Annotated in this window: 47 protein-coding genes and 1 pseudogene (2 of these 48 cut by a window edge); 33 read left to right on the forward strand and 15 right to left on the reverse strand. The window is 62.6% G+C overall.

The window, feature by feature from the left end; all coding sequences use genetic code 11:
• Together TZ00_RS07145 and TZ00_RS07150 are read left to right on the forward strand one after the other, a co-directional pair.
• Positions 1–1975 carry the 3' portion of a bifunctional rhamnulose-1-phosphate aldolase/short-chain dehydrogenase gene (locus tag TZ00_RS07145; RefSeq protein WP_044440555.1) on the forward strand. 74 nt of this gene lie to the left of the window's left edge, so the window shows 1975 of its 2049 coding nt (coding positions 75–2049); its start codon lies beyond the left edge, outside the window; it ends in the stop codon at positions 1973–1975.
• Positions 1976–2009: 34 nt separating this feature from the next.
• On the forward strand, positions 2010–3446 hold the full coding sequence (locus tag TZ00_RS07150) for a rhamnulokinase (RefSeq protein ID WP_044440557.1): 1437 nt from the start codon (positions 2010–2012) through the stop codon (positions 3444–3446).
• Between the two features lie 66 nt (positions 3447–3512).
• On the opposite strand, the gene TZ00_RS19235 is transcribed toward TZ00_RS07150, so the two are convergent.
• The gene (locus TZ00_RS19235; protein WP_161793741.1) at positions 3513–3995 is read right to left on the reverse strand and encodes a MepB family protein; all 483 of its coding nucleotides are present in this window, start codon (positions 3993–3995) and stop codon (positions 3513–3515) included.
• 953 nt (positions 3996–4948) lie between these two features.
• On the opposite strand from TZ00_RS19235, the gene TZ00_RS07165 reads away from it, so the two are divergent.
• The 4 genes from TZ00_RS07165 (at position 4949) to TZ00_RS19615 (ending at position 10089) form a co-directional block, all read left to right on the forward strand.
• Entirely contained in the window at positions 4949–5707 is a 759-nt protein-coding gene (locus TZ00_RS07165; protein WP_044440561.1) for an ABC transporter ATP-binding protein, read from the forward strand.
• A complete protein-coding gene (locus TZ00_RS07170) occupies positions 5704–7092 on the forward strand; it encodes an ABC transporter permease (RefSeq protein ID WP_044440563.1) in 1389 nt (462 codons plus the stop codon). The genes TZ00_RS07165 and TZ00_RS07170 overlap by 4 nt, the downstream gene beginning before the upstream one ends.
• On the forward strand, positions 7089–9689 hold the full coding sequence (locus TZ00_RS07175; RefSeq protein ID WP_052521377.1) for a DUF2156 domain-containing protein: 2601 nt from the start codon (positions 7089–7091) through the stop codon (positions 9687–9689). Before TZ00_RS07170 ends, TZ00_RS07175 begins: the two co-directional genes overlap by 4 nt.
• Before the next feature lie 238 nt (positions 9690–9927).
• Entirely contained in the window at positions 9928–10089 is a 162-nt protein-coding gene (locus TZ00_RS19615) for a hypothetical protein (protein WP_161793742.1), read from the forward strand.
• Between the two features lie 810 nt (positions 10090–10899).
• Here the strand turns inward: TZ00_RS19615 and TZ00_RS20315 are convergent.
• On the reverse strand, positions 10900–11235 hold the full coding sequence (locus TZ00_RS20315) for a hypothetical protein (RefSeq protein WP_044440565.1): 336 nt from the start codon (positions 11233–11235) through the stop codon (positions 10900–10902).
• Between the two features lie 341 nt (positions 11236–11576).
• Between TZ00_RS20315 and TZ00_RS18745 the strand changes: the two genes are divergently transcribed.
• Both TZ00_RS18745 and TZ00_RS07190 read left to right on the forward strand, forming a co-directional pair.
• Complete coding sequence (locus TZ00_RS18745; protein WP_052521378.1) at positions 11577–13001, forward strand: sigma-70 family RNA polymerase sigma factor; 1425 nt, start codon at positions 11577–11579, stop codon at positions 12999–13001.
• A gap of 127 nt (positions 13002–13128) precedes the next feature.
• Positions 13129–14355: a heparan-alpha-glucosaminide N-acetyltransferase domain-containing protein gene (locus TZ00_RS07190; protein ID WP_274519271.1), complete on the forward strand. Its 1227-nt coding sequence runs from the start codon at positions 13129–13131 to the stop codon at positions 14353–14355.
• A gap of 20 nt (positions 14356–14375) precedes the next feature.
• Here TZ00_RS07190 and TZ00_RS07195 read toward each other — a convergent pair whose 3' ends face one another.
• From TZ00_RS07195 to TZ00_RS20590, 6 genes are all read right to left on the reverse strand, one after another.
• Positions 14376–14930 carry a TetR family transcriptional regulator gene (locus TZ00_RS07195; RefSeq protein WP_161793743.1) on the reverse strand — a complete coding sequence of 185 codons (555 nt, stop codon included), beginning with the start codon at positions 14928–14930 and terminating at the stop codon, positions 14376–14378.
• Between the two features lie 100 nt (positions 14931–15030).
• Positions 15031–15678: a class F sortase gene (locus TZ00_RS07200; RefSeq protein ID WP_152631111.1), complete on the reverse strand. Its 648-nt coding sequence runs from the start codon at positions 15676–15678 to the stop codon at positions 15031–15033.
• Positions 15671–17806, reverse strand: coding sequence for an isopeptide-forming domain-containing fimbrial protein (locus TZ00_RS07205; RefSeq protein ID WP_084605972.1), 2136 nt, complete (start codon positions 17804–17806; stop codon positions 15671–15673). Before TZ00_RS07205 ends, TZ00_RS07200 begins: the two co-directional genes overlap by 8 nt.
• 433 nt (positions 17807–18239) lie before the next feature.
• Positions 18240–18596, reverse strand: coding sequence for a hypothetical protein (locus TZ00_RS18750; protein ID WP_052521380.1), 357 nt, complete (start codon positions 18594–18596; stop codon positions 18240–18242).
• A gap of 200 nt (positions 18597–18796) precedes the next feature.
• Positions 18797–19504 (reverse strand): DUF7507 domain-containing protein, encoded by a 708-nt coding sequence (locus TZ00_RS07215; RefSeq protein ID WP_052521381.1) that lies wholly within the window; start codon positions 19502–19504, stop codon positions 18797–18799.
• Positions 19467–22955, reverse strand: coding sequence for a DUF7507 domain-containing protein (locus TZ00_RS20590; protein ID WP_084605973.1), 3489 nt, complete (start codon positions 22953–22955; stop codon positions 19467–19469). Before TZ00_RS20590 ends, TZ00_RS07215 begins: the two co-directional genes overlap by 38 nt.
• Positions 22956–23790: 835 nt before the next feature.
• On the opposite strand from TZ00_RS20590, the gene TZ00_RS07235 reads away from it, so the two are divergent.
• Complete coding sequence (locus TZ00_RS07235; RefSeq protein ID WP_084605974.1) at positions 23791–25290, forward strand: response regulator transcription factor; 1500 nt, start codon at positions 23791–23793, stop codon at positions 25288–25290.
• A 62-nt stretch (positions 25291–25352) separates the two neighbouring features.
• On the opposite strand, the gene TZ00_RS20340 is transcribed toward TZ00_RS07235, so the two are convergent.
• A complete protein-coding gene (locus tag TZ00_RS20340) occupies positions 25353–26867 on the reverse strand; it encodes a helix-turn-helix transcriptional regulator (RefSeq protein ID WP_052521384.1) in 1515 nt (504 codons plus the stop codon).
• Between the two features lie 391 nt (positions 26868–27258).
• Between TZ00_RS20340 and TZ00_RS18770 the strand changes: the two genes are divergently transcribed.
• The 16 genes from TZ00_RS18770 to TZ00_RS07335 all read left to right on the forward strand — a co-directional run bounded on the left by TZ00_RS18770 (position 27259) and on the right by TZ00_RS07335 (position 46151).
• Complete coding sequence (locus TZ00_RS18770; protein ID WP_052521385.1) at positions 27259–28035, forward strand: response regulator transcription factor; 777 nt, start codon at positions 27259–27261, stop codon at positions 28033–28035.
• Positions 28036–28811: 776 nt separating this feature from the next.
• A complete protein-coding gene (locus tag TZ00_RS20345; RefSeq protein ID WP_238579615.1) occupies positions 28812–29144 on the forward strand; it encodes a hypothetical protein in 333 nt (110 codons plus the stop codon).
• Positions 29145–29254: 110 nt separating this feature from the next.
• Entirely contained in the window at positions 29255–30484 is a 1230-nt protein-coding gene (locus tag TZ00_RS07265) for a heparan-alpha-glucosaminide N-acetyltransferase domain-containing protein (protein WP_044440581.1), read from the forward strand.
• A 461-nt stretch (positions 30485–30945) separates the two neighbouring features.
• Positions 30946–32259: a sensor histidine kinase gene (locus tag TZ00_RS07275; protein WP_052521386.1), complete on the forward strand. Its 1314-nt coding sequence runs from the start codon at positions 30946–30948 to the stop codon at positions 32257–32259.
• The gene (locus TZ00_RS07280; protein ID WP_044440583.1) at positions 32259–32921 is read left to right on the forward strand and encodes a response regulator transcription factor; all 663 of its coding nucleotides are present in this window, start codon (positions 32259–32261) and stop codon (positions 32919–32921) included. The genes TZ00_RS07275 and TZ00_RS07280 overlap by 1 nt, the downstream gene beginning before the upstream one ends.
• A 229-nt stretch (positions 32922–33150) precedes the next feature.
• The gene (locus TZ00_RS07285) at positions 33151–33963 is read left to right on the forward strand and encodes an ABC transporter ATP-binding protein (RefSeq protein WP_084605976.1); all 813 of its coding nucleotides are present in this window, start codon (positions 33151–33153) and stop codon (positions 33961–33963) included.
• The gene (locus TZ00_RS07290; RefSeq protein ID WP_044440585.1) at positions 33960–35330 is read left to right on the forward strand and encodes an ABC transporter permease; all 1371 of its coding nucleotides are present in this window, start codon (positions 33960–33962) and stop codon (positions 35328–35330) included. The genes TZ00_RS07285 and TZ00_RS07290 overlap by 4 nt, the downstream gene beginning before the upstream one ends.
• Before the next feature lie 255 nt (positions 35331–35585).
• A complete protein-coding gene (locus tag TZ00_RS07295; RefSeq protein WP_044440587.1) occupies positions 35586–35924 on the forward strand; it encodes a hypothetical protein in 339 nt (112 codons plus the stop codon).
• 562 nt (positions 35925–36486) lie between these two features.
• Positions 36487–37173 (forward strand): hypothetical protein, encoded by a 687-nt coding sequence (locus TZ00_RS07300; RefSeq protein ID WP_044440589.1) that lies wholly within the window; start codon positions 36487–36489, stop codon positions 37171–37173.
• The gene (locus TZ00_RS07305; protein WP_044440590.1) at positions 37173–38576 is read left to right on the forward strand and encodes a LamG-like jellyroll fold domain-containing protein; all 1404 of its coding nucleotides are present in this window, start codon (positions 37173–37175) and stop codon (positions 38574–38576) included. The genes TZ00_RS07300 and TZ00_RS07305 overlap by 1 nt, the downstream gene beginning before the upstream one ends.
• Positions 38573–39421 (forward strand): S24/S26 family peptidase, encoded by an 849-nt coding sequence (locus TZ00_RS18775; RefSeq protein ID WP_052521387.1) that lies wholly within the window; start codon positions 38573–38575, stop codon positions 39419–39421. The genes TZ00_RS07305 and TZ00_RS18775 overlap by 4 nt, the downstream gene beginning before the upstream one ends.
• 228 nt (positions 39422–39649) lie before the next feature.
• Positions 39650–40387: a DsbA family protein gene (locus TZ00_RS19245; RefSeq protein WP_274519265.1), complete on the forward strand. Its 738-nt coding sequence runs from the start codon at positions 39650–39652 to the stop codon at positions 40385–40387.
• A gap of 536 nt (positions 40388–40923) precedes the next feature.
• Positions 40924–42291 carry an efflux RND transporter periplasmic adaptor subunit gene (locus TZ00_RS07320; RefSeq protein ID WP_044440591.1) on the forward strand — a complete coding sequence of 456 codons (1368 nt, stop codon included), beginning with the start codon at positions 40924–40926 and terminating at the stop codon, positions 42289–42291.
• Entirely contained in the window at positions 42291–42998 is a 708-nt protein-coding gene (locus TZ00_RS07325; protein WP_044440592.1) for an ABC transporter ATP-binding protein, read from the forward strand. Before TZ00_RS07320 ends, TZ00_RS07325 begins: the two co-directional genes overlap by 1 nt.
• On the forward strand, positions 42995–44188 hold the full coding sequence (locus tag TZ00_RS07330) for an ABC transporter permease (RefSeq protein ID WP_044440593.1): 1194 nt from the start codon (positions 42995–42997) through the stop codon (positions 44186–44188). Before TZ00_RS07325 ends, TZ00_RS07330 begins: the two co-directional genes overlap by 4 nt.
• A gap of 484 nt (positions 44189–44672) precedes the next feature.
• Complete coding sequence (locus tag TZ00_RS07335) at positions 44673–46151, forward strand: helix-turn-helix transcriptional regulator (protein ID WP_044440594.1); 1479 nt, start codon at positions 44673–44675, stop codon at positions 46149–46151.
• 113 nt (positions 46152–46264) lie between these two features.
• Here the strand turns inward: TZ00_RS07335 and TZ00_RS07340 are convergent, their stop codons facing one another.
• Both TZ00_RS07340 and TZ00_RS07345 read right to left on the reverse strand, forming a co-directional pair.
• Positions 46265–46459: a hypothetical protein gene (locus tag TZ00_RS07340; RefSeq protein WP_044440595.1), complete on the reverse strand. Its 195-nt coding sequence runs from the start codon at positions 46457–46459 to the stop codon at positions 46265–46267.
• A 1079-nt stretch (positions 46460–47538) separates the two neighbouring features.
• Positions 47539–48066 carry a YbhB/YbcL family Raf kinase inhibitor-like protein gene (locus tag TZ00_RS07345; RefSeq protein WP_044440596.1) on the reverse strand — a complete coding sequence of 176 codons (528 nt, stop codon included), beginning with the start codon at positions 48064–48066 and terminating at the stop codon, positions 47539–47541.
• Between the two features lie 157 nt (positions 48067–48223).
• Here TZ00_RS07345 and TZ00_RS07350 point away from each other — a divergent pair, with 157 nt between their 5' ends.
• Both TZ00_RS07350 and TZ00_RS07355 read left to right on the forward strand, forming a co-directional pair.
• A complete protein-coding gene (locus TZ00_RS07350; protein WP_044440597.1) occupies positions 48224–48982 on the forward strand; it encodes a FadR/GntR family transcriptional regulator in 759 nt (252 codons plus the stop codon).
• A 10-nt stretch (positions 48983–48992) separates the two neighbouring features.
• Positions 48993–50309 (forward strand): alpha-hydroxy acid oxidase, encoded by a 1317-nt coding sequence (locus tag TZ00_RS07355; RefSeq protein WP_044440598.1) that lies wholly within the window; start codon positions 48993–48995, stop codon positions 50307–50309.
• Positions 50310–50322: 13 nt separating this feature from the next.
• Here the strand turns inward: TZ00_RS07355 and TZ00_RS07360 are convergent.
• Positions 50323–51282, reverse strand: a pseudogene (locus tag TZ00_RS07360) (IS481 family transposase); the annotation flags it as partial.
• Positions 51283–51514: 232 nt separating this feature from the next.
• On the opposite strand from TZ00_RS07360, the gene TZ00_RS07365 reads away from it, so the two are divergent.
• Entirely contained in the window at positions 51515–51877 is a 363-nt protein-coding gene (locus TZ00_RS07365; RefSeq protein ID WP_044441319.1) for a DMT family transporter, read from the forward strand.
• Positions 51877–52197 carry a DMT family transporter gene (locus TZ00_RS07370; RefSeq protein WP_044440600.1) on the forward strand — a complete coding sequence of 107 codons (321 nt, stop codon included), beginning with the start codon at positions 51877–51879 and terminating at the stop codon, positions 52195–52197. The genes TZ00_RS07365 and TZ00_RS07370 overlap by 1 nt, the downstream gene beginning before the upstream one ends.
• A gap of 30 nt (positions 52198–52227) precedes the next feature.
• Here TZ00_RS07370 and TZ00_RS07375 read toward each other — a convergent pair whose 3' ends face one another.
• Together TZ00_RS07375 and TZ00_RS07380 are read right to left on the reverse strand one after the other, a co-directional pair.
• Complete coding sequence (locus TZ00_RS07375) at positions 52228–52554, reverse strand: hypothetical protein (protein ID WP_044440601.1); 327 nt, start codon at positions 52552–52554, stop codon at positions 52228–52230.
• 112 nt (positions 52555–52666) lie between these two features.
• On the reverse strand, positions 52667–53242 hold the full coding sequence (locus tag TZ00_RS07380; protein ID WP_044440602.1) for a TetR/AcrR family transcriptional regulator: 576 nt from the start codon (positions 53240–53242) through the stop codon (positions 52667–52669).
• Between the two features lie 106 nt (positions 53243–53348).
• Between TZ00_RS07380 and TZ00_RS07385 the strand changes: the two genes are divergently transcribed.
• Both TZ00_RS07385 and TZ00_RS07390 read left to right on the forward strand, forming a co-directional pair.
• Positions 53349–54146: an SDR family NAD(P)-dependent oxidoreductase gene (locus tag TZ00_RS07385; RefSeq protein ID WP_044440603.1), complete on the forward strand. Its 798-nt coding sequence runs from the start codon at positions 53349–53351 to the stop codon at positions 54144–54146.
• 105 nt (positions 54147–54251) lie between these two features.
• Positions 54252–54605 (forward strand): DUF4342 domain-containing protein, encoded by a 354-nt coding sequence (locus tag TZ00_RS07390; protein WP_052521389.1) that lies wholly within the window; start codon positions 54252–54254, stop codon positions 54603–54605.
• Positions 54606–54685: 80 nt separating this feature from the next.
• Here the strand turns inward: TZ00_RS07390 and TZ00_RS07395 are convergent, their stop codons facing one another.
• The gene (locus tag TZ00_RS07395; RefSeq protein WP_044440604.1) at positions 54686–55348 is read right to left on the reverse strand and encodes a pentapeptide repeat-containing protein; all 663 of its coding nucleotides are present in this window, start codon (positions 55346–55348) and stop codon (positions 54686–54688) included.
• A 156-nt stretch (positions 55349–55504) separates the two neighbouring features.
• On the opposite strand from TZ00_RS07395, the gene TZ00_RS07400 reads away from it, so the two are divergent.
• Both TZ00_RS07400 and TZ00_RS07405 read left to right on the forward strand, forming a co-directional pair.
• Complete coding sequence (locus TZ00_RS07400; RefSeq protein WP_238579616.1) at positions 55505–56725, forward strand: Fic family protein; 1221 nt, start codon at positions 55505–55507, stop codon at positions 56723–56725.
• A gap of 46 nt (positions 56726–56771) precedes the next feature.
• A protein-coding gene (locus TZ00_RS07405) for an epoxide hydrolase family protein (RefSeq protein ID WP_044441323.1) crosses the window boundary here: on the forward strand, positions 56772–57671 show its 5' portion. It continues 300 nt past the right edge of the window; 900 of the gene's 1200 nt are visible here — the first part of the coding sequence; it begins with the start codon at positions 56772–56774; its stop codon lies beyond the right edge, outside the window.

A 57671-nucleotide genomic window follows, 5' to 3' on the forward strand; every position in this document is an offset into this window, starting at 1 on the left:
GAACACGAACTACGCGGGCGGAAACACCTCCGCGAAAGGCACCGCCACCGACCCGGTCACCGGCGAACAGGTCGAGCTCATGTGGGTGAAGGGATCGGGCGGCGACCTCGGCACACTCACCGAGAAGGGCCTCGCCGTTCTGCGCGTCGACCGCCTGCGCTCGCTCGTGAACGTCTACCCCGGCGTCGACCGCGAAGACGAGATGGTCGCCGCCTTCGACCACACCCTGTTCGGCAAGGGCGGCGCGGCCCCGTCGATCGACACGGCCATGCACGGTCTCGTCGACGCAGCGCACGTCGACCACCTCCACCCCGACTCCGGCATCGCCATCGCCACCGCCGCAGACGGCGAGGCCCTCACGAGCACCATCTTCGGCGACAAGGTCGTCTGGGTTCCGTGGCGCCGCCCCGGCTTCCAGCTCGGCCTCGACATCACCGACATCAAGCGCAAGAATCCGGATGCGATCGGCTGCATCCTGGGCGGCCACGGCATCACCGCGTGGGGAGACACGAGCGACGAGACCGAGGCGAACAGCCTCTGGATCATCGACACCGCCGCCGCCTACATCGCCGAGCACGGAAAGGCGGGGCCCTTCGGCCCTGCCCGTGACGGCTTCGGTGCGCTCGAGAAGGCGGAGCGCCGAGCGAAGGCCGCCGCCCTCGGCGCCACGATCCGCGGCCTCGCCTCGACCGACGCCCCCAAGGTCGGCAGCTTCACCGACGCCGACGTCGTGCTCGACTTCCTCGCCTCCAGCGAGGCACCGCGCCTCGCCGAGCTCGGCACCAGCTGCCCCGACCACTTTCTGCGCACCAAGGTCAAGCCGCTGATCCTCGATCTGCCGGCCGACGCATCCATCGAGGAGTCGATCGCCCGCCTCGTCGAGCTGCACGCCGAGTACCGCGCCGACTACCAGGCCTACTACGACCGGCATGCCACGGCCGACTCCCCCGCCATCCGCGGTGCCGACCCGGCGATCGTGCTCGTTCCGGGCGTGGGAATGTTCAGCTACGGCGCGAACAAGCAGACCGCCCGCGTCGCCGGCGAGTTCTACATCAACGCCATCAATGTGATGCGCGGCGCCGAGTCGCTGTCGAGCTACGCGCCCATCGAAGAGAGCGAGAAGTTCGCGATCGAGTACTGGGCCCTCGAAGAGGCCAAGCTGCAGCGGTTGCCCAAGCCCAAGTCGCACGCCACGCGGGTCGCGCTCGTCACGGGTGCGGCATCCGGAATCGGCAAGGCCATCGCGACCCGCCTCGCGAAAGACGGCGCGTGTGTCGTGATCGCAGACCTCGACCTCGAGAAGGCTCAGGATGCCGCCGCGCAGCTGGGATCGACCGACGTCGCCATCGGCGTGCAGGCCAACGTGACCAGCGCAGACGAGATCCAGGCCGCGATCGACGCCGCCGTTCTGGCCTTCGGCGGACTCGACCTCGTGGTGAACAACGCCGGGCTCTCGCTGTCGAAGCCGTTGCTCGACACCACCGAGGGCGACTGGGATCTGCAGCACAACGTCATGGCCAAGGGCTCGTTCATGGTGTCGAAGGCGGCCGCCAAGGTACTCATCGAGCAGAAGATGGGCGGCGACATCATCTACATCTCTTCGAAGAACTCGGTCTTCGCCGGCCCCAAAAACATCGCGTACTCCGCGACCAAGGCCGACCAGGCGCACCAGGTTCGCCTGCTGGCGGTCGAGCTCGGCGAGCACGGAGTGAAGGTCAACGGCATCAACCCCGACGGCGTCGTACGGGGCTCGGGCATCTTCTCCGGCGGATGGGGCGCCAAGCGGGCCGCCGTCTACGGCGTGCCCGAAGAGGAGCTGGGCGCGTACTACGCCAAGCGCACGATTCTGGGCCGCGAGGTGCTTCCCGAGAACGTGGCCAACGCGGTCTCGGTGCTCACAGGAGAAGATCTCACGCACACGACCGGACTGCACATTCCCGTCGACGCGGGCGTCGCGGCGGCCTTCCTGCGATGATGCTGGTCATGAAGACCTCGTCGAGAAAAGCCGCATGACCGCCGCGGTCGCCGCCGTCGACCTCGGCGCCACCAGCGGCCGGGTCATGCTGGGCTTCGTCTCGCACAACGAGCTCAGCCTCAGACCGGTCGCACGGTTTCCGAACACTCCCGTCGCCACGATCGACGGGCTGCACTGGAACATCCTCGAGCTCTATCGCAATGTCGTCGCGGGCCTCGGTGCCGCCGTGCGCGAGGAGCCGTCGCTTCAGAGCATCGCCGTCGACTCCTGGGCCGTCGACTACGCCCTGATGCGCGGCAATCGAATGCTCGGAAACCCGTATCACTATCGCGACGAGCGAGGCGACGCCGGAGTCGAGAAGGTGAGTGCCGTCGTCTCGGCAGCCGAGCTCTACGACGCGAACGGCCTGCAATTCTTGCCGTTCAACACGCTGTACCAATTCGCAGCGGATGCCGTGGCCGGGTCGCTCGATCAGGCCGAGACCGCGCTGCTCATCCCCGACCTCATCACCTTCTGGCTCACGGGCGTCGCGCGCGCTGAAAAGACGAACGCGTCGACCACCGGACTGCTCAACGTGCACACCCGTGAGTGGGACGACGCGCTCATCACGCGCCTCGGCCTGCCTCGCGCTCTTTTTCCCGAGCTGGTCGAGGCGGGCACGCCGATCGGCACCCTGCTGCCGGCCGTCGCATCCGACATCGGCCTGTCGAGCCAGGCCGCCCGGTCGCTGCAGGTGACGGCCGTCGGGTCGCACGACACCGCATCCGCTGTGGTCGCCGTGCCCGCGACGGGCGACGACTTCGCCTACATCTCGAGCGGCACCTGGTCGTTGGTAGGCGTCGAACTGCCGAGCGCCGTGGTGAGCGAGGCGAGCCGCCTGGCCAATTTCACGAACGAGGGCGGCGTCGACGGCCGCGTTCGCTACCTCAGCAATGTGATGGGCCTGTGGCTGCTCAGCGAATCGGTGCGCACGTGGGAGAAGGCCGGCGGCTGTGCGATCGATCTGCCCGACCTCCTCTCCGAGGCCGCTGCGGTCACCACACCGGTCGCCGTCTTCGACGCCGACGACGCCCGTTTTCTCGCCCCGGGCGATGTGCCGTCGCGCATCGTCGACTGGTGCGCCTCGAACGGCGTGGATGCTCCCCGTACGAGAGCAGAATTCGTGCGGTCGATCATCGAGAGCTTGGCTCACGCCTACGCGGCCAAGATCGAGCAGCTCGCCGAACTGTCGGGCCGCAGCATCCGAACAATCCACATCGTGGGCGGCGGATCACTCAACGCCCTGCTCTGCCAGCTCACGGCAGACCGCACGGGCCGCACGGTTCTCGCCGGCCCTATCGAGGCGACCGCAATCGGAAATGTGCTCATCCAGGCTCGCGCCCAGGGCCTTGTGACTGGATCGCTCGAGAGCCTGCGCTCGCTCGTGGCCCAGGCGTTCGCGCCCGTCGTCTACGAGCCGCGCTCGCGCTAGGCCCCGCACTTTCGCCAAACCGGACGTGCCGGGCGGGCGCATCCTGATCTGACGTGGTCAGACTTGTTAGCGGCGGCTGAACTTCTTATCGGGGATGAAATCGTTTGTCGGATCGGCCAACAGATCGTTGGCGGCACTCTCGTCGTAGATGCCTCCCCGAGAGATCGGCAGGAACAGCGGCAACTGCCAAGCTTGCGTGATCGTGTCTGCCTTCCCGGCCGGGCATACCCAGGGAGGGAAAACCCGAAATTTGAATGCCGCCTTATTTTCTCCTCCTACGGGGAGCAGCCCGTGACGAATCAACGTCTCACGGGAAAAAATGAAGGCACCGAAGTTCCCGACGTCTCTGACAAACACAATAAGTACGTCGATGCGGTCAAGGACCATACCGCGCGATTCGTCAGCGTCACCAACTCGCCAGGTTACTGCCCTATATCCTTCTTTACGCTTCGCGGCCTTAGCTTCCCTAAACCGAACCCTGGAAGACCCCAGTTCGTGCTCGGGAACCACGGGCGAAGAAAGACGCAGAATCGGTTCTTTATAGGTCATGCGAGCGCCTTTCACTGCGCGCTCACCTCCTTCAATCGAATCCGACCAGCCTCTACAAGGAACGCTTTGGATGAAGGCATGAAGCGTCACCCCCCTCGCTGGTCGCCAATAGTCCCGCCACAAGGGCAGATGCCGGGTAGCCGGTTCGCTTGAGGGCATCTGGCGTTGCGGTTGGGAGCAGGCCGTCCCTCTGCCACATGCTCACCTCGTCCACCGTCACACCCGCAAGCCGTGCGAACACAGCGACAGAGAGGACACCGTCCACGCTCCTCAGCCGAATCGACTCCGCCCGAACCTGCACCACGTCAGCTATGCTCGCGACCGAAACGCCCGCATCGCGACAGCCAGCGAGAAGATAGTGCGTCGTTCGGACTGCGTCGCGAACCTCAGGCCCCACCGCCTTGCTCTCTGCCTCTAGGGCAGAGAGCAACAGGCAGCGAATTGACGCCGGAACATCATGCACCGTGAACTCCTGCTGATATGTAATCCACGTCTCGTGAAGGTCGTGGGTTGTGATTCGATAGGTGGAACGAGTTGCCTGGTTGGCATCCGAGCATGTGGGCGGTTAACGCGATCACGGGTGTGTCGACCACTTAAGAGAGAGCCGAACGGCCTCTTCGTGACGCGCAAAGCCAAAGATTTGCAGAAATCTCGCATGTTGCTCGTGGAGGGGCGGGGCTGAATTTTCGACCGGGCCCCAGGTACCACATGCCGCAAGAGGAATTCATACCCGCGCACGATTCGCTCAGCACCCGAGCTGGGAAGACTGAGGTCACTGCCTCGAGAACGCACAAGCACACATCAATCGTGCAGTACTCGCGCCGTGCACGGCGGGTGATATTCGGGTGAAATACCGCCGAAGCCACGTCACTCGGCGGCCGGGACCGCGTCACTCACGTTGACGCCACTTCGGGAATTCTCCGTTCCATCATCCAATCGAAAGGTCTGAATAGATGACGTCCACAACTCCTGCCCGCAGCGCAGCCCAATTGACGTCGGTGACCAAAACCTTTGGGGTAGCACCCCAGGAGGTGCAGGCATTGCGTGCGATCACCGTTTCGTTCAACGCCGGCGAGTTCACCGCGATCATGGGTCCGAGCGGGTCGGGCAAGTCAACCCTCATGCACCTGACAGCCGGGCTCGACCGCGCCACGTCCGGTCAGATACTGATCGGCGACACCGATATAACAGCGCTCGACGACGCTGCACTCACGGTTCTGCGCCGACGCCAGATCGGATTCATCTTCCAGTCCTTCAATCTTGTGCCCACCCTCGATGCTATGAGCAACATCGCCCTGCCGTTCGAACTCGACCGACGTGCCATCTCGCCCGAGGAGCGCAGCTGGATAGACCGCCTCGTCGACGAGCTCGGCCTACGCGACCGGCTCACGCACCGTCCACACCAATTGTCCGGAGGACAGCAGCAACGCGTCGCGATCGCGCGCGCCCTGGCGACACGGCCCGACCTCATCTTCGCCGACGAGCCGACGGGCGCACTCGACTCGCGGACGAGCCGCGAAGTATTGACCCTGCTGGCGGACGCATCCACGAAATACGGGCAAAGCATCGCCATGGTGACACACGACCCCGTAGCCGCAAGTTACGCCGATCGCGTGCTCTTCATCGCCGATGGGCAACTCGTCCATGAATTGCGTCGCAGCTCTGCCGAGGAGATCTCCCGCGCTGCGCTCGAATTGGAGACCCGCTCGTGAGCCTCGGCGAGACCCTACGGGGACACTGCCCGAGCATTCTCGTCTCAGCGCTCGGCGCGGCGTTCGGCTCCTGCTTGCTCACGACCATCGCTGGCCTTCAATCGAGCATCGAGGGCATATTCGGTCCAGGAGCCAGCTTCAGAACGGCGGTGTTTCTGCTGCATATCGTCGCGGGTACGTTCTTCGGCATCGCGCTCTTCGTCGGAGCCATCGTCACGGCGAATACCTTCTCGGCCGTCGTTGCCGGACGGGTACAGACCATCGCCCTCTATCGCCTTCTCGGGGCCTCGGCGCAATCTCAGCGAAGGGTGTTCCTCCGTGAGGGTGGCATGGTGGGTATCATTGGCGCCGTCACCGGGGTACTCGTCGGCATCGTCCTCGGGCTCAGCCTGCTCGCCGCGCTCGTGGCGAATGGATCGCTGACCGCGGCGCCTGCGTCGGTGCCCGCGACGGTCGCCTTCCCCCTTGTCGCCGGCGTCGTCACGACAACTGCTGCAGCGTGGGTCGGTTCCCGGGCTGTACTAGCTGTTTCTCCGCTCCAGGCGATCGAGGCGGCACAGGAGGCCCCTTTCGGTGCCGTTCGTAGACGTGGCATTCGCACAGGCGTCGGTTTCTTCTTCGTTATCGCAGGCCTCTTGGGTCTCGCACTCGGTGTCGTCGTGAGCCTAGACAATCCCAATGGCCTGTTCATTGCGATGCTCGGCGGCATGGCATCGTTCACCGGTTTCGTGATTTGCGCCAATCTCTTCATTCCTCGGGCACTCAACCTGGTGGGAAAGCTCTTCGGAAGTGGCCCCGAATCGCGGTTGGCCAGGGCCAATTCGCTACGCAATCCAGAGCGCAGTACGCGGGCGAGCATCGGAATCGTCATCGGCGTGACCCTCGTGACGATGTTCTGCGTGGCTCTTTCCTCAATGAATAGCTTTTTCACACCTGAGGTGCAGGCCGACCCTGACAATGTCGCTGCCTTCCAAGCGATGACAGCGGTCGCCGTAGGGCTGGTCGGGTTCTCTGTGATCATCGCCGCCGTCGGCGTCGTGAACGACCTCTCCATCAGCGTGTTACAACGCAGACGCGAGATCGGGCTGCTACGCGCTCTCGGCTTCACCGGCCCACAGGTGCAACGGACCATCGTTACAGAGGCGGCCCATATGGCAATCACCTCCGTTCTTCTCGGTCTTCTACTGGGAACGACCTACGGCTGGGTCGGCGTGCAGTGCTTGTATTCACGCCCGATGGCGGGCGGCGGATTTGTCGTTCCGACGGTTCCACCACTGCTCGTCGCAAGCCTGATCGCTGCGACTGTCGTGTTGACTCTCGCTGCAGTCGTGGTTCCTGCCCGAACTGCGACCGCCGTCTCGCCCATCGACGCGTTGCAGCGATGACGGCCAAGGTTGGATCCGCCGGAAGCTCGATGAAGAAGACCCTCAACCTCTCACATTCCCGACAAACCTGGGTGAACGGCCTTCGTCGTCTTCTGCAGGCTGCCCGCAGATGCCCCACCACCGTGGTGCTGTCCGCGACCATGGTCCTCGTGAGCCTGGTGGGCTTCATCGTTCCTCGTTCCGAATGGGGCTGGGACTTCCTCGATGGTGGAGAGAATGAGATCCTCCGACAACATCATTGGTGGGGCGCTCTCAGCTCTTTGCTGGCGGTCAGCGACGTAGCCGGGCTGTGTCTGACGGTTCTGGTGCTCGCTATCTCCGTCGGAGCTGTCGAACGGGTGATGGGCAGCTGGCGAACACTGCTGGCATATCTCGGAGGAGGCGTGCTCGCCTCGTTTGGCGGATCTGTCATCGGTTGGCTGGAGGAGACATATTTCTCTGCACTTCCGTTGAACGCGCCCTCGCGCGACGTGCTCTCCCCTTGGGCGTCAATTTTGTGCACCGTTGTCGCCGGCAGTGCATTCATGGGCACGCTCTGGCGACGTCGGGTCCGGCTTCTCGCAACAGTCCTTGCGGTCATGTTCTACCTCTATTCTGGTGCGGCTAACGACCTCTTCTCGCTTGTGGCGATTCCCATCGGTCTTGGGCTGGGCTTCCTGCTCGGAGGCTCCCACCCGGGAACCCGACTTATTCACAGCTCACATCACGAGATGCGAGTGCTTGTCGCCGCCGCCGTCGGGATCAGCGCCATCGGTCCCGTCGTCGCGACGATGTTCGGCGCCGGAAGGGGGCTTCTTTCCCCGTACGGATGGTTCGGCACAGACCAGGTCTACGTGATAGCCGGCCAGCCCTGCGCTTTTGGCTCGTCCGTCGCATGCCCCCTGCCAGCTGACGGGATCATCGATGACGACTTCGTCCATCAGTTAGTGCAGATGATGCCAGCAGCTGGCCTCGTCGGATTGATCCCGGTTGCTCTGGCTCTCGTCACCGCCTGGGGTCTTTTTCGGGGCCGACGAGAGGCACTGTGGATCGCGCTCATCGGGAACCTGGCGATGTTCGTCTATCTGGCACCCTTCGCGCTGAGCGAAGCCCTCTCGCTGGGAGACACGATCGCCGTGAACAGCCGGAGCGAGACACCGTATATCTGGCAAGACTTCGTAGCCATCATGGTGAGCGCAGTCCTACCGCTGGCGAACACCATCATCTTCATGGCGTCGCGTCGCCATTTCCGTGTTGCCACCCCGCGTCGCCTGTTCCGCCGATACATCACAGCCGTCTGCGGCACCGCGCTCGCCACTCTCGTCGCGACGGTGGCCGGGCAGATCATTTGGAAAGACCAATTCACACCGACGCCCTCGATCCTCGACATCCTTGTGTCGTCACCTCTGCGTCTTCTTCCACCGGGATTTCAGCACCCCGAGCTATACACCTTCGTCCCCCGCGGTTTCATGGCAGAAATCTTCTGGTATTTGCCTTCGGTGGTGTTCTGGAGCGCGGCGCTCTGGATAACCATCAGATTGATGGCGGTCCGTCCCGCGATCAGCGGCCAAGAGGAGCGTCGCCGCGCACGTGTATTGCTCGAACGTGGCGGCGGGGACACCTTGTCTTTCATGACCACCTGGGCCGGAAACCGCTATTGGTTCGCTCCCGACGCCGATGCAGCTGTCGCATACCGACTCGAGTCCAACACTGCGGTGACCCTCGGTGGCCCGTTCGGACCAGATTATGGCCGTCCCGACATAATCGAGTCATTTGTTCGGTACTGCGGGGACCACGGATGGACGCCCCTCTTCTACAACGTCGACGACCGCATCCGATTGATTCTCGAGGAACGAGGGTGGAGCTCGTTGCATGTGGCGGAAGAGGCGCTACTCCAACCCGCGGAGTGGGCGCCCACGGGGAAAAAACGTCAGGACATTAGAACAGCAACCAACCGCGCTGCACGTGAGAATCTTGCGGCGGTCTGGACTTCATGGGCCGAGCTGAACATTTTTCACCGAAACCAGCTGACTGCCCTCTCAGAGGAATGGGTCACCGAGAAGGAACTTCCCGAGATGGGTTTCACGCTGGGCGGCCTAGACGAGCTCACCGATCCAGCCGTTCGTCTCATGGTGGCGATCGACGAAAACGACAGGGTACAGGCCGTGACGAGCTGGCTTCCGCACTACGGGGCGGACGGTGTTGATGGCTACACGCTCGACTTCATGAGGCGCGGCCCCGAAGCTATGCCAGGCATCATCGAGTTCGTCATCGGCGCAGCCGCGGAGCAGATGAAGACCGATGGCATGACCGTCATGAGTCTCTCAGGCGCTCCGTTGGCTCGTCTCGGCACGCCTGACGGGGAAAGCGGGCGCATAGCGCGATTGCTCGACCTGCTTGGCCAGTCGCTCGAACCGGCATACGGGTTCCGATCGCTCCTTGCCTTCAAACGAAAGTTCCAGCCCGTGTTCGAACCCCGTTGGCTGCTGTATCCCGATGCGACGAAACTCCCTGCAGCAGGCATTGCCATCCTGCGTTCATACATGCCTCAGCTGACCCTGCGCGGGGCAGCACGACTGGCCCGCCAGCTCGGAGCCACCGAGAGGACACCGCGATGAGGAAGACTACGGCTACCATGACTACTCCGACCGGCCTATAGAGCATCGGCGATGTCACACGTTCGAAAGAAGTGGACCCCTCACCTAAAAACAGCCTCGTAATTCGGGGCTACTCGAGCAGGCTGTCGCTCGGGCGTGGGACGTGAAGTCCGCGACATGGCCCAATTTCATGAGAAAACCCGTCGATGGCTCTGTGGCAAACCGCATCGTCACATCGAAACTATTGAGCAAGAGACTGATGGCTGCGCGCTCGAACCACGGAGCGGAGGGGCTGCCCGCAGCGGCTGCACAGAATCGCACTCAGAAGTTTCTCATCTCGCCGTCACGATTCACGACCATCCGCATCTCTCACCCCGGAAGCCTCATCCTTCCGGCGCTACCGGATGCAGGCATTCGGTAGCAGATGGTCGCCTGGATCGGGACCAGGCGGCCATCCTTCGTCCGATGCCGAGAGAAACATCGTCTGACGAGAAACATCCGAGATGGTCAGCTCGGCGACGAGGGAACGGTCACTGACCTCGTGGACTCCGTCTGATCCGTGCGCCGTCGAGTCAGCCCCGCGCCCCGACGCAGCCCCTTGAAAAGGGTCACTCAGTGATCGGCCCTGTTCCGATGTATCAGGGCGACAGTCACATGACCAGATCTTTCGCCAGGACCACTGCGCCCGTCCGTGACGACGACGTCGTGTCCTGCTCATTCCAGGAGCGGTTCGAGTCCCTCTCTCAGGAGAGTGGAGTCATCGGCGAGGACGACGCGCATACTGTCCGTTTTCGTGGGCTGCGTGGCAGGACCGCCTCGAGGACTCCCAACGCCGATCCCTCCGATGGCGAAGGAGGGGCCGCGGCGTCCGACAGCCGAATGCGCAGGTGTACCCGAGCACGAGTTCATCGATGGCAGCGCAGAGCCCATGGCCGGTGAGAACGGGTGAATGCACTTCACGGAACGTCCTTCGAAGGTAGGCGATCGTAACGGCCACAACAGCCGCGAGGTTCGCGAGTTCCAGCCGTGCCGACGGCCCCGTCCACCACTGGGTCGCGGGGACATGGACATGACCCGAGCGGATGGGTGGTCCGCCGAGAACAGCGGCGCACACACAACCGATACCCACCCGCTCCAGGTGAGTGCGAGGCTCACGCCTGATGAGACGGGGGCGTAGACGATGCCGATTACACCCCAATCGCGCGAACGTGTCCGGATCCGCATGAAAGTATCAGAGAAGGGAATGCAGCTGCCGTAACCGCCGCCGCGAAAACAGCCGCGTTGAGAATCTGAGGTACTCGCCGTGCGAGGCAACCTCGATGCAGCGGCGGTCTATATCCACATCGAAGAAGGTTTCTGCGTGGCTCCAGAGATAGGTGCCGTTCAGGCCTGTCGTCGCGTACACCCATCCGTCGGATATCTGCAGCCGGGTGAGGGTGGGAAGCCTGTTTCGGCCCAAGATAGCGTGGAAAGCTCGCGCAGGGCTGATGCTGACTAAATATTCGGATGCCGGGGAGGCGTGCGTGCGGAATCGGTAATTGCCGTGTCCGGGGGTCGCTGCGGTCATAGGTCTGCCTGTCTTCGTGAGTGGCTTGAGGTGCCACTGTCTTACTTCTATAGACGCACGGGATTATCGATCATGACGACTGATCTCGGTCAAAAATAATCTGACTTGTGTCGTCATGATCTGCCCTCTTCAGCGTCCTTTATAGATGGGAGCCACCGCTGTAGATGAGAGGCGGCGCGACCCACCCTTGAGAGGATCCCTATGAACACCATGCCAGCGGCAAAACGACCTTGTGGTTCCCGCGATCATGCACGACCGCCGCTAGATCAGGTCGGGCAGACACCCACGGTAGAAGTAACGCTCGCGGTCAAGGTGACAGCCAGTCATCTGAGTAGCCTCCGATGAAGGACCTCACCGCGCTGTCGGATATGGCCCTTGTCTCAGAGACCCGCCGAGGTCACACCAACTCATATGCGGTGCTCTGGCAGCGTCACGTCGGCGCGGCAATGAACATGGCACGGTCCTTCACCTCGATCGATGCAGATGATGTCGTCGCCGAGGCGTTCACCCTCATCTACACGGCGATCCGGAAAGGTGAAGGACCCACGTCGGCGTTTCGACCCTATCTGTTCACCACACTGCGAAATGTTGCAGCAGGATGGGGGCGAGCCCACCGAGCCATCAGCATGGACAACCTTGATCAGTTCGCTGATTGGGAATCGCAAAAAGACACCTTCGATGGACTGTTAGACAAATCGCTCACTGCTACGGCATTCAATTCTCTGCCAAGGCGCTGGCAGGAAGTTCTCTGGTACTGCGATGTCGAATCGATGCCCCCACGGGAGGTCGGTTCGTTGCTGGGCATGAGGCCCAACGCAGTATCAGCCCTAGCAATACGTGCACGCGAGGGCCTTCGCGTAGCCTGGATTAGGGCACACCTCTCGTCAACGGACACAGAACCAGAGTGTTCACGCACCATCGAACGCCTCCCCGGTTGGGCGCGAGGCACTCTGACGGTGGCAATGGGCGAACGAGTGAACATGCATTTGGAGAGATGTCGCCGCTGCCGGGATATTGCGGACGAGGCATCGACAGTCAACACCCGTCTCGCTCTCGTTCTGCTCCCGCTTACGGTGGGCGCCGCCGGTGCCAGCGCATACTTGGCGACCGACTCTGGCTCCAGCGCGGCCGCAGTGAGCCTCGCATATGCGCAGCCCGAATTTTCGCTGCCGAGCATCCCTCATGGCGAGGGAACACGGACAGGTATCGTTGCCTCGCTCACAGCCGCCGGTGCCAGCGTATTAGTTGCCGGCGGCCTGTCCATCGCGTTGTCTCTCGGCCCGGCCCCGGCGGGATCAGAGTCAGAGTCGCGATCTCAGGCGCCGGCCAATCCTTCGTTGGAAACAACGCAAGAGCCTGCCCCTGTTACGCAACTCAGCATCGACCAGCCCCCTGCCCCCTCACCGAGCCAGGCTCCCGACGTCATCAACAGTGACGAGCCCCACGCCACAACTGCTGACCCCGACCCCGAGCCCGAGCCCAAAAGCAGCCCGGCCTCTGCGGACTCCGCTCCGTTGGATCCCGGTCCCGGCCCGACCCCCGACGACCCCCCTGTGGCATTCGACTCAGAGCCGCCGGCTGCCGATCCGCCAGCTGAGCATCCTGTGACGATGGCCCCCGCAGATCCTGCAATCACAACTGCACCTCAGGTGCCGATCGACGCGGTCCCTGACGGCGAAAACGCCGAGACCATGCCAGCCGAGCCTGAAGCAGCACTCATTAGCACCGTAGACATCGTCGATAGCTGGGCGAGAGGACTGTACTGAGCGGTCGTCAGATCAGTCCGCGGGCCGATGCGGATCAGCCCGAAAGCGGATGTGGCGACTGTATCGGCATTGGAAAGATGAGTTTCGCAATCAGCGCCTCCGACTGAAATGGATATCTACGATGCACATGAAAACCCGATTGACAGCACTGGCTTCGCGCTCAGCCACGCCATGGCGTCCTGATCGTGTAGTCGCTCTCGACATCGCTCGAATGATCGCACTTCTCGGAATGTTCTCCGAGCACCTCCTGATGGGTAATGCTCCGGAGGCGGTTCTGGCTGTGGTCACCGGTTTCCCTTCGACGATGTTCGCGGTGCTCGGCGGAGCCAGTGCCGCGGTTTCGACAAGAACCCTGATCAGGGCAGGAAGGCCGGCGGCCGCATGCCTGAGCGTCGCGGTACGCGGTTTGCTCATCGCGACCATCGGGCTGATTCTAGGCGCCGTTCCCCTCGTTATTGTCATGGTTCTTTCGTACTACGGATTCGCATTAATCGCGCTGGCTTGCGTTCTGCGCCTTCCGACGTGGGCGCTGGGCTGTCTTGCCGCCGCATTGAGCCTGGCCGGCCCTCATCTGATCCTCTGGGCACGGGCTACCGGAGCTGCCGGAGCCATCGCGTCTCCGTCATTTGCCAGCCCGCTCGAATTCCTTCAGACGATCGTGTTCACCGGCTTCTATCCGGCCATCACCTGGTTCACCTATATGCTCATCGGGCTCTGTGCGGGCCGCGCAGTGATCTCGGGTAGGGCACGGATCCACGTTGCAGCCGCGCTCTTTATCCCTGGCCTGCTCATGTTCATTGCAGGTTTCATCAGCGACATACTGAGCCGCGCCGCTGTCATCGACACACTCGTCGCCGACGGAACCTCTGCTCAAACCGCGCACAAGCTGGTTGAAAACGGCTACGGCACGCCGCTGGGATCAGGTTGGCTCGCCCTGCTCAGCGGGGCTCCCCACACCGGGACGACGGCTGACATCATGCGCACAGCAGGCATGGCCCTCGTAGTCTTCGGCGCTCTTCTGATGGCAATTCCGCGGGATTCCGCAAAGCTCCCTCTGCCCGGCAAGATCATCGCCCGAGCCGGCTCCGCACCTCTCACGATCTACATCCTGCACTTCTTCGGGTTCTACGCTCTCCTACTCATAGCCATACTCGCCGACTCATCAGGCGTGTGGGTATTCGGTCCAGTCGGAATCGCGATCCACACCCTTGCGGCGCTAGGCGTCGGAACCTACCTTCTACTCACAGACCGGCGCGGCCCGTTGGAGACGCTGATAAGTCGCATAGTCCGTGGAGCCGTCGACCGATTTTGCCCAGCGAAGCCCGCAGAGCCACGCACGCTCGAGACGATGTAGGATTCCGGGCGTCACTCGCGTCAGCGAGCAAGGATCTGTTCTACTACCGATCTACATTCGGCCAGCACAATGCGCCGTTGTGACGGACGTGTCGAGAACGCGTGAATCACAAGCGCATCGCTTATTCGAACCGATAGCTCGATGCGGTGATCGAGATCCGCAGGAACCTGTAGGTCGACATCCCGGGCTCGAATCACTCCCCCGAGAAACTCGGCGATGACTTGAGACTCGTTAGCCTCTGCACGGAGTCGATCCGGGATGGCGGCCGGCCCCTCGCCTCTACAGTAGGAGTCAACCCGCAAGGTGATGTGCAGAAGCACGACATCTTGCCACCTCGCACAGGTGCCTTGTGCGATCAGCGCAGTCATGGCGTCGCAGTACAGCTCCAGCGCCTGGGCGGCCAAGGCCCTTCGCAGAGCGTCATCGTTTCGAAAGTATCGATAGACAGCCCCGTCTGCCAGACCGCTCTGCTCCGCTACATCTTTCATAAGCAGGTCACCGGCATAGACCGTCCGAGATATCTCACGAGCTGCGGCAAGAATCCCGGCGACTGTTTCGCGCCCCCTGCGCTGCACGGGGACAACCCTGTATGCGCAGGAGGCGCCGATACGGGGATGCCGCCCATCGCCTCTCATGGTCTGCGGCACGCGGGAGTCAGATGTCATGCCTTCTGAGTCATTGTGCGGTGTCTTCTTGGGCTTCGATGACGACGTTCTGCGTCGTGGTTGCACCGTCAGCCCGTTGCAGACAGGTGATCACGACGAGACGCCCTGGAACCTCAGCCCACACGTCGGAGGCCTTCGCAACGTCGGGCTTGTCGATGACCTGCGACCCGGTGACCGTGTAGGACTTGTCGTCGACCACGATCTTCGCACCAAGGGCGACCTTAGAGGTGCGCTTGTCGACGTCGATGAGATAGTTTCCCGGCCCGGATCCACCATTTCGAAGCGAATGCATAACAACGAACACCGTGCCCGTCGCCGCATCAGCGGGAGCGACCCCGTAGTCACGAACCCAGTACGCAGAGGTGAACTCGGGGGGCTCGATCACCCCCTTCACGGAGTTCAACGAGCCCAGGGGCACATCGAGTCCGACAGAGTCGACGACGAACCGATCCGTGCCGTGCTGAGCGATAGCACCGGACTCCTTCGCCGACGGCGGATTGAAGTCCTCATACAGAACCCGATTGCCCTGCAGATCGACCGGTGCGGAGAAGTACTGGGAGATCCCGACTCCAGCGACAATCAGGGTCACAACGGCGACGGCGCCGACGGTGAGAAAAATCCACCGGCGGCGCCGCCCCTCAGACTTCAGTTCAGGCACGTTCACCCTGCTGGCGTCGACGCAACAGAACCATGGTCACCAGAGCCAGGAGCACCATCGCGGCACCGCCCGCACCCCCGATCAGCGGCAGAAGCTGAGCCGAGCCCACCGCACTACCACCGGTCGAGACCTTCGGGAAGTTCGGCGGAACGACAAACGTGGTGGTTTCACATCCACCCGGCGTGTCACACTGCCCAGCGAGGCCCGGGATAATGACGTTCCTCAGCTGCTTGTCACCCGTCATCGGGCTGTTCACCGTAAACGAATACGTCACCGTCTTGGTCTCACCAACAGCCAAAGGACCAGACCACGACAGAGTGTTACCCGACACCGTCGCACCATTACTGGCGTCACCGTTGTACGTGGCGTCATCCGTAACGTTCGACAGGTCGTCTGTGTACGAGGCCGGCTTGTCAGCCGTGATCGCATCCGGCCCGTCATTCGTGACAGTCACCGTGTACGTCACAACCTGTCCGGGCATCACCTCAGTACGATCAACCGACTTGTGAGTGACGAAATGCACCAGACCGGTGACTGTGCCACAGGGGCCAGGTTCGCACGGGGGGACCCCACCAGGCGGCGGCGGCGGCGTGGTGACGGTGTTACGAAGCTGGAGGTTGCCGGTATAAGGGTTATTGACCGTCACCGAGTAGGTGATGGTCTTCGTCTCGTACGCCGCGAGGGCACCCGACCAGCTCAGTGTGCTGCCCGAGAACGTGGCACCATTGGACGCGTCATTGTTGTAGGTAGCGTCATCGAGCACATCAGACATGTCGTCCGTGAACGAGGCCGGGTTCTCCGCCGTGTACGGCAGACCGGTCTTGTTGGAGACCGTCACCGTGTACGTCACCTTCTGCCCCGGTACAGCGCTCTGTTTCTCGTCCACCTCCTTCACGACGGTGTAGTGAGGGATCGGCGTGTTCGAGATCGTGCAGACGATGTCGTCCGCGACCGCAGGGATGACCGTCGCACTGGTGCCACTGTTCGCGGCCGGCAACGCCGTCGAGCTCCCCGTCTTCCGGTTCACACACGACCAACTCTGGGTGTACTCCGCGAGGCTCGTGCTGCCGCTCGATCCCGCCTCCGCCAGAGTGAACGGCGCTCCGTCCGGTGCGGGGAGAATGACGGTCGACCCCGTCGTGGACGTCGAGGCTGTCCCGGTCGTCGCCGAGGCGAGCACCGAGTTCTCCGGCGACGTGATCGACGTGTCAAAGGAATCCGACGGATTGACCCGAGCAACGACGTTCTTATCAAGCGTGAGCTTTGCGGTCTGGATGCCGAAGGCGATGGCGGATCGCTGCGGGGTCTTCCACGTTGCGGAGAATTGGGAGGGCGCGTTCGCCTTCACCAGCAACGCGGTCGACTTGCCGCCGGCGGTGTTGCTTGCACCGGCACCGGTTCCGGCACACGACACGTCCGTGGTGCCGAGGCCTTGGGGATTCTTGCAACCCCAACTGCCGTTGGGGGCCAGCGTCTCCAGTCTGTCGATCGGTTTGTCCGAGTTCCAGCTAAACGACTCGTTGCTGACGTTGTCCTCGGTATCGGCGGCCACGAAGGAGAAACCGGTAACTGCAGCCCCGTTCTTATCTGTCACGACGATGTCGCTGAAGGACATCGTAAGCCCGGCGGTCTGGCCGTTCGGCTGATTCCCACCGCCAGGGAACTTGCTGTAGATCGCGGGGCTACCAGGAACTCCCCGGTACGCATCCGTACCGAATGCAAACCGAGTTTCCAACGGAGTCGTCCGCGCCTCCACTCCGACATCGGTGAGACCATCTGTCGGAGTGTGCTTGACCGTCATGGTCAGCGTGTAGCCACCATCGAGTGTGATGGTGACCGGCTGGCCTGCGTCAGAGGAAGCGAGCGTGTCATCGTAGTTCGAGAAGTCGAACCAGCAGATCGTGCCAGCGTTTTCACCGTTATTGGCTGACGTGTTCGCATACCCACAGCCCTGGGGCGCGGCAGACGCAGACTGGGGCGTCAACAGCCCGCTAGGCCCAACGGCCGCAGCAACAGCTAAGAGCCCCGTCAGAAGCATCGCGGCGGGTCTCATCCGACGGGAACCCCCTGGATCTATCGACGGTTCTGCCGGCGCGGACCGGCGCTTAAAAAGTGAGGCAACACGCATAACTTGTTCTGCTTTCCAGCCAGACCGACTTGGAGGTCCCGACTTAAGTTTCGCGCCTTCAAGTTAAACCGAAGTGAAGTTGTTGCCGATACCGATGCGCCACATTTCACCCTAAAATCACCCGAACATGATGTTTGATCACTCTCTAGGGGCACTCACGATGAAGGGAAAGTGATATTCCGGGGCGGGATATGCGTCAAGCTCCATTTCGCAACGGGTGAGTTCATCGATGGACACCGAGACCAGGTCGGAGTCGACCCCCTCGTTCCGGAAGTCGCCAAGGAACATGCGCGGAATTCTGTGGCCCTACAGTCGGCGGAAGCTGCATACGCTGAAGCCGACAAGACATAGGCGCTGCCGCGCAATCTCGTCGAGAGGAACTCATCGCTTCCGCGCCGCGCCGCATCGTGGGCTGGAACGCATCAGCAGACTCCTAACGGCGGTTGTCACCGTCAGCCCGGGCGACGCCGCGAAGCACACATGCGGTGTCCGGCGGTGCTGCGAAGTCTGATGAGGCCTGCCAGTTCTCGCTCGTTCCAGCTGACACCTCGACAACAGTATCCGCCGTGGCGAGGATCGTAGCGTTACTCGTGGCGAAGAACACCGTCACCGTGTAGAGGGCGGTGCTGTCGGTCGGGTTCTCAATCGTGCCGCTGAGGCTCCAGCCATCATCTGTAGCGATGCAGCTGCTGGTCGTGATGTATTTCCGGAGGTCCGGGTCATTAGGAACCTCGGTGGGGACATTGGGGTCGCCAACGGCGCCGGGAGGGAGCCCCTCTGCTGAGAACACCGGGGTCTTACTAGGCGTCGGATCACTCGTGTGATGGACACCGGTGACTGAGTTAGTGCAGCCTGTTGTGGCGCTCGTCAAGATCAGCGTTGTCGTGATCAGGAGTGCAGCTCTGGAATACCGCATTAAATTACCTCTGGCTAGGGGAACTGGCGGTGGTCTTCCTTACGGGAGACCACCACCAGTTCAGTGCGCTGTAGTTAGTGCGTACTTCTGCGCCGACGGTCCTGAACGATCAGAGCACTTCCGAGGAGGAGGAGCGTAAATGCGCCACCGACCAGTAGGTTAACCCCGGTGACACCGGTCGAGGCCAGTGGCTGAGTCGGTGTGATCTTCGGCGGCACGGAAACCGTCACGCTAGACGATGGAGATCCCACCGGGGTTCCGCCGGGAGGAGTGCCGGTCGCCGTCGCGGTGTTCTTCACTGGCCCGTTGACCAGGTCAGCCGCCGTAACAGCGTAGTCGGCAGTCGCAGTAGTCGACTGTCCGGGCACCAGCACCCTGGTGGGGTACTTGATAGCGGAAAGGTTTCCGGTTCCGGTGAAGGATCCTTCAGAGACGGTGACGTCTCGAAGGGTCACGTTGCCCGTGTTGGTAATCAGGAACGAATACTGCACCACCTGGCCGGCCGCGGTAACGGTGTCACGGCTCGCGCTCTTCACAACACTGATACTCGGAGCCGGGTCAAACGGCACCGACGTCTCGCTCGGGGGCGAGGTCGGCGGCGGGGTGTTCGGATCCGGCGGGGTGCCAGTGCTCGTCGCCGTGTTGGTGACCTTGCCCGCATCAACATCAGCCTGCGTCAACACATAACTGGCCGTCGCCGTCGTCGACTCACCCGGAGCCAACGTCCGCGTCGGATAACTCACCTCACCCAACGTGCCGGTCCCCGTGAACCTCACCCTCATTGACAGTGATGTTCGTCATCGTGACGTTACCCGTGTTCGTGAACACGAACGAATACGTGATCGTGTCACCCACCTTCCCGGCCTGCGCCGGATCAGCAGACTTCACCATCGTCAAACCCGGAGCCGGATTCGCCGTCACCACCGCGCTCGACGGCGGCGACGTAACAGGGGTCCCATCAGGCGGCGTCCCCGTCGACGTCGCCGTGTTCGTGATCGAGCCCGCATCAACATCAGCCTGCGTCGCCACATACGACGCCGTGCACGTCACCGACGCACCCGGCGCCAACGACGCCGCACCAGCAGGACACGTGACCGCCGGAGCCGTCCCCGTTCCAGAGAACGCCGTCTCAGCAACCGTGACATCCGTCATCGTCACATTGCCCGTATTCGTCACAACAAACGAATACGCAACCGCATCGCCCGCCTTCGCAATCGACGACGGATCAGCAGACTTCACCACAGCCAACGACGGATTCGGATCAATCGTGACCGTCGACGTCGACGGAGGAGTATCCGTCGACGGACCAGTCGGAGGAGTCCCCGAACCCGTCGCCGTGTTCGTGACCTTGCCCGCATCAACATCAGCCTGCGTCAACACATAACTGGCCGTCGCCGTCGTCGACTCACCCGGAGCCAACGTCCGCGTCGGATAACTCACCTCACCCAACGTGCCGGTCCCCGTGAACTCACCCTCATTGACAGTGATGTTCGTCATCGTGACGTTACCCGTGTTCGTGAACACGAACGAATACGTGATCGTGTCACCCACCTTCCCGGCCTGCGCCGGATCAGCAGACTTCACCATCGTCAAACCCGGAGCCGGATTCGCCGTCACCACCGCGCTCGACGGCGGCGACGTAACAGGGGTCCCATCAGGCGGCGTCCCCGTCGACGTCGCCGTGTTCGTGATCGAGCCCGCATCAACATCAGCCTGCGTCGCCACATACGACGCCGTGCACGTCACCGACGCACCCGGCGCCAACGACGCCGCACCAGCAGGACACGTGACCGCCGGAGCCGTCCCCGTTCCAGAGAACGCCGTCTCAGCAACCGTGACATCCGTCATCGTCACATTGCCCGTATTCGTCACAACAAACGAATACGCAACCGCATCGCCCGCCTTCGCAATCGACGACGGATCAGCAGACTTCACCACAGCCAACGACGGATTCGCCTGGGCTGTTACGACCGCGCTCGACGGGTCCGACGTGACCGGGTTGCCCGTAGGCGGCCTGCCGGATGCGGTGGCCGTGTTTGTGATACGACCAGCATCCACATCAGCCTGCGTCGCCGTGTAATCAGCAGTACAGACCACTGACGCACCGGGGGCCAACGATGCGGCACCCGCCGGACAAGTCACAGCCGACAATGTTCCCGAGCCGCTAAAAGCGCCCTCGGTTATCGACACGTTCGTCAGTGTCACGTTGCCGGTGTTCGTGGCCGTGAACGAGTACCTGATCGCCGCACCAGCCGCGGTGATCGAGGTCGGGTCCGCAGACTTCACGACCGAGATCGACGGAGAATTCGGGGCAGGCACAACAACCGTGTCTGGCGGGGAATTCACCGGCGTGCCCCCAGGAGGTGTGCCCGTGGACTTCGCCGTATTCGTGAGCGAACCCTTGTCGACGTCTGCCTGCGTGACCGTATAGGAAGCAGTACACGTCTCCGACGCACCCACCGCCAACGACGTAGAGGGGCATACCGCGTTCGACATAGTCCCCGAACCCGTGAACGACTCTTCGGTGACCTTCACATCATTCAACGGCACGTTTCCGGTGTTCTTCACCACGAACGAGTACGTGATCTGTCGCCCGACAGTGAACGAGGCCGCGTTGTCTGGAGAGGCCGACTTGTCGACCGTGAGCGATGGCGCCGGGGCCGTCGTGACCGTCGTCGTCGACGACGGCGGAGACTTCACCGGCGTCGTGCTCCCCGGCGGGGTACCAGACGCCGTCGCGGTATTCACGACCGATCCGGCAGACACATCCGCGGCCGTAATGGTGTAGACAGCGGCAGCCTGGCACGTCACCGACGCGTTCGGCGCCAACGTCGTCGTCGGGCAGGTCACCGCCCCAGCCTTCGCATCAGCAACCGAAATACTATTCAGCGGCAGTGGACCGGTGTTCTGAACATCGAAGCTGTACTGGATCGTGTCACCCGCGTCGACCAATCCGTCACCATTGACGTCGACCGGAGTCCCGGCCCGCTTCACCAAAGACACAGAAGCAGGCTTAGCCGTATTGGTTATCGTGCATCGAATATCGTCACCGATCTGCGGGGATATCGCTGCGCTCGTTCCGCTAGCGGCGCCAGGAAGAGTCGTGGTGCTTCCCGTCGCGGCATTTACACAGACCCACGCTTGGTTATAGAAACTCAGATTGGTTGTGCCCCCCGCAGTTGCCACTTCGGAAAGAGTGAACTGCCTGCCGTCCGTGCGTGGGAGAACCGTCACCTCTCCGGTGGTAGCCGTGTTCGTTGTGCCGGTTGTTGCCGAACCGAGGGCGCTTCCTTCAGGCGACGTGACTCTTAGATCGAAGGAGTCGTTCGTGCCAACTCGACTTGCGACCGTCTTGTTGAGCGTCACCTTCGCTGTCTGGATACCCACGCCGATACCGGACCGAGCAGCTGTACGCCAGGTAGTGGAGAAGGTCGAGGGCGCGGCTGCAGAAACCAGGAGCGCCGTTGACTTGCCCCCGGCGATCGTAGTTGCGCCAGCTCCGGTGCCCGCGCAGCTGATCTGCGTGGTACCGATACCCACCGGGTTCTTACAACCCCACTGCCCGTTGGGAGCAAGCGTTTCGAGTCGATCGAGCGGCTTGTCAGAATTCCAGACGAAAGATTCGCCACTCACATTATCTTCGACATCGGCCGCGACGAAGGAGAACCCGGTCACCAACGCGCCCGATGGGTCTCGGACCTGGATGTTGTCAAAGGTAAGGACACCCGCTTGCACGACACCGTTAGCGAATCTGCTGTAGAGCGCGTTGTTTCCCGGTACACCGCGGTACGCGTCGGTTCCGAAAGCAAAGCGCGTTTCCAGCGGAGTCTGACGAACCTCGATCGACAGAGGCGGAGTACCGCTGACATTCCTAACCTTGATCGCAAAGGTGGCCACATATCCGCCTTCCAGCGTGATCGTGGTTGGTTGCCCGGCGGTTGTGCGGGCCACAGTCTCGTTGAAATTCGTGAAGTCGAACCAACAGATCGTCCGCGCGTTCTGGCCATTATTGGCAGAGGTATTGGCATAACCGCACCCCGTGTTCGCGGCTTGGGCCGACTGACTTGGCAGGAAGGTCGAAAACGCCACGCCAAACAACATGGTGATCAGGGCTATCACCAATAACATCGCCGATGGACGAGCCACCGGGCTCGAGGCATCGAGACGCAGTGCTCGGCCAGCTTGAGGCTGTGCCAAAGGACCCAAGAGTGGGCGAAGTCGATACCTGGTCATGTCTAGACTTTCTGCGCAGGAGCGTGTGCGGGCACCTACTGACCGACGTATTCGACCGTGAGGCCCACTCAGTCAATTGCCAGGAAGCCGAAACGCAAAACCTGACCGGTAGATACCACCCGTGCCTCACCCGAGATTCATCCGAGCACGAGGAAGTCGAACCCAGAACCAAGGCTCACCGCACAAATGAGCCTCCCCTCCCCTTTAATGCTCGCCAGGCTCTATGCCGCGTTTTTTTGAGCTTGAGTGCCGTTACGCGTCACATCAGAGTCGGCTACGACTCCGTGTGCTAGTTGGTGCGACGGTCTGATGCCAATGAGGAGTTTCTTCGTGGGGGACTCGGACTGGCCCATGCTTTGGGTCCTGCGGAAAGTGGGCTGCCCGATCGCACCTGTGTCATGGACCTCACCTACTGCCGCACCCTGCCCGGCTGGGTCGACGTCGCGTTCGATGTTAAGGTCAACTCGCTCATCACACGTGCGACACAATAGGCCGACGATTCACTCAGGCAATTGCCAGCCGATGACTTTTCCTAGGCAGACGCCTCACTCCCACCCGGTTGTCACTCCGTTATCACCCTGGAAGTAGATCGGACTATCGCCCAGGAGTGTGACATGTTGGTGTTCAGGCCGTGACGGGCCGGGCCAGCAAAACTGCGGCCGCCCGTCGCTCAGCGCCACCCGTGGCATGGAACGGGACCGCTCTCAGTCGCATCGACGAACGAGGGAAGGAAATCCAGCACCGTGAATTGTCCAATAAGGCGAATGTCGGCAACCAGCGGACAGATGCCGGTTCAGCTGACAGGTCCCTCGTATATCCCTCAAACGGAGCAACAATGAGTTACCCGAGCCTTCTCACCAGCGCGAGCTCGGAACACCCTGACGAATTTGCCCTGGCCATCGACCACACCTTTTTTGCCAGGCTAATAGAGGATCCTGAATCACTCCTTGTTGGCTTTGCAGCGATACAACCCCAGTGGCTCACTGAGCACCCTCGTTATTTGGTGGCACAAGCGACTACGCGCGCAGTGAGCCAGCCCTACGTGCCCGTGCCCGACGACGTGTTCCGTACGTACGCTGCTTGGGTCGCGAACCAGGAGCAGCCCGCCGCCCGAGATTTGCTCTGCGTGGGGCTCGTGCGGCTAGGAGTGCTTCTCGCGGTGGGACGAATTTCTGACGCCGTTTTCATCGCCGACGAGTGCTCTCGAATCATCCAGTCCACAGGCCTCGACACCGATATGAACGACATCTTACCCGGAGCCTCCATTCGACTCGGGCTCACCAAGCTCCTGGCTGATGACCTTCCCGGTGCCATCGGCCTGTTCGGAGATGGAGCGCGGCGAGCACGCATCAACGGACATCCGGCGGCCCCTTATATCGACGGCTTCTCAGCGCTTGCCTTTGCACTTGACGGAGATTTGACAACTGCACGACAGCATCTGCGTCGACCGAGCCGTCAACCGGCAGATCGAATGACTCCACTTCGCAAGACCTTCGAAGAAACTCGCGCCCTGGCCGAGGCGCTCGTCGCGCTCGAGTCAGGAACGGACCTAGGGTCCAAAGAGTGGAGCGACAGCATTCAGCAAGCCGAGCTGTGGTGGGTGATCGAACATGTCGAAGCAAAACAAGCTCTTATCTGGGGAAGGCCAGAACCCGCGGCGGGCAAGCTCCGCGCCTCGCTGCTCAGCGCATCCAGTATGGTCGGCCCCGGCACTATCGCGGGCGCAATCCTGTATGAAGATCTCGCCAATCTGTACCTCTCATTCGACGAAATCAACCTGGCGGCAGACGCACTGTCTACCGAGGTAATGCGCCAACCGAACGCGCGAGGTCTCGCAGCACGAGCGCGCCTCGCGCTTGCCAATGGACGCCCGGATGAAGCTCTGCGGCTGAGCATTCAAGCGGGGACGAGCTCAAGTCGCATCGGAGGAACGATCTCCTTGCAACTCACACGTGCCGCATCCGAACTGGCGCTCGGCTCGTACGAAGCCGGAAGGGCGCGGCTTCATCGCGCTGCTGAAAACATACGCGAGTCGGGGGCCTACGCAGAGGTCGCTGTCAGTCCGGCGTCACTCCGCGAGGAACTTGACGAGATTCTTGGCGACGTCAGCAGATCCCTCCCTCAGGTATTCTCTCCGGTCACTCCAGTTCTCCTCACCGCCCGAGAGAACGAGGTGCTTGATGCGCTCCATCGCTTCTCGAGCGTCAAGGAATTAGCATCGGCATTGCATATTTCACCGAACACGGCGAAAACACACCTCCGATCCCTCTACAAGAAGTTGGGGGTGACAACGCGCGAACAGGCTATACACATGTCTAGAAACCGCTCGGTCTGAACCGGCGCGAATAAGACAGGTGCATCCAGCGGAGACAGCGAATCACACCAGGTGGCTGCTCGTCAGATGTCGAGATCTCGCCCGATCCACAAGGCATCCTCGCGAGAATGCGCGCCCAGCTTTCGGTACAGCGCGCGCACATGGGTCTTCGCTGTGTTCGGCGAAATGTGCAATGCGGCAGCGATTTCTTTGACCGCTCGATATTTGCGCAAGGCTTCGAAAATCTCGAGCTCACGAGGTGTCAGTCTGACTCGTGATTGGAACGTCCACGGCTGCGGAATCCTCATCTCGTCTCTACCTGCCAGCGCGAATAGGCGGCCACGAACCGCTGGCGGCGCAGCCATCAATGCCAACAGAGCACCATCGTGCTCCAAGGAGCTCGCCGCAAGACGCATCGCACTACTGTTCCCACGTTCGCCTAGAGCGAACTCGGAGGAGGCGTAGAGCACGGCTCCGCTCGCTCGGAATCGGGCCGCTGCCGTGCTGGAGTGTGTTGCTTCCTCTCGATCCAAGAGCGCCATCGCAGCCTCGGGTTGCCCCTGAAGCATCGCTTGTCGGGCACGGGTCACCACCAGATGTGGCTGCTCGGGTGGCAACCATGCTGTTCCCAGCACCCGGTCCGCCGCACGGAGGTCTCCGGCCGCCTGATAGAGGCTCGCGAGGTCTGCACGAAGAACGGCGCCAGCGAAAGACGCCTGCCCCGTACGCCGGGGCTCAACCTCGAAATACATCATGAGACGATGAGCCGCCGGCCAGGGCCTCTCATCAACCAGAGCCCGCATAGCCTCGGCGTGGAGAAGTATCCATCCGAGTTCTCCGTCGCGAACCGACTCGTCGATCTGACGGAAGACCTCATCAGCTCCTCCCGAGTCAAGGGTTCCGATCGAAACAAGCAGTCGGGCGAGAAGCCCTGCCTGCTCACGGAGATGTTGGACGGTACCCGGTTCGGCCCGCACGAAATGTTCGGGCAACAGGGCGGCCGCTTGGTTGTAACGCTCGTTCAGGGCATGGACGAGAGCCAGGTGTCCGCGTCCGAAGGAGACATAAGGGTGTTGAGGTTCCGACGATGCCCACCGGATCGTCTCGCTGAAACACGATGCCGCGGAGTCCAACTCGCCGGCAAGCAACTTGCCGACTCCGCAACCGAGCAGTACGGCTGGCATGACATCGGGCATCCCCTCGGCGTCTAGCGGAACTGACGTCACATATCGAATCGTCGCATCGATGTCGTTCGATGCATCGCCATACCGCGCATGCAGGAGGAACAGACGGAGCCGCTCTAATCGACAGACGAGGACATCGCGTGGCGCGGGTTCGCATTGAGCACCGACCCACGCCTGGTACGGAGCCACAGCGTTTCTGTCTACGACGCCACGGGAGTGTCGTACGGCCTCTACCTGTGCACGCGCCAATGCCCGCCTAGGGTTTTTCTCGAACCAGGTGTCTGGTGCGCGGGCGAGCACCTCCTCCACCGCACCGGCATCCTCATAGAGATATCGGCAAAACGAGGACTTCAGCAGCGCACCGACGCTCTCCCAATCTTCGCGGGCCGCTGCCCGCGCGAGGTCTTCGACCATGCGCACCGTTCTTTCTTGATCCTGTTTGCGCAAAGGCGCACTGGCTCGCCGAGGGCGACCAACCACTCGCGCGCGCGATCCTCCGTTGCGATGAGTGAGGATCAATCCATTCAGTACAGAGCTCTCATCCGTGACGCACATCGGACATTCGCCTGATCTTGGGCCATTTCTCGCCGCGCCTTGCCAACGGGGACGACCGATGGGGTGAGAAACGGGCTAAGCGCAGGGTGATTTTTGCTCGGGGCAGGTCACGCGACGAGCTCATCGACATCTCTGTGAGCAGAGTCTGTAGAAGCCGCTCGACGATCCGGCGCTATCGCTGGCGCTGGCTCGTGAAACTCCGGGGGCTGCGAACAGCCGCAGGCCGCCACACAAGAAGAAGGACACCGCTTTGCACAGACCGAACGTCGTAGCCGGGATCGCTTCAACCGGTCCCGCCGCCCGCGCAATATCGGCCGTCATCGACTTGCAGGCTGTCGTCGCCTGCACGGCAGCCCTTCTCACGTACCGCCATCAGCCAGATGAGAGCGACCGCGTCTTATTCAGCTACAACATGTCAGTGGAACAGGTACGGTCCGCGCTTTCGGCGCTCGTGGAGATCACCGCACAACGTCCCACCCAGGACGCATGCCGCGACGAGAATTTCTGTTGGAGCCGGCCACTGGACCTCGCGCGACAGAGGTACGTTCGAACCTCCTCCACCATGAATGAAGCCCACCCTGGTGCGTCGTTCCTTCTCGTTGACAACGGACATACGATTGGCACGATGCATCTGCGTTTCGGCCGGACGACTGCATTCACGAAGCTCGAGATCGAGACCATAGACAGATGCCGTCTCGCAGTTGAGCACGAAACGAGGGAGCTCGTGCACGCGGCTGACGTCGGCTTGACCAAGCGCGAGCTAGAAGTCTTGAACATCCTCGCCTCGGGAGCCAGCAACTTCGAGATCGGCGCGCTGCTGATGCTCTCCAGGCATACGGTCAGCTCGCACCTTGAGCGGATCTTTCTGAAGCTGGGTGTCACCAACCGCGTACAAGCAGTTCGGGTCGCTCTGCGTCTCGGCTTGATCGACGAACAGCCATCACAAGGCCCTCCGCCTTCACAACCGCCTGTCCCGAGCAACGAGATACCTGACAACCTCTATCGCCGGGCAATATGCCTCTGCTAGATCATCGTCATCGATCACGACAATGCCTGATTCGGTCAGTTCGGACCGTCGCAATCCAGAAAGCACCAATACGACCTCGATCGTGAGACGTCCGCCGCGTTGCGACCGAACCCGGACCGTATCGGGTTTGACCCTCAGTAGTGCGGCGATTCGATCGACCGGAATACCCGCTTCCAACGCTGCTCCCAGAATATGACGCGTGTCCCGAAACGCACGACGCCGACCTGATGCTGATGCACAGCGCTCGGCCTTCTTGGCATTACGGATGAGCCGAGCAACGCTACGAGGCAGCCCGTGCGCAGCATCCGAACCCGGGCTGTCACCCGATGAGAGCTCGGTAGGGACCATTCATTTATCTTCAATCTTTGAAGGCCGGGTCGATAGCGAAGCCCACGAATCTCATCCCAAAGTCACCTGCCAGGTGCTGTCGTCTTGTGAGGAGGAATGGGGCAGCAGCCTCAACGTTCGAATCTCTCGACCCGCCGTCATGATCGGGACCGCTCACCGTCTCTTACAGACGGTGGTATTCATCACCTCACAAAAACCAAGGGCAACAGATGCGAGGAACCAACATGATGAGCTCCGATCAAGAGGCTGTGGACGCGCTTGCAGATTGGATGTCGACCCGTTCAATGAAGCTCGGCTGGGAACGCCTGGCCGGGGGCAGCGGCTTCAGCCTCGGACTCGCAGAGCCGCACCGCGCCTTGTTACTTGCATCAAACGGCGAATGGGAGCTACACCTTACTACCGCTCGAGGTGTCAGAAACGTCGCACTCGTGTCGTTTGCGGACTCTCCTGAAGCGCTGCTCGACGGAGTGCTCTTCGCCATCTTCATGAAGGCGACGTCGGAGCTCCACTGCCGCGATCGTACGGCCAGTGTGGGACTAACGCATGTTCTGCGAGTGCTCGCCAACGAAACGAACGATAAGCGTTATAGCGGACGGGCAGCCGCTCTTCTCGCCGGTCACGCCAGCAAAGACGGCTATGAGCGGCAGGCCCGAATACGACTCGAGGAGGCAATCCGACTCTTTGCCCTCGCAGGCGACACCACTGCCGCCGACACCGTCTCCTCTGCCCTAGAGAACCTGCAGGATCTGGTCCTCTACTAACGACCACCCTGAAACGTCCCGATCATCCAGCCAACCGAAGCGCTTGCCTCCCGGCAAATCAGCCACACCCGACGTCACCAGTCGCACGTGCACAGAATGAAGGATCACTAATGAAACACACTCTCGCGGGCCATCACGCCCCGGCCACGACGACCGGGGAATCTGGGCGGATCATCGCCGTGGATCTTGCTCGCCTGATCGCCGTGTTGGGCATGATCGCCGAACACCTCCTCTTAGGCGACGCTCCGGAGTTCGTTCTCACACCCATAACCGGATTCCCGTCGACGCTTTTCGCCGTTCTTGGCGGCGTGAGCGTCGCACTGTCGATTCACCGCTTTCGAGACAGCGGGCAGCATCTGCGCGCAGCTCTCACAGTCGCCGTCCGCGGTGTTCTCATCGCAGCGATCGGCCTGATTCTCTCCCTCGCCCCGACGTTCGTTGTTGTGATCCTGGTCTACTACGGCGTCACGATGGTTCTGCTCGCCGTGCTCGTCAACCTGAGGTCGTGGATGCTTCTCACGCTCGCCATCCTCCTGGTCATCTTGGGGCCCCAGCTCAACATCGCAGTCTTCAAAGCAGCGAACCCGGAGAGGATCGGTGAGCTCCCCCTCACCAGCCCAGGCGAGTTCCTCCAATCCGTCGCCTTCACCGGCATGTACCCGGCCATCACCTGGCTTGGCTACATGATCGTCGGTCTTCTTGTCGGGCGATGGATTATTGCGCACCGGTCTCAGAATCGCCGCGCAACAGGATCCCGCCTGGCCATCATCGGCTGCGCACTCCTTCTCGTGGGTGTTTCCTCTGACCTCCTGAGCCGGCCCGCGGTCATCGACACGCTCAGCGACGGCCACCCCTCCTACAAACCGGACCTCGCGGCATGGGTCGTTCATCAACAGTTCGGCCACCCCCTCGAGGGCGGATGGATCGCTCTCGTCAACGCTGCACCGCACAGCGGGTCCACCGCCGACATGATCCGCACGATCGGCGCCGCGGTAGCCATCCTCGGCATCCTCCTGTGGATCACGGCGAACAACCGCCCAATGAACTTTCCGATGCGGGCACTTCAGAGGGCCGGCGGTGCGCCCCTGACGATCTACGTCGCCCATATCCTTTCATTAGCTTTCATGGGGGCGATCCTTTCGGGCTCCGGATCTGCCGGGGAGGTGCCCTGGTGGGCGCTAGGCCCCGGCGCCATCGCGCTCCAGTACCTCGGAATATGCGTTCTCGGCGCAGTCCTAGCAGGCCTGAACCGCCGAGGACCACTCGAAACCGCGGTGAGCTGGGCTACGCGAAGCATCGTCGGATGCATCACATTAAAAACTCCGAGGGGTGTCAGGTGAGGTAGCGCACAATCGCTGATTCGCCACCGCTGCACAGAACTAACAGGGAAGACCTGGGGGGGGACATGAGCGACCACATTTACCGAGCCGCGAAGGCTCCGACATCACCTGATTGGACCGAGCATGTTCTCGATGCGACGGGCCTCACTATGTTCGTCGGGAATCTCATGTTCACGCCCCCTTAGGGCGAGTTGATCATCATGGTCAACGATGCGTGCGAAGATGCCGCGCTGGGGATGTCACCCGAATCGAAGGTCGTCTTCGTGTCGAGCGGTGACGACTCGATGCAAGATTGCTCGGCTTGGCTGCTCTGTTCGCGGGCGTCGGTGTGGTTCCCAACGGCGCCGTCACCGCAGCCGTGACCGCGATCGGGGTGCCATACCGAAGAGTGCACTCAACTGCACCCCGGGGTGCAGAACGGCGTCTCGGACGATACCTGAAATCGGACTAGAGTCCATTGAATGTCCGCTTCCTCAAAGGTCGACGCGCTCACCGTGCTCCGCCGACCGTATCTGCTGTTCTCGAGGTGGCCGCTGCGCTTCCTCACCTACGAGATCACGAGCATCGCGCTGGCGCTTGCTGGAGGTGTAGTGCTACTCACCCTGGTTGCTCTGCCGCTCTGGGCACTACTGTTCGCCGCAGTGGAACGCCGCCGCGGTCGGATACTGGGTTACCCTGCTCTCCCCTCGCTCCCTCGAGAGGGGCCGTCGGAGAGCTTTGCCAGCAAGCTCCTTCGCCTCTACACCGACCCAGCGACGTGGCGGGCGGTTCTGTCTCTCGTACTCTCGTTGCTGTTCGGGTTCGCCCAGCTGGCGCTGCTTGTATACAGCGCCTCGATCGTGGTCTTTACGTCGGCGCTGCCGCAGCAAATAGCACTCTACCGGCGAGTGCTCGAAGAGACCGGATTCGGGTTCGTCCCTATGGAGCCGATCCCGACGCCGGGTGGGCCCTACTTCCAAGTCACTGACACGACCGGAATGGTCGTCTGGATCGTGATCGCAGCGGTCGTCGTCGTTGTGCTCTGCTCCATCGCCGCGGGCCTCGCTGTCGCCCAGGTGCAGATCGGGCGCGTCCTGCTCTCAACGAGGGAGGCGGACCTCGAGCAGGAGGTCACCGAGCTCGAGGGATCGCGCTCGACCCTGCTGGACTCGTTCGAGGACGACCGCGCCAGGATCGAACGCGATCTGCACGACGGTGCGCAGCAGCATCTCGTCCTCACATCCCTCTTGATCGGCACCGCGGCGCGACAGATGAAAGCGTTGGGCGACGACGCGGCTACGCTGACCGCGGTTGCAACGCTCGAGAAGGCTCAGTCGAGCGCGGAGCTCGCTCTGTCGGCGCTGCGGACGACTGTGCTCGGCTTCTACACCGACGTGCTCAGTGACCACGGACTGCCCGTCGCCGTCGAGGAGCTGGCGCACCGGTCGACCATCCCTGTGCAGGTACGGTCGACACTGAGCCAGCGTCTCCCGGCCACCGTCGAACGGTGCGCCTACTTCGTCGTCAGCGAAGCCCTCACCAACTCACTCAAACACTCTGGCGCGTCCCACATAGACATAAGGATCGACGATGACGGCGACCGGATCGTCGTCTCCGTGGCCGACGACGGGGTCGGAGGCATCGACCCGACTAAAGGGAGCGGGCTCCGCGGTCTGCGCGAACGGGTACGTGGATGCGGGGGCTCACTTTCCACGATCGGTCCGCCCGGCGGTCCGACTGTCGTGACCCTCGAGTTGCCGGTCGAAGCCACGGCGCTGTCGAGTGGTGCCCTCTGATGAGAATCATCGTGGCCGACGACTCCGCCCTTCTCCGCGACGGTATCTCGGCGTTGCTCGAGAGCGCAGGACACGAGGTTCGAACCGCCGTCGATGCTGACGATCTGCGCGGCAGGGTGGAGACGGTCGGCGCCTGGGTCGACCTGGTCGTGACCGACGTGCGGATGCCTCCCGGCAATCGCAGCGACGGAGTGGATGCCGCGCTGGACCTGCGCCGTGCGCGCCCGGGTCTGCCGGTGCTGCTCCTCTCTAACTTCATCGCGGCGCCGTATCTGACGCAGCTCTTGTCGGACAACCCGCGCGCGCTCGGCTACCTACTCAAAGATCGGGTCGGGCGGGTCGACGACTTTCTCAAGAGCATCGAGTTGATCGCTGCCGGCGGAACCGTGATCGATCCCGAGATCCTGTCGAGCGCCTTAGGCGGGCGGGCGCCGACGACGAGCATCGACGCTCTCAGCGCGCGCGAGCAGGAGGTGCTCGCCCTGATCGCCGAAGCGCGATCGAACGCCGAGATCGCGGAAACCCTCTTCCTCAGTGACAGCGCGGTCTCGAAGCACATCGGCTCGATCTTCACGAAGCTCGGCCTTGCAGAGTCCGACCCAGGACACCGGCGCGTGCGCGCCGTGCTGCTGTGGCTCGAGGCTGGAGCAAACAAATCCTGATATGTGGTGAAGCTGGCTCTCCGGCGACGTGCACCTAGCTCCACCCGATCGTGCAGCCCAGTCTGTCGCGGGCGTCGAAGAGTCACGGTTGTCTAGAGGTCATGCGCACGACCCGCCGCGAGCGCGATCTTCTGTTGCACGGGAGGGCACGAGCTTGAGCTTCTCTCTGACCGCACAATCGCCGATTCGCTGACCACCGTACAGAACTAACTGGAAAGACATGAGAGACATGAGCGACCACGTTTATCAAGCCGCGAAGGCTCCGACATCACCTGATCCGACCGAGCACCTTCTTGAGGCGAAGGGCCTCACGATGACGTTTTCGACTGGTCGGGGCGTGCCCTCGATCACGGTCGTCGATGACATCTCGCTCCCCGTGAAGCGGGGTGAGTTCGTTGCTATCGTCGGTCCGAGCGGGTCGGGGAAATCGACCCTGCTGTACTGCTTGTCGTCGCTGCAGAAGCCGACATCGGGTCGAGTGAATATTGTGGGAACAGACGTGGGATCTCTTCGCCGCGGCGCGCTGGCCCGATTCCGCCGCGATCGGATCGGCTTCGTGTTCCAGCAGTTCAATCTCGTGCCCTCTCTCGACGCGCGAGAGAACGTAGCCCTCGCGGGTCGGTTGGCTCGTCGATCCGATGCGCGCCGCCGAGCGGACGAGGCACTCGAGGCTGTTGGTCTCACCGACCGCGCCCACCACCGACCCGGCACGCTCTCCGGCGGCCAGCAGCAGCGCGTCGCGGTCGCACGCGCCCTCGCCTCAGACGCCGACATCGTGTTCGCCGACGAGCCGACCGGCTCTCTCGACGGCGCGTCAGGCACCCGCGTGCTCGAACTGCTCCGTTCCCTTGCCGCCGGAAGACGTTCCGTCGTCATGGTCACACACGATCTGGATGCCGCGAGCCGCGCCGACCGCGTGCTCATCTTACGGGACGGACGCATCCACACCGAACTCACCTCCCCGACGAGCGCCGAGGTCTTCGCGGCGACAGAAGCAGCAACATCCGAGACCACCCCCCAGCCCTCCGGAGCCCACTCGTGATCCGCCTGCTGCTCGCCGACCTCCGGACCAACCTGGCCAGCAGGCTCGGCCCACTCATCACGATCATCGGCGTGACCATTACCCTCGGCGTCGGGCTCTCACTGTCTGCAACGAGCGTCTTTTACGGCGGGAAGATCGCGCAGTCGATGGGTACCACTGCGACCATCGTTCTCGTCGGCGCGATCATCGCCTCCGGTCTCGTGATCTCCTCAGTGCAACGCATCGCCGTCGAACTTCGCGGGCGCGACTACGCCATTTGGCAACTCGCCGGAGTCCTCCCCGCCACAATCGGACGGCTTGTGATCGCGCAGTCGCTCGTCGTGGCCATGGCGGGCGCCCTCGTGGGTGCCATCATCGCGGACCTTATCGTGCCCTCGACGATCCAAGCCCTTTGGAGAGAGGGGCTGGCCAAGGACGGCACCATCATGAGGTTCGGTCCGGGCGCCGCGCTCGTCGACATTCTTGCCGTAACCGCTCTCGTTTTGATCTCAACAATTCCGGCGGCACGCCGCGCGTCACGCACACCCGCACTCGCAGTACTCCGCGAATCCACACCTCCGATGGCGCGAATGACGCTCCGGCGATGGATTGCGGTCGCCGTTTCTCTCCTCGCCATCACCGCGCTCGTGCTGGGAATGTCCGGAGGACGGTCCGAACTCGTCGGAATGGGAGCGATGCTCCCTCCCGTCCTCGTCGCTCTCGCCGCATCGGTCGCGCCGATCCTCTATCCCCGCGTCCTCCGCTTGTGGACCGCGCTGCTCCCCGCTCGCGTCTCGCCAGCCTGGTATCTGGGGCGCCACAACGCGCGCCACAAGCTGAGCCGGTCAACAGCCGCCATCACTCCCATGATGGTCGCCGTCGCGATCGCTGGAGGCCCTATCTCCGATATCGCAACAGCGACGAACGCAATCCTCATCACCCGCGACTCACCGCCCGACTACTACACAAAGGACTCCAGCGGCAACCTCGCGCTACTCCTAGTTCTCGTAGGCGCCCCCGTCGCAGTCGCAACGCTCGGATCCGCCGTCGTCGTCTTCGTGACCGGCCGCGATCGTTACCGCGACAACGCACTCCTGCGAGCGGCAGGAGCAACAAACACGACGATCGTCGCCGCATCGATCGCTGAAGCTCTCATCCACGCGGCAACAGCCTTCCTCCTCGGCCTTGCCGGTATCGCCCTATCAGCCTCGATCATCGCCGCCCTGTTCATGAGAGAGACCGGGGGTATCCCCGTCATGCCATACATCCCCGTCGCCGAAACCGCAGGGATCTTCGCCGCTGGACTCGCCCTGATCCTGGTATCCACCGTCGGCCCCACCCTCCTGTCCCTGCGGGCCGACGTACCGGCGATGCTCGCTGCAGAATGAGCCCAGCGACATCCGCCGAGCTCAGCCCGTTCGTCCTCCTGAGCAGGATGGTCACCCTCGATTAGGAGGCGTACTGAGCAATCGCGCTTCAGTCCCTCGGAATCGGCGTTCTCGACGCACTCCGGGCAGGCCCTAGGTACCAACATTCCGATAGTGGATGTCATGCCCGCGCACGATTCGCTCAGCACCCATGTCGGGAAGGCTGAAGTCACCGCTTCGAAAGCACGACCACGTACAACAGAAAGGGGTCAACCCATGATTTCGGCACCCACCATCAATCGTCCAGCCATCGAGAGCACAGGGCAAGCCCTTGGGCTGTTCACATGGCTATCGCCCGGGACTACGCTCTGGGTCGCCTCATGCGAAGGTAACTTCGCCGGATTTGTCGAGTTCACCGATGGTTGCTACAGCGCGACAGACGCCCGTGGCGCGCTCATCGCCTCGTACAGCACCCTCGGTCAGGCTCAGAACGCGGTCGAGCGGGCCACGCAACGCACCTCGACCACCACGATGCTCGTCTACGTCGCCGTCGGTACCGGAGCCATCGCCCTCAGCGCATTCGCCATCGGACTGAGCCTCATCGCCCACACATGACGCTCCTCACTGGTGTGGTGTCTGCAAACTGCTCGCACGCGTGACAGGCCTAGAGAGGCAATCATGACCAATGGGATCAAGCCCGTCTCGGCTCACACCCAGCCGCCACATTATGCGCACCTCGTGTGAAAGCCGCGCGCCTCGATGACGGCTAGATGCAAATCGGGTCTGTATTCGTGCAAACTGCCGGCCAGATAGTGCTCAGCGACACCACGTTCGGAGCCAACGCTCTGCGGGTGCACCCCGCCGCAAAAATTCTCGCGAGGCACGAACGACTCCACCCGCATCGGCGACGTCAATCGACGCTGGCGCACCAATCATCGGTCGAGAACAGATCAATTGAATACGTCACCGTGGCTCTTGATCGCCGTAGACGAGAGATGCTCACCCCAGTATGAACCAGAGACGGTAGTCGGATGAGATTTACTCAACGATCGGCTCGAGACCCGTCGATAGCACTTAGATCAAGATAGCGGAGCCGACTGGGCCGGGATCAACGTCTGTGATGCCCCTGCGGACGGCACCCTTTTATTGGTGCATCTCCCAACCTGAAAGGCTTCACATGTCCATCACCCCGCACCACGCTGAGCCCCGGCGCACGAAGTTCTTCGTTCCTATTGCCGTCGTCATCGGCCTGCTCGCATCCTTCCTCCTGGCGGCATCGATGTCAGGCGCATTTTCTGGATTCACGGCCTCGATCAACAACTCCGCCAACTCGGTGGGCTCAGGCACTCTGCTCTTGACTGAGACGCAGGGCGCCACGACATGCCTGTCCTCAGCCGCGGGCACCGTCACCACCGCGAATGCCGGCACCTGCGCGTCGATCAACAAGCTCAACGGAACCACGGTCGCAGCACCTAACGTGCCCTACACCTCGACGGTCACTCTAAAGAACAACGGCACTGCTGCGGCCTCATCGTTCACCCTGACCCCCAGCGGCTGCACAACTACCGCAAACGGAACAGTCAACGGAACGGATACGACAGGTTTCTGCGGCAAGGTGGACCTCACGATTCAGGACACCACCACCCCGGTATGCGTGTTCCCGGCTGGGGCGGCCACGTGTGCAGCACCATCGCAGACAGCGACCCTCGCAACGTTGGGCACCACCCCGATCACGCTGACGTCCCCCCTGGCTGCGGGAGCTTCGCGCACCTTCACGTTCACGGTGATGCTCGATTCGACCGCGACTAATGCCGACCAGGGTCTGCTCGCGTCAGAGCAGCTCTTGTGGAGCCTCGCCGCCTGATGACGGTCCGCAGAAGGGCAGTCGTTGTCGCCATCACGGCTGCCCTTCTCGCCCTTGTGGCCATCACGAGCGGGCCCGCAGAGTCGGGATTCACGGCTTCGATCAGGAATTCCAGCAACACCTTCGGTTCCGGTACGCAAAACCTCACGGCGACCAGCGCGGGGACAACCCAATGCACGACCGTAGGTTCAACGGCCACAGGAACCACCCCGTGCACAGGGTCATTCTTCCCCGGCTCGACGCCTGCATCCGGCACAGCCACCAACAGCGTCACCCTGACCGCAGGGGGCACCGTGACGCCATCTTCCTCGACGTTTACCGCGTCGAGCTGTGGACCCCTCGGCTTCCCCAACACGTCCTCATCTACCAACCCGTTGCTCGCCCGGTATGCGGCCGGTTTCAATCCGACGAGCGGTCCGACGGCGGTGGCCGGAAGCGGCAGTTACGCCGCTGACGGGACAACCAGCATGGCGACCTCGGTCGCGCTGATGACGAACCCGCAAAATTTCACCATTGGCGCCTGGTTCAAAACCTCGGTCGCGGGCGGCGGAATCATCGGCTTCGAGGGCGGCTACTCCGACGTCGCCACCGGTAACTTCGATCGGTTGCTGTTCCTCAATGGCAGCGGAAAAGTCGTCTTCGGGGTAAACCCCCTCGGTATCGGCGCCGAGACAGTCAAACTCGTGACCAGCCCGAACAGCTACAACGACGGCGCCTGGCATTACGCCGTGGCCACGGCCTCTTATGCTCTGACTGCCCGGTCCCAGAATCTCTACGTAGACGGCGGGCTCGTCGCGTCGACAACATCGCTCCTCGAGCCCAGCTCGGCGCAGGTTTTCAATGGCTACTGGAGGGTCGGGCAGAACCGTAACGCCGAAGGGTTCACTGGTAGCCGCAACTATTTCACTGGGTCACTGAGCAATGCTGGCACCTGGCCTACCGCGTTGAGCGGCACCCAGATCAGCAGTCTCTATTCGGCGAGCAGCCAGAACGCGCTGACAACACTCGCGACATCTCTCGGGGCTAACAACTACTGGCCATTGAACAGCGATGGCACAACGTCCTTCCCCGGCACAGGGAACCCCACGGGCACAGACCCCTGCGCCGACGTCACCGTGACGGTGGGGACCGCGACGAACTGCATCTATCCCGCATCTGCTGGGGTCTGCACAGCTGCAACCAACGCCACGCTTTTGTCATCTCTGTCGAGCGCCGGAACTCTCGCAATGCCGACGCCCACGCCCGGCACACCCGTCGTCGTGACCACGACGACGGGGCGGGCGACAACGTACAAGACGAGCTTCGACGGCGGGCTGCACTTCGTCGTTCCCATAACCATTACCCAGAAGAACTTTCCGGCGACGTTCACCTGGCGCAGCAATCAGACGGTCACATCGCAATGACCCGCGCTACCCGCATCGTCTGGGTGGGATTCGCGGCCGTTGTTGCGGGGCTGTCGATCGCTGCCGCCGTCATCTGGCTGCTAGGCGGCCGGTGGTTCATCATCCAGACCCCTTCCATGGCGGAATACGCACCGGTCGGAACATTCGTATTGGGGATGCCGGCACCCTTCTCGACGCTGCGGGTCGGTCAGATGATCCTTTTCCACCCTCCCGGCAACACCGAGACCTACTTTCATCGAATAGTTTCCCTCGACCAAGGAACGCTCAATACCAAAGGCGACCTCAACGGCGCCCCAGACCCCTGGACCCTCCATGCCAGTGATCTAGTCGGTGCCGAGGCATTGCACGTGGTCGGGCTCGGCTGGCTATTCGAGGCTCTTCCCTTCCTGCTCGTCGGTGGGCTGCTGACCTGGCTCGTTGTTCGCACGTACGTTCGGCCTCTATGGAAGTTCCCGGCCAGCATCCTCGGCTGGTCACTCGTCATCTCTGTAGCCGCCTACATTCTGAAACCGTTCGTCCGAGCGGTCTTGATCACCAAGACGGTGACCCATGACCAAGCGACCTTCGCTGTCGTCTCGACCGGATTGTTCGACATCCAAGCGCATGCCGCGCATGGAACGACCCGCGCCTTACGCCCCGGGCAACTCGGTTCCGTGCATACTTCCTGGCAGAACCTCGAGGGTCAATATCTCGCCGACCTCGCCCCACACCTGAGTAGTTGGCAATGGGGCGTCATCATCGTCGCGGTCCTCGCTCCGGTGCTCTTGTGCACTGGATATGCACTGCGGAGACCGCCTGCCGACACGGCAATGTCACCCACTCCCCTCACGAACGATCCGGAATAGCCATGGGTCCATGGCACCTCTGGTGATGTCCCAGCCTCATCAGACAGCCACGTCACCGGAAGACTTCACGTCACGATTCTCGGAATTCGAACTCTCTCCATACGAAAGATAACTGTTCGCGGCCGAGACATCGACCGAACGTCTCACCTCAGCGGCATCCACCAGAGCCAGTTGACATGTCAGTGATGGCACGTCGCTGCGGGAATGCGCCACTACGTAAGGATGACTATGCACCGCCCCGATTCCCGACCGAACTATTCACGCACTCGCTACGGTCATCTCCTCTCTGCAGCGGTTCTGGCCCTCAGCGTCGTCCTGAGCGGATGCTCCACCAAAGAAACCCCTCCGCCGACAGCGACTCCCGCCGCACAGACTGTGCCTGCATTGACAGGGACGGTGGGCGCCGCGCACCTGGATGAAGGTTTTGTTCAAATCGGTTCCGGAACGAAGACTGTGGACCTCTACGTAGACCCGATGTGCCCGTACTGCAGGCTCTTCGAGGAAACGTCCGGACCGATGCTCTTCGCTGAAGCCGCCAACGGAACAGCCACCCTCCGGGTGCACCCGCTGGCGATCCTCAACCGGCTCTCGAACGGCAGTATGTACTCGACCCGGGCTGCGGCCATCCTGACCGCGATCGCAGCGGAACAGCCCGAAAAGACCCAACCGTTTCTCGTAGCGCTCTACCAGAATCAGCCGGCTGAGGAAACCGTCGGCATCACTGACAATGACCTCATAGCTATCGCCAAAACCGTCGGCTTCGAGGGCACTCTTACGCAGGAGCACCTGGCCCCGTACCGGGCGTGGGTGGATCAGCACACAGCACAAGCCACCGCAGGGCCACTGCCGACCACGCGAGAGGTCTTCGCAGTTCAACAGGTGCCCACGGTCATCGTCAACGGAGCTGTCTTCCCCGGAAATAGCGACCAGGGCGCCGCATTCGCATCTTTCTACGCGAGCAAGTAGCCAAAAACCCCCGAGGAGCCGGTGGGACCCCTCGCACCACCGGCCCTCTCAGCCCAAGTTCAGATCGGTGAAGGCTGGGTCCACGCAACGATTCGGTATCCCCGGTTCATGAGTATGTCCCTTTGTTTCCAGCACGACACGGCATCCTCTGTTGACGGTCAACGATGTCGTCTGCGTGTTGTGGTGGCGAGTGTGGACGTGCACTCGATTCGGCTCTTCAGCCGGGAGGTAGTTCATGACATGGCTCCCATGCTGGCACCTAGCGCATCCAACCAGAGCAATCCGACATCACTTCGAGGCACCCCCTAGTGCGATGAGGAATGGCTGGTCATGGATGCCCGAGACGAGCCGGTGGGCGCCGGTGCGTTCACACCGTCTAGCGGTCACCATCAAGATATGGACGATCCGTTCAAAGTCATGGGATCCCGATCTCGACGTCACGATTCAGAGCCACCGATATCTCTTACTCATAGAGACATCGATCGCTCACGTCCTGAGCCAGCTAACCGCAATCCAGATGCCAAGGAGACGCCTCTATGAGCGAACACGAGCGTGACGACCCGATGACCGCGCTCGGAGAGGAATCTTTCAGCGAGCGGACCATAGTCACATCGCCGCATCGGTTGCAACAGAAGAAAACCTGGGTCATCGTTGCAGCTGTTGCCGTCGTAGCAACCACTCTGGTCTCCATACTGCTCGTTGCAAACCCATTCGCGGAGGCACCCGTCGCAAAAACCGCGACAGCGACGGTCGAAAAGGGCACTGTCACGACGACCGTCGATGCCAAAGGCGCAATCGCCGCTGCCGCGACGTCAAACGCCTCGTTCTCCACTACCGGCACGGTCACCGGTATTTCTGTCGCCATCGGGCAACAGGTCGTCGCAGGCCAAGAACTTGCGACGATCGATCCAGCGGACGCCGATAGAGCGCTGGCAAAGGCGCAGGGGGCGTTGAGTGCCGCTGAGACCGCGCTCCGGAACACCCGCTCGTCCTACTCAAGCGCTCGAACCGACCTTGCGAATGCCCGAGATAAACGCGATTCCACACCCCCCGATGCCCCCGAGTATTCGACAACTGTTGCGACAGTCAAAGAACTGGAAGCCGCACTGCCGCTCAAGGACACCGACATTGCGAATGCCTCCAAGGCTCGAGACGACGCCGAGAGGGATGTCAACGCGGCGCAGGCCGAACGCGACAAAACGGTGCTCAAGGCATCTATTCCCGGTGTCGTCACCGCGATCAACGGAACCGTCGGGTCGGTCACCGCCGGGGGCGGGAATTCGAGCGGTTCTGCCGCGGCAGCCGAAGGCTCGAGCTCGACGGGAGCAACTGGAAGCAACGCAAGCGCGCCCAGCGGATTGATTACTATCTCCGACACCTCGTCCCTTTTCGTCTCGGCTGCCATCCCCGAATCCAGCATCGCCAAAGTAGCTCTCGCACAGGCCGCGACCGTCACGATGGCTGGAGATTCCTCGGTCGTAGTCGCGGGGTCGGTCGTCTCCATCGCCCCGACACCGCAAACTAACGCGGCTGGAGTCGTAACCTTCGTGGCCATGATTCAGCTCACGACTCCGCCGGACACGGTAAGGCTTGGAGAAACCGGATTCGTCAGCATCGTGACTGCGAGTGCTGTCGACGTACTGACGTTGCCAGCGTCAGCTGTGACCATGACAGCACCGGGTGAAGGAACAGTGCAGTTGGCGCCCAAGAAGGCGCCCACATCGACCGGAAAGCCGGTTCCCGTCAAGGTCGGCCTCTCCGGAAACGGCGTCGTCGAGATAACCGAAGGTCTCAAGCTCGCAGATGTAGTGCAGCTCGCAACGCAGCAGGCGGGTGAAAACGGACTAGACGACGAGGGGACCAGCTTCGACGAGGGTGTCCCCAGTGGCGACAACGGCTTCTGATGACCGTGAGCAGAACAGCGATCGAGCTTCGAAACGTGCGACGCGACTACGGAAAGGGCGACAGCGCCGTCTCCGCTCTTGATGGCGTCGACCTTGTCATTCCTTCAGGTGAATATCTCGCCGTGGTGGGTCCGTCTGGAGCGGGGAAGTCGAGCCTCCTCAACATCCTGGGCTGTCTCGACCAACCCAGCTCGGGGACATTAGAAATTGCGGGCCAGACCGTCTCGAACCTGTCTGAAAGAAGGGTGGCTTCTATCAGAAACTCTGATATCGGATTCGTGTTTCAGTCGTTCAATCTGATTCCGTCACTCACCGCGCTCGGCAACGTCGAACTCCCGATGGTGTATGCCAAAGTTGGCCACGCTGAACGACAGGAGCGAGCTCTAGCAGCCCTCAAGCAAGTCGGGTTGCACGGAAGAGAGAAGCATCGGCCAAATCAGCTTTCCGGAGGGCAGCAGCAGCGCGTCGCGGTGGCGCGCGCGATCGTGAACCGACCAACTTTCATCCTTGCCGACGAACCCACAGGCAACCTCGACTCTCGTGCGACGGAGGACGTGCTGAGAATCTTCGAGGATTTGCATGGCGACGGTGCGACGGTCATCGTCATCACGCACGAGGAAGAGGTAGCGGCGCGCGCCCAGCGAGTCGTCGTCATGCGAGATGGCCGAGTCGAACGCTCATACCGAAACGGAGCAGCGCTACCATGAATCCTCTAGACCTGGTCATCGCTGCTCTTCGAAGTCTGCGAGGCAATCTCACCCGATCGATCCTGACGATCTTGATGGTCACTATCGGTGTCGGTTCGGTCATAACTCTCGTCGCAGTCGGCAATGGGACAACCGAACAGGTCAATAAGCAGGTGGCTTCGCTCGGAGCCAGCGCTGTATTCGTCAGCCCTGCGGGCGACAACTACGGCTCGAAGTCGGCTTCGTTCACTCGAGCCGACCGGGATGCGCTCGCCTCTGATCCTCTCGGCTCTGCGATCGACCTTGTCGCTCCGGTAGTGGACGGAACGTCTAAGGCAGTCGCCGGATCTGCATCCGCATCACCACAAGTGGTGGGTACGACGCCTGACTATTTCTCGATCACGAACGCACGCCTCAGCGCGGGCAGGTTCTTCACAACGACAGACGAACTCACAGACCAAAGCGTTGCCGTGATCGACGCAACGCTGCAGACCGCCCTCTTCCCCGACGGTTCCTCCGCCGTAGGACGAACGATTCTCGTTGAGAATATTCCTCTTCTCGTGGTTGGAGTGCTCGCCCCGACCGCTGTCGACTCGATGTATGGGAGCATGGGAGGCGTTGGCACCTTCTACGCTCCGTTAGATCTTGTGGAGGCGACCCTTACTGGCTATCACGAGCTCGGATCTATTGCGCTGAGCGCGACGAGCCCGGCCCAGGTTGACACAGCGAAATCGCAGGCGGCAGCCATCTTCGCCGCTCGCGGCGAGGCAACGCCCTCCTTCTATTCATCAGATCAGCTCCGCGAAACTCTCGGGGGCACCCAAGAGAGCCTCAGCAGCCTGTTGTCCAGCATCGCCGCAATCAGTCTGCTCGTTGGCGGAATCGGGGTCACCAACGTGATGCTGCTGACCGTTCGTGAGCGCATCCGCGAGATCGGGGTCCGAAAGGCGCTTGGTGCTGGGCCCATCTCGCTGGCGAGCCAGTTCGTGCTCGAAGCGACGGGCCTGAGCGTGATCGGGGGTGCGCTCGGTGTTGCTGTTGCAGGCTTCGCAACGCTCTTCCCGATCAATGGCGTGATGCCGATTGTCGACGGCGCTACCGTAGCGTTGGCCGCGGGACTGTCAATCGCCATCGGAGTGTTCTTCGGCACCTACCCTGCGGTGAAGGCCGCACGGATGAACCCAGTAGCCGCGCTCCGCGTCGGGGTGTGACGCACTGGCTCAATTCACGCGTCGATGGACTTGAACACAGGAGTATTGGTTACGGTGCATAGACATGAGGCAACGTCAACGCCATGGAGCCGACGGTATAGCTGCGATGCGGCTTAGCCGCTCCTGCGGGTTCGGTGCGTAAGACGAATCGCATCAGGACGATAAGGACATCGACACGCGGTATTCGATCGTGCCAGCGGGATCGGGGCCGATGAACGTCTGCGGCCTGGCACATGCATTCGATTTCCAGGGGCCCAAGTAACAGAACGGTGCTGTCGCAGACCACCCGCGTCTCACCCAAGGTTCATCTAAGGGCTAGGGCGTTACGCCCAGTGAGAACCCGCGGCTAGACCTACGCTCGGTTGAGGTTATCCCCTTATCACAGACCACTTAAGGGATTCAATCGGAAGAAGATTGGGCAGAATTTATCGAGGGGAGACCACGACCAAAGGAGTTCACTGTGCTTTACCCGAGCCTGAGATCGATGGCTGAACACAGCAGCTGGGCAGATTTCGCGACCGCAATCGACAGCAGTTTCTTCGCGCGCCTACTGCTGGAGCCGGAAGCATTGGTGGATGGATTTGCCGCTGTCCCCAAAAAATGGCTCTGGGAGAATCCTCGTTATCTCATGGCCAGCGCCATTGCGCGCGCAGCAAACCATCCATATGCGCTCATCTCAGAAGACGTGTATGAACGGTTCGCCTCGTGGGTTGAGAGCGAAGAGAATCCGGCCACCCGTGATCTCCTCGGAGTCGTTCAAACCGAGCTTCGTTCGCTGGTTGCCGCCGGACGCCTGGATGAGGCCGACGCGACAGCAGATGAGTCGCTGCGTCTAATCGCTACGCCGAAAGACACCTCCGGTTTCGACGATGTGCTGCCGCCCGTCTTCATCCGGATCGGCACTGTCAAATTGCTGCGTGGGAACGTGCGCGATGCAATAAGTATTTTTGCCGAAGGTGCGCGACGCGCGAGGGCTTCTACTCATCCGATCGCGCCTTACGTGCAAAACTTCGCGGCACTGGCACATGCACTGTCTGGAAACTTTACCCACGCTGAACAGTCACTCACTCGAGAACAAAAATTGCCCCGCCCCGCCGGGAGCCTACAGGCGAGTTACTCCGCGATTTCGCAACAGGCTTCCGCACTCATCGCGCTGGGAACTTTCAGTGCAGGGCCGATCGACCCGCTGCCGGAAGCAGGCATCGGGGAATTCTGGTGGCTCAGCGAACACATCCGCGCCAAACGAGCTCTGCATCAGGTCAATGATCGAGGCGCCGCAGCCGCGCACCTCGAGGATGTTCTCGACTTCCGTCGCGACCTGAGCGGGACAGGAACACTCGCGGGAAGTATCCTGCGGGCAGATCTTGCGAACCTCTACATGGCTACCAGCAACTTTCAGGCCGCCGCCCACGTGATGCGCGATGAACGTCCGTCGTCCGAAGGTCATCAGATCTGGTCAGCAAGGGCTCGTCTGGCGCTCCTCGTCGGCCATCCGGAGCGGGCGCTGCAGATCATCGGTACTGTGCAGCACCTCAACGGCGGGCGACACCGCCTCTCCCCTGCGACCATGATCGTCAAGGCGGCAGCAGAGCGCGTGCTGGGCGATGATTCAGCAGCCACAATATCTATTGTTGACGTCCTCGAATCTGTGAAGCGCACCAACGCCATCACCGAGATCATCGAAGCACACCCGGCCGTGCGGAATGAACTCGCAGACCGGCTTCATTTGGAGCTCGAGTTGCCTGCTTCGATTTATGCGCCCATAGAGGTCATCAAGTTGAGCAGACGAGAGCGCGACGTTCTTCGTGCGCTCAGTCTGTACGGCTCAACAAAAGAACTGGCAGCGGCCTTACACGTTTCGCCAAACACGGCGAAGAGTCATCTGGCGTCACTCTACAAGAAGCTTGGTGTCCATGGCCGGGAGCAGGCATTACGTGCTGGCACCGCGTGGCTGGACGACTAATCAGCCTGGCCGACCCGACCGAAGGCGTCTCGCGAGGTACCCCTCTGGTACCGGACTGAAGTGTCAGGCGCCGCTCAGCACGCAGCGTCGGGTCGTCATCGCCGGCAGCAGCTTTAGTGCGCCAACGCCAGGACGTTCAGCACCAAGCTGAAACCTAACCCAAGCGAAACAAAGATCAATCCACCAAGAACGAGACGTTTTGCAAGAACAAAATCAGACTCCGCCGGCAGTGCCGAAAACGGGGCGAGCACATCCTCTGACTCCGAAGATGGCTGCGGAGCGATCTGAACAAGGCCGACGTAGTGCATCCTCTACCTCATCTCTCTTTGCGACGCGATCAGCGTCCTACCTAGAGAGACGCGAATATGAACCGAATATGACGCGACTCTCGCTAGCGCATCTGGCGCAGCAATTTGCTCGCCTTGCGAATCCCCATGTCGCCGAACACGGTTCTAGCAATTTCGGTCAAAGAGGGAGCGCGCTCTGTGGCAAATCATGTCAGCGCACACGTTGGCGTGTCGCCCGACATCGAAACTCCATCGGACCAAGGAATCTACGACGAAAACTCGTCTCCCTCTTATCGCCATGGCCCTCGCCGCCGAGTCCACCTCCACCGCTCAGCGAAATTCAAAGTTTTGGGTTTCAGCGTCACGATTCGAAGCAATCTGACTCTCTTCCATTGGAAGACGTGGCGGGCCTGCCCCCCTCAGACCGGCCACGTCTTTCACCGACGCTCCGGAGGAGTTCTCGCTTCCGGTGCTGCCTAACCAAGAGGTTCGGTAGCCGATGGCCGTCTGGTTCGGGTCCAGACGGCCATCATCACTTGTGAAAGCGCAAGCTCCGGGTGGTAGATAGACACATCTGCCACGCAACAGTCCCGCGAAACGAAGAGGTTTCACTCGCCGTCCGCACAATCTCGAAAGTCGGAGAACCTGACCTTGCGCTTGCCGGAACAAGCACGGTAAAAGAAAAAGGCATCACAGCCGGGAACCCTCGAAATTCCATACCTTCCGAAGCAGCTAGTCCGTCGACACAAGAAGTGGCGTTCGTTGCCACCCTTGCCTAAAAATACTTCGAACCAGCGCCCGGAAAGCGCGCCACTTGCCACAGACGTGCCGGAGGCGCCGGATCATTTGGGGGTAGATCCGGCGCCCGTATCTAAAATAAGGAACATTCATTTTGCGTGTGGCGATTCATGCAAAACTTCATCCTCGCTTCGACCCAACATCACCCGCGGGTAGGAGCATCGGCGAGCACTTCGCCCGGCCGGCGACGACCTGCACACGGATCAGCCCGTCATAAACGCTCGAGACCTGGTCGCACCTGGCCAAGGAGTCGTTCGACTACGTGCGGTCACAGCTATAGCGACCGCCAGCTCAGACGCGTGTTAAGCACTAACCCCATACGGAGCGCTGATCACCGCGCGGCCGACGGCGTGCATAAAGAGGTTGAACCCCAGCATCGCGGGCGACGCGTCTTCGGGAAGAGCAAGCTTCTCGACGTCGACCGCGTGCACCACGAAGTAGTACTCGTGGTCGCCGTGCCCGGGAGGGGGCGTCGCCCCGACGTAACCCGCGACGCCGGCGTCGTTGCGCAGGGTGATCGCGCCCTCGGGCAGTGCGCTGCTGTCTGGCGTTCCGGCACCGGCAGCAACGCTCGTGACATCTGCCGGAATATTCAACACGGCCCAGTGCCAGAATCCGGATGCCGTGGGGGCGTCGGGGTCGTAAGCCGTGACGACATAGCTCTTGGTCGCCTCGGGTGCACCCGACCAGCTGAGCTGGGGCGAGACGTCGCCGCCCCCAGCCGACTCACCCAATTGAGGATCAGAGAGCCTCTCGCCCTGTCGCACGTCGGTCGACGTCAACTCGAACGAGGGAAGAACAGGAAGGTTGTCGTAAGGGTTCGCGCTCATGGGAAGTCCTTTACTCGAGGGGAGGGAGGGGTACCTCCACGCTAAGCCTGTCATCTGAATATTCGGTGCGCCTGGACGCAGATACACAGCCGTCGTAAGCTGTGGTCAGACCACATGGCCTGACCACAGGCACCCGGCAATCGAGAAGGTGTGAACCGTGACAGTCGTCGACACGCATGCGGCCGTCGATTCGCGCCGCGCCTGGGAGGTCGTGCTGCAGCACATCGAGGCCGATCTGCTCGCGGGGCGACTCGTTCCAGGCGATCATTTGCCCGCCGAGCGCGCGCTGTCGAGTGAACTCGGAGTCGGCCGATCGTCGGTTCGCGAGGCGCTGCGTGTGCTCGAGGTTCTCGGACTCATCCGCACCCAGACCGGGTCGGGGCCGCAGTCCGGCGCCATCATCGTGGCCCGCCCATCCGGTGGCATGTCGTCGCTCATGCGCCTGCAGGTCGCGGCACAGGGTTTCGACGTGCGCGACGTCGTGAAAACCCGCCTCGTGCTCGAGGCGGCGGTCGTCACCGAGCTGGCCGAGGCATCCGCGACCGCCCTAGAGTCTGCACCTCTCGATCTCGGCGACGCCGTGCGGTTGCTCGACGCGATGGATGCCGATGGCCAGGTTTCCGAGGCAGAGTTCCTCACCCTCGACGCGGCCTTTCACCTCGCCCTCGCCGATCTCTCGGGCAACACAGTGATCGCGTCGATGATGGCGGGGCTGCGCAACTCGATCGAGAGCTACGTTCTCGCCGGCGTGCCGAACCTGCGGTCGTGGGCCGAGACATCCGGCCGCCTACGGCACGAACACCGGGCCATCGTCGCGGCGATCGAGTCCGGCGATGCCGAGTCGGCGCGCGACGTCGTGAACGCCCACATCACCGGCTACTACGCCGAGACGAATTTCATCTCCACATCCGAATAGAGGACACCCCATGGTTGAACGCCGTTTTCCGAACCCCAAAGAGCTGCTGCCCCTGATGCAGTTCAAGAAGCCCGAGTTCGACGGCAAGAAGCGCCGGCTTCAGGGCGCGCTGACCATCGACGACCTGCGCACGATCGCCAAGCGCCGCACCCCGAAGGCAGCGTTCGACTACACCGACGGTTCGGCCGAGGGCGAGCTGTCGCTCAAGCGGGCGCGCCAGGCGTTTCAGGACATCGAGTTCCACCCGTCGATCCTGCGTGACGTGTCGAGGCTCGATACCACCACGAACATTTTGGGCAGCACCTCGACCATGCCGTTCGGCATCGCGCCCACCGGCTTCACCCGTCTGATGCAGACCGAGGGCGAGATCGCCGGCGCCGGCGCTGCCGCCGCGGCGGGCATCCCGTTCACGCTCTCGACCCTCGGAACGTCGTCGATCGAGGCTGTGAAGGCGGCGAACCCCACCGGGCGCAACTGGTTCCAGCTCTACGTGATGCGCCAGCGCGAGATCTCGTACGGACTCGTCGAGCGGGCCGCCGCGGCCGGCTTCGACACCCTCATGTTCACGGTCGACACCCCCATCGCGGGCGCGCGCCTGCGCGACAAGCGCAACGGCTTCTCGATTCCGCCGCAGCTCACCGCGGGCACCATCATCAACGCGATCCCGCGGCCGTGGTGGTGGTACGACTTCCTCACGACTCCCCCGCTCGAGTTCGCGTCTCTGTCGTCGACCGGCGGCACCGTGGGCGAGCTGCTCGACTCTGCAATGGATCCGTCGATCAACTTCGAAGACCTCGAGATCATCCGCGGCATGTGGCCTGGCAAGATCGTGATCAAGGGAGTGCAGAACCTCGAGGACTCGAAGCGCCTCGCCGAGCTCGGCGTCGACGGGATCCTGCTCTCGAACCACGGAGGCCGCCAGCTCGACCGCGCCCCGATCCCCTTCCACCTGCTGCCCGACGTGGCACGCGAGGTCGGAAGCGACGTCGAGGTGATGGTCGACACGGGCATCATGGACGGCGCCGACATCGTGGCCTCGCTGGCCCTCGGAGCGAAGTTCACGCTGATCGGCCGCGCTTACCTCTACGGACTCATGGCCGGAGGGCGCGCGGGCGTCGACCGCACCATCGCGATCCTGTCGGAACAGATCGTGCGCACGATGAAGCTGCTCGAGGTGGCCTCCATCGAAGAGCTGACGCCGGCCCATGTCACGCAGCTGCAGCGCCTGGTGCCCCGCGCCGTCTCGGCGCAGACCGCCGCGGTGGCCGAGGTCGCGTCTGCACGGCCGTCCAAGAGGCAGCGCTCGAGCACGCCCACCGACGCCTAGATGTACTGAGCCATCAGGTTGGTGACACTCGGGCGGCGGGCGTGAGTCCGTGGCTTGAGTGGATTCGACCAGTGTTGTAGTGCTCGATCCAGGGCGCAAGAGCGTCGTGGCGGGCTTGATTCGAGGCGAAGGGCTGCCGGTAGGCCCATTCGGTGGCGAGGGTGCGGTTGAAGCGTTCGACTTTCCCGTTCTGCCAGGGGCAGTGCGGCTTGATGAACTTCTGGGTCGCGCCGAGATCGGCGACAGCTTTCTTGAACGCGGTCGAGTTCCGGTAGGCGAAGGCGTTGTCGGAGATGACCCGCTCGATCGTGGTGATGCCGTGTTGCTTGAAGTAATCGGCGGCTCGGGTGAGGAATCCGGCCGCAGTGGTGCCCTTCTCGTCGGGGTGGATCTCGGCGTAGGCCAGCCGGGTGTGGTCGTCCACGGCGGCGTGGACGTAGTCGAACCCGATCCCGCGCCCGCGGACCTGCTCGCCTCGCCCGTGGGCCCGCCAACCGCCGCCGTCGGGGATGCGGCCGAGTTTTTTCACGTCAACATGCACCAGCTCGCCCGGCGACTCACGTTCGTATCGGTTCGTCGTCGACCTGGACGCTCGGATCACCGTTCCGGTGACCGGGTCTAACCAGGCCAACGGTGGAACCTGGTGACGGTGAAGGATGCGGGAGATCGTTCGGGCTGGGACACCGGTCTCGGGGGCGAGACGAGCGGGACCGAATCGGAGCCGCGATCGGGCTTGGAGAACGGCGGCTTCGCGTTCCGGACGTGTCTTGGTCGGTGTTCGTCTCGGCCGGCTGGAGCGGTCGTCGAGTCCGGCCGCGCCTTCGGCCCGGAACCGGGCAACCCACCGGTGGGCGCACTGGCGTGAGACGCCGAGTTCTTTCGCGACGTGGGACACCGGTCGACCGTCGTGGATCACTCTGCGCACCAGCAGAGCCCTTCCATGGGTCGTCAAACGAGCATTAGCGTGGAGTACGAGACCTCCTGGCGATGGTTGAACTAAGCAGCTCCATCAAGCCAGGAGGCCTCGCTATGTCACAAGCCCGAAAGTGTCACCAACGTCATGGCCAAGTACACCTAGCGCCCCAGGCCGCGCTCCAATTCAGGGCGGATGCGGCCCAGACGCCGTTTTCGTCCGTGGCGGGGTGGATTTACCTGAGAACGAGCGCGCCGCTCTGGCACACTGGCGAGATGACGAAGGTTCGACCGTGAAAAAGTGGCTGTTTCTGGGCGGCGCCATCCTCAGCGAGGTGACCGGTTCTCTGTCATTGAAGGCAGCGATCGATCACCCGGCCTGGTACGCCCTGATGGCGCTCGGCTTCGCGGGTGCGTTCGTGTTTCTGTCGCTGGTGTTGCGAGCGGGGCTGCCGCTCGGCGTCGCCTACGGCATCTGGGGTGCACTCGGGGTGGCGCTGACCGCCATCCTGTCGGCACTGTTGTTCGGCGAGCCGCTGACTCCCATCATGGGAGCGGGACTGCTGCTGATCATCGGTGGCGTGCTCTGTATCGAACTCGGGCGGCAGCGCGCAGAGAAGGCACGCGAGTCGGCCATGCACGGGCAGGCCCGCTGATGGCCTGGGTCTTCCTCATCGGCGCGATCCTCACCGAGGTCACCGCCACGCTGTCGTTGAAGGCGGCCGTCACGGGCAGCAAGCTCTGGTACATCCCGGTCGCGCTCGGCTACGGCATCGCGTTCACCTGCCTGTCGTTCACACTCCAAAACGGAATGGCGCTCGGCGTGGCCTACGGCATCTGGGCTGCGGCGGGCGTCGCTCTCACCGCCGTGGCAGGGCGGCTCATTTTCAAGGAACCATTCACCTGGGTCATGGCTGCCGGCATCGCGCTCGTTATGGGCGGCGTGCTGCTGGTCGAGGCGGGCGCCGCCCACTGAGCCGGTGCCGCCATTAGGCTCGGCGGGAGATCAACCCAGGTTGACGATGCCCAGCCCGACCGCGAGCGCGCTCACGGCGACGGCACCCGTGCCCACGGCCACGTAGGCAAGCGTCTTCACGGCCGATGCGCGGCGCGTGGAATGCTCGACCAGGTCTTGGGCCTGGCGCAGGGTTCCGCAGGATGCGACGTGCGCGCCACGCGCATCCGTCACGTCGAAATGGCCATCGGTCAGCTCGACGAACCCCACGAAGTCGCCACGACGCGACGCGACCCAAAGCGCCGCCTCGGGAGACAGCCACGTGAGCGGCCCGGTCGAGTCATCGGTGGGGCGGGCGAGGGCGGGTGTCGAGGTCATCTGTCGCGTCCTTTCGGTTGTTCGCGGGTGATGCCTTCAGCTTTGCGCCTCGGCGCTCCCGGCGAATCCTGCCTGAGGATGACTTCGCGTGCCGCAGCGGTGGTACCTAGGTCTAGTTCTGTTCGCGAACGAACGCCGCCCGAACCAAGGCTCGGGCGCGGCGAGCGACGCCAGTGCGTCGGTCGGTCGGAGTTCGGGCCACAGCGCCCGCGATCATCGAGATCGACAGCACCACGTCGGCGACCTCGACGTGATCCCCGAGACGGCCGGCCTCGCGCTCGCGCTGCACGATCCGACTGACGAGCACTTCGACGCGCCTCTCGAGATTCAGCACCCTCGGGTCATCGGGGGCCGCTTGGATCATGTCGATCATCGCCGTAGAAACCAGCGCCTGCGCAACGATCGCATCGAGCAGCCGGTCGAGTGTGCCGTCGCCACTCTCCGCGATCGCCTCGAGATCACCGATGTTCTCTTCGAAAACGGCGACCGCCAGCGACAGCCGATCGGGGAAATGCCGGTAGAGGCTGCCCTGCCCGACGCCCGCCATCTTCGCGACAGAACTGAGCGGGGCCCCGTAGCCTCCGTCGCAGAAAATCACACGGGCGGCGGCGATGAGTGCGCGTCGATTCTCGGCCGCTGCGCTGCGTCCGCGATTCGCTCTGGGAGGTTCAGGTGGCGGTGTGTTCACGGGTGTAGCCTACGTGCGGACAATGTTGTCCGGTTGGTCGATGACGTCCTTCCATACGAGCGGTGTCGCCCGATTCCACACCCGAAAACAGAAAGAAGAGCCCCTTATGTCCTCCCCCATCGAACCCCTCACCAGCTCCTCCACCTGGGTCGAGCGCATCGACGCCGGCCGGTTCTCCGGCAAGACGATCATCGTGACCGGCGCTGGATCCGGAATCGGCCGAGCCGCGGCATCCAGAATCGCCCGGGAGGGCGGTCGTGTGGTCGCCGTCGACATCTCGCAGGAACGGCTCGACGACTTCGTCGCAGCCACGCCGGGCACCGACATCGTCACCCTCGTGGCCAACATCACCGATGATGCAGGCGTCGCCCAGATCATCGAGGCTGCAGGCGAGCGCATCGACGGCCTCGCCAACATCGCCGGCATCATGGATGACATGACCCCCGTCGGCGAAATGTCCGACGCGGTGTGGAAGCGCGTCTTCTCGGTCAACGTCGACGGCACGATGAAGCTCATGCGCGCCGTCATTCCGGCCATGCTCGCCCAGGGCTCCGGATCGATCGTGAACACCGCGTCCGAAGCGGCGTTGCGCGGCTCAGCTGCCGGTGCGGCTTACACCGCCTCGAAGCACGCCGTCGCGGGCCTCACCAAGAGCAGCGCGTTCATGTACGGACCGAGCGGCATCCGGGTCAACGCCGTCGCCCCCGGCGCCACGATCACGAACATCGAGGCCTCGTTCGGCTCTGAGCTCGGCGCTTCACGGGTGCAGTTGGCCATGTCTGTTATGCCCAGCCCCGCAGAGGCCCATGCAGTCGCCGCATCGATCACCTTCCTGCTGAGCGATGACGGCGTCAACGTGAACGGTGTCATCCTCGCCACGGATGGCGGCTGGTCGGCTGCGTAATCACCGCAGACTGATGCGCGTTCGGAACGTCCGAGCAAGAATGAGAAGCGGGCGTTCCGAACCGGATCGTCGTACGCGCACCAACGTCAGACAGGACGAATCGACATGAGCGACAAGAAATCCACTTTCGAGCAGTTCGAGGTTGCCGGCGACAAGCTGGTCGAAACGGTCAAGAACCTCATCCACGAGGGCAATGTTCGCCGCATCATTCTGAAGCGCGAAGACGGCAGCGCGCTGCTCGAGATCCCCGTCAACGCGGGCCTCGTCGGCCTCGCTCTCACCGTCGCGATCGCCCCCGTTCTGCTGGCCATCGGCGCCATCGCCGCGGTCGTGTCGCAGGTCACCCTGGTCGTCGAAAGACGAGCGGATGCGGCGGGTTCCGTCGGCAGCTCGGCCCCGACGCCGGCCGCCGGCCCGACAGACGGCCCGGTCGACCCCGACCCCTCGGCATCCATCTGACCCGCACAACCCGACGATGCGCCCTTCGACAGGCTCAGGGAACGGACCGCTCCCTGAGCCTGTCGAAGGGCCCCGACCGGTCAGTCTTCGACGCGAATGCCCAGATGCTCAGCGAAGGCCGGAGCAAGGTCGGCGACCTGCCCGCTCGAGAGGGTGGCCCCTGCTAGGGCCGTGAAGCCGTCGATGCGCACGAGTTCGGCGCGGCGCAAGTCGACGTTCGCCAAGGTCGCGTGGTTCAGATTCAGCACCCCGATCGTGCAGTCGACGAACGCGACGCGATTGAGCTTGGCGCTGCCGAAATCGAGTTCGTCGATCGTGCAGCCGGTGAAGAGCACGTCGAGCAGCGTCGCGCCGGAGAGGTTCACGAAGCCGAGCTTGGTCGACGAGATGTGCACCGAAGAGAGGCCCGACTCGTAGAGTTCGGCAGATCCGAGGCGCGACCCGTCGATCGTGACCGAGCGCAGTTCCGCCCTGGGAGCGGAGAAGATCGGGGCATTCAGCCGATGGATCTCGACCTCGGCGAAGGTCGCTCCGCGCAGTGCGGTGTCATGTGCCTGCACCTCGTCGAATAAACACTCCCTGAACCGGATGCCCGATAGGTCGCGGCCGGCGAGGTCGGCTCCCTCGAAGCGCAGGCCCTCGTACAGGTCGTGCGGCTCGAGTGTCTCGGGATCGCCGGCGACGAGATCGTCGAGCACGATCGCATCCAGTCGTGGTGCCTGCGCGCCAGGCTTGCGCGCCATGGTGAGCCTCTCGTGAGCGGGAATCGGGTCGGCGACCGACGAGGCCGCACCGCAGAAGTCTAGAGAAGCCGTCCGACAGCGCATCCTGAGCTCGCGACTAGCCCAAATCTGACTCATACCCAAGCTTAATTCAATAAGCTTGGGTATGATCGCGATATGGCTACGGATATGACCGACGGGATACCGACGGCATCTCAGTGGCCCGTTACCACCTACGAAGCGCGACCGTGGGAGCGAACCGGTGACGAGGTCGGATCCCGACGACGAATCCGGGCAGCGTCCGGTCCGTACCAGGCAGCCATGCCGCCCTTCGTGGCCGGGCTGCCCGTATCGCTTCCCGCTGACCTCGTCGCATCATCCGAAGATGCCGCTCGGGAGCTCACACGCTTCGACGCCGACATCGGCACCCTGGCCGCCCCATTCGCGTCGATCCTTCTCCGAACAGAGAGTGCTTCGAGCTCAGAAGTGGAGAACCTGACGGCGAGCGCAAAACAGATCGCACTGGCCGAGATCAGCGACTCGAGCTCTGCGAACGCTCAGCTCGTCGTCGGCAACGTCGCAGCAATGGAAGCCGCTATCGCCTTGGCCGACGATCTAGACACCGACGCCATCCTCACAATGCACCGCGCACTGCTGGGGAGGTCCCGTCCGGACATCGTCGGCCAGTGGCGCGACCAGCAGGTATGGATCGGAGGCGGGTCGGTGTCGCCACATTCGGCGGCATTCGTGCCACCCCACCACGAACGCGTCGCTCCGCTCATGACCGACGTCATGGAGTTCGCGCGACGCACGGATCTGCCAGTCATGGCGCAGATAGCGATAGCGCACGCGCAATTCGAGACGATCCACCCCTTTCCCGACGGTAACGGGCGCACCGGGCGGGCCTTCGTGCAGGGGATGCTGCGCGCGAGCGGCGTGACGCGAAATGTCACCGTGCCCGTGTCAGCCGGACTGCTCGGAGACACGGAAGGATATGTGAGCGCGTTGACCGCATACCGTGCGGGCGACGTGCGGCCGATCATCGAAGCGCTCTCGGAAGCCGCATTCGCCGCGATCGCGAACGGGCACTCACTGCAGAGGGACATCACGGCCATCGCGGCACAGTGGAACGGCGGGATTCGTGCGCGCAGCGACTCATCGGTGCACAGGCTGATGCTGTTTCTGCTGCGGCAGCCCGTGGTGACTCTCAAGATTGTGGCGCGCGAACTCGGCGTCAGTGGACAGGCCGCAGACACCTCGGTGAGAAAACTCGTCGAGGCGGGCATCCTGACCCAGTCAAGTGCCGGGCGTCGCAACCGCTACTGGCAGGCGACGGATATTCTCACGGCGCTGGATGACTTCGGTGCGCGCGCTCGTCGACAGAGACCCGGACGCTGACAATCGGACGACCGGCATCTCGCTCCGAAGGAGTAGCGTGTCGCGCATGACGCCGACACCCGAGCCGTTCACCACGCAGGCGACGCCCTCCGAGCTCGATGATCTGCGGGCGCGTCTGCGAGCCACCCGGTGGCCGGATGCGCCGGAGGACGCCGGCTGGTCGCTCGGCACCGACATCGGGTACCTTCGCGAACTCGTCGACTACTGGGCCGAGGAGTTCGACTGGACCGCGCAGGAGGCCGCGCTCGCCCGCATCCCCCGATTCCGGGTCGAGCTCGGCGGTCTCGGCATCCACGTCGCGCACGTTCGAGCGGTGCGATCGCACGGCGCCGCCGACCCGCATGGTGCGACCCCGGCCATGCCGCTGATCCTCAGTCACGGCTGGCCCGACTCGTTCTGGCGCTACTCGAAGGTGATCCCGCTGCTCACCGATCCCGGTGCGCACGGGGCCGACCCCGCCGACGCATTCGACGTCGTGGTGCCCGACATGCCCGGGTTCGGCTACTCCGACAAACCAGCCGGCCCGCCGCTCAATTCGATCGCCGTGGCCGGCCTCTGGGCCGAGCTGATGGATGCGCTGGGTTACGACCGCTTCGGCGCTGCCGGTGGAGACATCGGCAGCCACGTGAGCCGATACCTTGCGCTCGACTTTCCCGAGAGGGTGCTGGCGGTGCACCGCACCGACGCCGGAATTCCCGTGGCTCTCCCGGGTCTCAAGCTCACGCCGCAGGAGCGGGCCTTCGTCGACGAGGCCGCCGCCTGGAATCTGAGCGAGGGTGCGTACGCCGCCATGCACCGCACGAAACCGCAGACCGCGGCCGTCGGGCTCACCGACTCCCCCGCCGGCCTGGCCGCCTGGATCGTGGAGAAGCTGCGATCGTGGAGCGACTGCGACGGGGATCTCGAGAACAGCTACACAAAAGACGAGATCCTGACCCTGGTCACG

Origin of the sequence: Agreia bicolorata, from assembly GCF_000938265.1 — a bacterium.
Classification (GTDB): Bacteria; Actinomycetota; Actinomycetes; order Actinomycetales; family Microbacteriaceae; genus Agreia; species Agreia bicolorata.

What these genes read in the sequence shown, in the direction of transcription:
- TZ00_RS07150 (WP_044440557.1), top strand. Translation starts at nt 2,010, where the DNA reads ATGACCGCCGCGGTCGCCGCCGTCGACCTCGGCGCCACCAGCGGCCGG.
- TZ00_RS19235 (WP_161793741.1), bottom strand. Translation starts at nt 3,995, where the DNA reads ATGACCTATAAAGAACCGATTCTGCGTCTTTCTTCGCCCGTGGTTCCC.
- TZ00_RS07165 (WP_044440561.1), top strand. Translation starts at nt 4,949, where the DNA reads ATGACGTCCACAACTCCTGCCCGCAGCGCAGCCCAATTGACGTCGGTG.
- TZ00_RS07175 (WP_052521377.1), top strand. Translation starts at nt 7,089, where the DNA reads ATGACGGCCAAGGTTGGATCCGCCGGAAGCTCGATGAAGAAGACCCTC.
- TZ00_RS19615 (WP_161793742.1), top strand. Translation starts at nt 9,928, where the DNA reads ATGGCTGCGCGCTCGAACCACGGAGCGGAGGGGCTGCCCGCAGCGGCT.
- TZ00_RS20315 (WP_044440565.1), bottom strand. Translation starts at nt 11,235, where the DNA reads ATGACCGCAGCGACCCCCGGACACGGCAATTACCGATTCCGCACGCAC.
- TZ00_RS18745 (WP_052521378.1), top strand. Translation starts at nt 11,577, where the DNA reads ATGAAGGACCTCACCGCGCTGTCGGATATGGCCCTTGTCTCAGAGACC.
- TZ00_RS07190 (WP_274519271.1), top strand. Translation starts at nt 13,129, where the DNA reads ATGAAAACCCGATTGACAGCACTGGCTTCGCGCTCAGCCACGCCATGG.
- TZ00_RS07205 (WP_084605972.1), bottom strand. Translation starts at nt 17,806, where the DNA reads ATGCGTGTTGCCTCACTTTTTAAGCGCCGGTCCGCGCCGGCAGAACCG.
- TZ00_RS07215 (WP_052521381.1), bottom strand. Translation starts at nt 19,504, where the DNA reads ATGAGGGTGAGGTTCACGGGGACCGGCACGTTGGGTGAGGTGAGTTAT.
- TZ00_RS20590 (WP_084605973.1), bottom strand. Translation starts at nt 22,955, where the DNA reads ATGACCAGGTATCGACTTCGCCCACTCTTGGGTCCTTTGGCACAGCCT.
- TZ00_RS07235 (WP_084605974.1), top strand. Translation starts at nt 23,791, where the DNA reads ATGAGTTACCCGAGCCTTCTCACCAGCGCGAGCTCGGAACACCCTGAC.
- TZ00_RS20340 (WP_052521384.1), bottom strand. Translation starts at nt 26,867, where the DNA reads ATGGTCGAAGACCTCGCGCGGGCAGCGGCCCGCGAAGATTGGGAGAGC.
- TZ00_RS07265 (WP_044440581.1), top strand. Translation starts at nt 29,255, where the DNA reads ATGAAACACACTCTCGCGGGCCATCACGCCCCGGCCACGACGACCGGG.
- TZ00_RS07275 (WP_052521386.1), top strand. Translation starts at nt 30,946, where the DNA reads ATGTCCGCTTCCTCAAAGGTCGACGCGCTCACCGTGCTCCGCCGACCG.
- TZ00_RS07280 (WP_044440583.1), top strand. Translation starts at nt 32,259, where the DNA reads ATGAGAATCATCGTGGCCGACGACTCCGCCCTTCTCCGCGACGGTATC.
- TZ00_RS07285 (WP_084605976.1), top strand. Translation starts at nt 33,151, where the DNA reads ATGAGCGACCACGTTTATCAAGCCGCGAAGGCTCCGACATCACCTGAT.
- TZ00_RS07295 (WP_044440587.1), top strand. Translation starts at nt 35,586, where the DNA reads ATGATTTCGGCACCCACCATCAATCGTCCAGCCATCGAGAGCACAGGG.
- TZ00_RS07300 (WP_044440589.1), top strand. Translation starts at nt 36,487, where the DNA reads ATGTCCATCACCCCGCACCACGCTGAGCCCCGGCGCACGAAGTTCTTC.
- TZ00_RS07305 (WP_044440590.1), top strand. Translation starts at nt 37,173, where the DNA reads ATGACGGTCCGCAGAAGGGCAGTCGTTGTCGCCATCACGGCTGCCCTT.
- TZ00_RS18775 (WP_052521387.1), top strand. Translation starts at nt 38,573, where the DNA reads ATGACCCGCGCTACCCGCATCGTCTGGGTGGGATTCGCGGCCGTTGTT.
- TZ00_RS19245 (WP_274519265.1), top strand. Translation starts at nt 39,650, where the DNA reads ATGCACCGCCCCGATTCCCGACCGAACTATTCACGCACTCGCTACGGT.
- TZ00_RS07320 (WP_044440591.1), top strand. Translation starts at nt 40,924, where the DNA reads ATGAGCGAACACGAGCGTGACGACCCGATGACCGCGCTCGGAGAGGAA.
- TZ00_RS07325 (WP_044440592.1), top strand. Translation starts at nt 42,291, where the DNA reads ATGACCGTGAGCAGAACAGCGATCGAGCTTCGAAACGTGCGACGCGAC.
- TZ00_RS07330 (WP_044440593.1), top strand. Translation starts at nt 42,995, where the DNA reads ATGAATCCTCTAGACCTGGTCATCGCTGCTCTTCGAAGTCTGCGAGGC.
- TZ00_RS07335 (WP_044440594.1), top strand. Translation starts at nt 44,673, where the DNA reads ATGGCTGAACACAGCAGCTGGGCAGATTTCGCGACCGCAATCGACAGC.
- TZ00_RS07340 (WP_044440595.1), bottom strand. Translation starts at nt 46,459, where the DNA reads ATGCACTACGTCGGCCTTGTTCAGATCGCTCCGCAGCCATCTTCGGAG.
- TZ00_RS07345 (WP_044440596.1), bottom strand. Translation starts at nt 48,066, where the DNA reads ATGAGCGCGAACCCTTACGACAACCTTCCTGTTCTTCCCTCGTTCGAG.
- TZ00_RS07355 (WP_044440598.1), top strand. Translation starts at nt 48,993, where the DNA reads ATGGTTGAACGCCGTTTTCCGAACCCCAAAGAGCTGCTGCCCCTGATG.
- TZ00_RS07370 (WP_044440600.1), top strand. Translation starts at nt 51,877, where the DNA reads ATGGCCTGGGTCTTCCTCATCGGCGCGATCCTCACCGAGGTCACCGCC.
- TZ00_RS07375 (WP_044440601.1), bottom strand. Translation starts at nt 52,554, where the DNA reads ATGACCTCGACACCCGCCCTCGCCCGCCCCACCGATGACTCGACCGGG.
- TZ00_RS07385 (WP_044440603.1), top strand. Translation starts at nt 53,349, where the DNA reads ATGTCCTCCCCCATCGAACCCCTCACCAGCTCCTCCACCTGGGTCGAG.
- TZ00_RS07390 (WP_052521389.1), top strand. Translation starts at nt 54,252, where the DNA reads ATGAGCGACAAGAAATCCACTTTCGAGCAGTTCGAGGTTGCCGGCGAC.
- TZ00_RS07395 (WP_044440604.1), bottom strand. Translation starts at nt 55,348, where the DNA reads ATGGCGCGCAAGCCTGGCGCGCAGGCACCACGACTGGATGCGATCGTG.
- TZ00_RS07400 (WP_238579616.1), top strand. Translation starts at nt 55,505, where the DNA reads ATGGCTACGGATATGACCGACGGGATACCGACGGCATCTCAGTGGCCC.